Raw genomic sequence first — 46,900 nt, forward strand, 5'->3', positions numbered from 1 at the left:
TGTGAAAATAATAGATCTCATAACTTTGTATTTGCTCTCAACCTTTACGCGACGTTATTCCCTTAGACAAGATAAGTCTTAAGGACACTTTAATCAATGACATTTGCTTGTAACTAAGATAAACAACTTCCTATGTAGTTAAACAAGCAGTCTTTTCAATCTTAAAAGCTGATAGAGTTACTTTTATTAAGTTTAGTCGATAAGCAACTCTTGTAACTAAAAAGATAACATGAGTAATGCGCCTGCTATCATAAAAATGTTTTCTGATAGTGAAACAAAACCTAACGGCACGTTACTGTCCCCACCGACACAAGCACATTTGAGCTCCCGTTTATCCACATATACTGCTTTAAAGACAGAAATTGCCCCAACGGTTCCTATAAATAGTGAAAATGGCGCAACAGCTATGGCAGGCAGTTGAGCTACCATTCCTATCCCCGCGTAGGCTTCAAGAAATGGGTAGATGTAACCATATCGAAGCCACCTCATTGCCAACAAATCGTAGGTTATGAACGAATTTGTAAAACTATACAAATCCTTCAATTTTTGAACTGCAAGTAGTGTCATTGAGAAAGCAATAAAGAGAACCAGTGTTCTTATAGAGATGAAGTCTTCAGAAACAAAGAACTGGAATGCTAACGATAGCAGAGCTGCCACAGAAAAAATCGCAATAACAGGTGCATAAGTAGTTCCGTTCTGCCCCGCTTCTCCTTTCCCGAAGTATTTACGAAGCTCATCATATCCACCAATTCGCTTTTCTTCGATGAAGGTTTGAGGCGTCGTTTCTACACCATGCTTTTGCTTGAAATCATCGGTGTCATTACGTGAAGTAAGATGATTGTCTTCTACTAAATAGCCTTCTCGCTCTAGTAAGTCTTTTGACCTTAAACCGTAAGGGCAAATGTGCTCTTTAGTAACCATTCTATATAGGATAGCTTTCTTACTCATTTTCCTTTCCTTTATTCAATTTACCTTCAAATTGAGGAATTGGACGCTGTTCGGCCTGTTCCTGAGTTGTTACCTTGCCATTCTTATTTATATCCTCTATCAACCACTCCATCTCCTTTATTTCCTTTCGCTGAGCTTTAACAATGCCGTTTGCTAATTCTCGTACGCGAACGTCTTCAAGGTTAGAACGCTCACTAGTCAAAATAGCTATAGAGTGATGAGGAATCATTGCTTTCGTGTAAGCGGTATCTGAAATGGTACTTTGTGAACGAACAAGATAGATACACAAGGCGAAAGTAAGTGCCGCTATTATAAAAATGGCTGTATTGAGTTTCTTGTTGCTATACATACCTAACATGAAAGCTAACATTATAATCGCCATGCCTGCCCCCATATAGAGTGCCATATAAGTCCTTGTCTCACTGAACCAGACATGCGAGATAGCGTAGGTATTTAAGTACATCATTAAAAACATCGCTACAGTTGAAGTTATTATCATTGCAGCGAACTTAGAGTATTTCATATGTAATCCTTACTTAAGAAATAGTTAATATTTGTAGATCTTTCTAACAAAAGAAAGCTTGAGAGAGGTTACAAACCAATCAATCTTAACTAGTCAAGTTTTGTACCAACAAGGAAATATTATGTTTTTGTCTATATTAATAGTTTTAGCTGCGCTGTTGAGCTGCGTAGGGCTGCATCTTTTTAATATTTCAGTAGTCGCGGACAATATCAGCGAGAGATTGAAGGGAGCTTGGATAAAAACACTGTCGGTAGTCGTTATTGCCATTTCGAGCCAACTTTTACTAGCAGTCATTTTTACTCTGGCGTATGAAATTGGACTTTATTTCGAGCTCGGCGATTTTAAGCAACCTGCCACTTCCATGGATATTTTTTACTTTTCACTAACTACGATTACTACATTGGGTCTTGGAAGTATCGAGCCGGACGGACATCTACGAATGATAGCAGGAGTTGAATCGGCTACAGGGTTTCTACTAATAAGCTGTTCAGCATCGAAAGTGTTCAAGCATATGTAATGTAAAAACTGTAACCTGAGAAGATGTAAACCTCACCCGTCAGGACTAGTTTTTAATGAAACAATGTTTCGCAAATTATTGTCTTTTTAGATACTAAAAAGCGAACAATAGAGCACTCTTTGCTTCTCTCTTAAAGAAGTTTGAGGGTATAGCTTAGCAAACGTTTCAGAACCAAAAGCACGGTTGAAAGCTGACTTTATTATCTCAAAACTGATTTAAATCTGGGCTATGATCTTGGCGCTTTTATTCGAGTCGCTTATGCAGATATATTTGGGATTACTATAGGAGCATACGCACAACTTCGGTAATTCCTTCATCCCTGATAACTCTAGTTTCCAAAAGCAGTTACAGCTTGAGTTCAAACAGATGAACATACGAGCTGCGCTGTGCTATTTACTTCTCTTACGGACATTTTTGCGGGTTTTGAGGTTCTTCCTGCAGACTTTCGAAGATTATGAATCAATACTAGTAATTGAATTTTTTACTGAGTTATGATTTTCGTTTGGTTTTAGAGCGCATTGATTAAATTTACATATCTTCAATAACTATTCTTTATTTTTAAAAGCAACCGAAGAAGCCACCGTTAAACGACAAAAAAGTAACCTTATCTCCTATATGGTGGACTAAATACACCCACGCCTTTTATACTCTTCTACCCATTCCTTGAAGCGTTTTTCATCGCGCTCTGCGGTCTTTGCGCGTCTATGTAAGGTTTTCTTAGACAATGCTTTTGGTTCTTCTTTATCAAAAGTAACTCCAGATAATGCATCTGCAAACATCTCGGGTTTTACATGACTGTAATGCTGCTCGATCATTTCTGTACTGGTTCCACATTGACGCGTAATTACGTCTATGCTGGTTCCGTTGAGAAGCTGCCACGTAATGTAAGTGTGTCGGAGAGAGTACAGCGTTCGAGGTCCTCTGGGTGACTCTTTTAATCCGGAACTTTGAAGAGCTTTCTCAAATGCCTTACCTAATTGCCTTGTGGGCTCGCCACTTGCTAGCAAAAATAGCTTTTGATTGGGTGTGCGCAATGGAAAGCGTTCTCGTAGGTTCGTTAGGGCTCCTATCACATCACGTTTGCAAACTACTTTACGCGGTCCCGTATATTTTGTTGTTTTACCCTTAGAGACATTGATGAAAAATTGAGCTTTTGAACCTTGAGTTTTAATCTCGATATCTTTCCAAGTTAGGTGTTCCATCTCCGTGCCGGGCCTAATTCCGGTATTAACTGCTATTTCACAGTAATCGTATAGTAACTCACGAATTTGACGGGTCTTTTCACTATGAGCGTTTTGCTCACCTTCATATATTTCGTTGAGGATAACATCATACTCTTCTTCAGAAAAAGCCGCACGACGTGTGCCTGTTCCACCTTTCGAAGAAAGAACAGGTACTTGAGCGGCGATCATCCATTTTTGCTCAATAGCTTCTTTAAAAACGAGCTGAAGAGCAGCATTGTGAGTTAATAATGTAGAGGAGGCTGGAGACTTCTTCATTCGTCCCTTACGCCACTCATCAAACTTAGATATTTCTTCTTGGTCAATTGAGGTGATAAACGTACGCGAAAAGTAGGGGATGTGGTAGTTTTCTAACGCTCGAATATAGTCTTTATAGGTGCGTTTACCGCCCCCGTGTTCTAGTTGCTCTTCAAGCTTTTCGATGACGCGGTCAGCTACGTCTTTGAATCGCTTACTTTGGACTAGTGTGTTATTTTCGTGTCTAATTTGGTGGTCTAAGAAGATTCGATGTGCCATGGCGATAGCTTCGTCTTTATCTTTCTTCTTAGTTGATTTACAGAGCCATTTTTTGTGATTGGTTAGTATAAATCGCGCATACCAGCGCTCACTGTTATCTTGTTTAAAGATATACAGCTCGTCGTTTATGTCGTGTCTTTCAGTCTGTTTTGCCATAGCGCCAGTAAAACAGAAAAGAGCTCTCTTTGCAAAGAATTTGCAAAGAAATTAAAAGTTGCATATTTTCAATGCTTTAGAGTGGTGATTTGCATTGAAAATCCGCGTGTCCCTGGTTCGATCCCGGGTCGAGGCACCATTCTTAGAAGCCCTTGCAGAAATGCGAGGGCTTTTTTGATCCCGGCGGTTGAAAAACACAGGCACACGCTAACGTGCCCCTGCGGCTGCGCCGCGCGTTGCAATCCCGGGTCGAGGCACCATTCTTAGAAGCCCTTGCAGAAATGCGAGGGCTTTTTTTATCGTGGTGATTGAAAAACACAAGCACACGCTGCCTCTGTGCAGCGCGTTGTAACCCCGAGGAAAACTACTCGGCAAAACGTCAATTTACTCCTCTTATTGCTAACAGAACATCGTACTTCGTTAAACAACACTATTCATAACGGGTAAATGCAGGTTTTTACTTTGTTGCTGCTTTATCCAAACTTCCCGTTTTCTAGTGCCGTTCTTGCACTTTGGGTGCAAATCACCACCAGAAACGCTTTTTTAATAAAAAACTTATGCATGTTCTTGCCTACTCTTCCAAATGGGTACTACGCTTACTTCATGTATGAGAAGACAGTTAGATATAACGCTGTTACCTACTTTGACTAACAGGGTTATGTTGCATTTACGCATAACTGTTCTGTCTTTCAGTATTCGCTTGTGCGAGCGCAAGGCTTTTTATTTCGTTAACAAGCAACGTCTTTAAATTGGGAAAAGCGCCAGTCGGGTAGAGTAATCACGCTTTTCCAAGGAGAGTTTTTTTGTCACTTAACAACATACCTTCAACGCAACAAGGGGCTTTAAAAAGCATAGTGATAATCTCGGTAGTGGGTATTGCTGTTTCATGGCTTTTATTCCTCTTTGTATCTGCACTCACTGCACTAGCACTATTAACGGGCGTAGTTATATTCAGCGTTTTCATTTTTGCAAAAAGTGTGAGTGAAGACGAAGAGATTTACCCAGATAACGAATTACAAGTGAAAGATAAGCAGGGTGATGGAACAGATATCACAAAAGTGAGCGAAGAACTTTCTCGTTCTTTAGGTACATGCAATACCAACTTGTCTTCGATTAAGTCGACCCAAGACGACGCGGTAGAAACCTTGTCCCACGCCTTCAGCAGCTTAAAAGCGTTAGTTTCTCAACAAATTGAGTGTATTGAAGATTTACTAAGTGTTGATGAAGCGCATACGCAATCTTACTCCGATCGTATGCGTAAGTTTGCACGTGAAACCGATGGAACCTTGACTGAGTTCATTGGTTCCACAGAGCAGATGTCGTCTTCTACGAGGCGTTTAATGGAGCAGGTGCAGACCATTCAGCAGGCTATGCCAACGGTCATCGAGGCTCTAAGCGGTATTGATGATATCGCTGCGCAAACAAATTTACTTGCTCTAAATGCGGCAATAGAAGCAGCCCGAGCAGGTGAGGCAGGTCGAGGCTTTGCTGTAGTAGCAGATGAGGTTAGAGCGCTATCAACTCGTTCTACACAGTTTAGCGATGTTATCAAAACCCAGGTCGAGAATATAAGAAGCTTAGTCGACAAGCTGACAGATACCGCTGAATTTGTGGCATCGCAGGATATTTCTCAGGTGGTTAATGCTAAATCACACATTAGTGAGCAACTCTCAGAAATCATTAAGAAAGCTGAGGCCGACCTCGTAACCACAAAGCAAATAGAGGACATTGGTTCACAACTTGACGATTCGATTAGTACGGCCATTCGGGGTATGCAGTTTGGCGATATAAACGGCCAACACATTCAATATACCCAAGACATTATTAAGTTTATTTTAGAGCAGTTGGCAACGTTAAATACCAACAATATTGAAAGTTTTGTCAGAGCATTAAACGCGTATCAAAAAGAACTTGCAGCGAAAGGAAAAAATGACCACAACCCAGTGTCTGCAACGTCTATGGATGCTGGGGAAGTTGAATTGTTCTAAGCTAAGAAAGGAACAGGAAGCAAAGTCAGTAATGACATACTTTGGAGAAGTGAGCATATGAGCAAACACATTCTAGTTGTTGACGATTCGGTATCTATTCGCCAGATGGTAGAGATGACTCTTAAGGGAGCGGGCTATAACGTTACTACTGCCCAAGACGGGCAAGACGCACTAGATAAATGTAAAAGTCAGCAGTTTAATTTTGTTTTAACCGATCAAAATATGCCTCGAATGGATGGCCTCACGCTTATCAAAAACTTGCGTGGTCTGGGGGCTTATAGCAAAACGCCAGTCGTTATGCTTACCACGGAAGCGGGCGACGATATGAAAGCAAAAGGTAAAGCTGCGGGTGCCACAGGCTGGATGGTTAAGCCTTTCGATCCAAACAAGCTTCTTGATGTGACGAAGCGCGTATTGGGCTAAATCGCCCACCCACTCCTAAAATCTGGAAGGACTCGGAATGAGCATCGATATAGAACAGTTCCATGGTGTGTTTTTCGACGAGAGTGATGAACATCTCGACGATATGGAACAGCTATTGATGAGTCTAGATGTTGAGTATCCTGATCCTGAAGAACTAAATAGCATTTTTCGCGCTGCACACTCCATTAAAGGTGGAAGTGGTATTTTCGGTTTTGATGCGTTGATGAACTTAACGCACGTGATGGAAAACTTGTTAGACAAAGCCCGTAACAATGAGCTCTGTGTTACCGCTGATGTTGTGAATATCCTTTTAGAAACTCTCGATTTATTAAAAGACACTTTAAACGCTTATCGCGATGAAACTGAAATTCCACAAGAAGGCATCGATGAGCGCATAAAGATACTCAACGGTGTTATTAACGGGCAACCCACAGGTGCTAACTCAGGTGGTAACAATAGGCCACCTGAAGTAAGCGCGAGCGCACAAATCGAAAGTGAGCCGGACGAGAGCTTTGGATTCTTTGACGACGAAGTTACTCAGGCTGATGAAACCTCTGGCGATGGCTTTGGTTTTTTTGATGATGAGCCTGTTTCCAGTCAACCAATTGAGAATAAACAAGACAACGACGATAGTTTTGGGTTCTTCGATGAGGAAGAAACATTCAACGATGTCACTGCCCCTCACGCACTAAAATCCGAGGCAACAAACGCAAAAAGTAATAAAAAAGAGGAAAGCCAGGGTTTTGGTTTTTTTGAAGACGTACCCTCAGTGAGCAATATTAATACTGCATTAGATAATCCCAGCCATAGCAATGCGCAAAGTGTAAGCGAACGGCCAAGTTCAGCAACTACAACTAACGATGGCAAGGCCACAAAGGGTGGCGACGTGCCTGCGTCTGCCAGAACAGCAGCGAAGCCTACTGCAAAGAAAAACACAGCCCGTGAATCGGCCTCAATACGTGTAGATACCACGAAAATCGATGCCATGGTTAACTTGGTGGGCGAACTGGTAATCACCCAGTCAATGCTATCTATGATAGGGCAAGACGTTGAAGGGCAAGTTGGCGAGCGGCTGCAGCTTGCCATTGATGAATTACAGCGAAACACCCGGGAAATTCAAGAATCAGTGATGTCTATGCGTATGCTTCCGCTAACCGCAACCTTTAATCGCTTCCCTCGTTTAGTCAGAGACTTAGCAGGAAAATTAGGCAAGCAGGTAGAACTGGTACTTCAGGGAGGCAGCACGGAGATTGACAAGAGCTTAATTGAGAAAATTGTCGACCCGCTAACTCATTTAGTACGCAACAGCATCGATCACGGCATAGAAATACCTGAAAAACGTGTCGCCGCTGGCAAGACTGAGAAAGGCACAGTTATTCTAAGTGCCGAGCAGAAAGGCGGCAGCATTATTATCAGTATTATTGATGATGGCGCTGGTCTTCACCGCGATAAAATTCTTGATAAGGCGCGAACTAACGGGCTTACCGTATCTGATGATATGCCTGACTCAGAAGTATGGCAGCTGATATTTCAACCCGGCTTCTCAACCGCTGAAGCCATTACTGATGTGTCGGGAAGAGGGGTTGGTATGGACGTGGTGCGCCGCAATATCGAGTCAATTGGTGGTCGTATCGATATCGAATCTAGTGCGGGTGAAGGCTCTGCCTTCTTTATACACCTGCCGCTGACGCTAGCCATAGTTGATGGCATGTGTGTGTCGGTAGGCAAGCAAATCTTCGTTATTCCGCTATTAAATATTATTGAATCTTTTCAGCCTACTAAGCAGCAGCTGAAAACCTTGGGTAACGACACCGTTCTCTATATACGAGACCAATACTGGCCTTTGGTGCCCCTTTACGACTTCATGGAAGTAGAGGATGCCGCGCTTTCTCCTACAGAAGGCATTGTGGTGCTACTTGAAAGCAGTAAAAAACGCTTTGGTATTTTGGTTGATGCGCTCGTCGGTCAGCAGCAGGTGGTCATTAAAAGTTTAGAGGAGCATTACCGCAAAGTGGCTGGAATAGCGGGGGCAACTATTATGGGCGACGGAAAAGTCGCACTGATTATTGATGCAGACTCCATAGCTACTACGTATACCTCCGGTCAAATAGAGGAGTTACTTTCATGAGTGAAACTGCCTTGCATCAAACGGTTACTGGCGGACAAGATAAAGAATACTTGAGTTTTGTGCTTGGCGATGAGCATTACGCCTTGGACATAACCACAGTAAAGGAAATTAGAGGGTACGAACAAGTCACTAAGATTGCGAATGCGCCAGCCTTCATAAAAGGCGTGATTAATTTGCGTGGTGACATCGTTCCTATTGTGGACTTGCGCATAAAATTTGACGTAGGCGAGGCCACGTACAACGACTTCACAATAGTGATAATGCTGAACGTTCAAGAACGCATTGTTGGCATCGTGGTAGATGGTGTATCCGATGTTATTCGTTTATCTGAAGAACAAGTACTTCCGCCACCAGAGTTTGGCGTGGCGTTTGACAGCAGGTATCTACACGGCTTAGCCGATGTTGATGAAAACATGGTCATATTGGTGAACATAGAGAGTTTAATAACCAGCGAAGAGCTAGGTTTAGTCGCACCTGAGAGCGTAAAAGACGACGCGTAGTTACAAGGTCCTTCACTAAACGGAAACACCTGACATTGGGAAATATTAGTTATGGGCGTATTTAATTTTCTGAACGGCGAAGAGTTAAAAATAGCGAAAAACGAGGCGCTATTGAAGTCGAGTATTTTAAAGGCCAGTGCCTCTAGCTTGTTGGTTATCGACAAGTCGGGGGTTATTCACTTCCACACTCCCGCATTCCTGCGAATGACAAAGGCCTACCCTAAGGACTTTACTGTCAACGATGGCGAGTCTTCACTATCAGGAAAGCACATAGACGACATTGCAAATGGGGCAAGCTCTTCAGAAAACCTGTCCTATTTACTTACCCATACTTCCGGCGATAAGCACCTCGTTTCTCTTGCTGAGCACGGCTTTTGTGTAAGTGCATCTACAATAACGATAGACGAGAATGGCACTCAGCTTTATGTCACCGAGTGGCAGGACAACACTGAAAATAAACGCAATAAAGGTATGGTCGACGCCATTATGCGAAGCCAGGCGGTGATATCGTTTACGACAGATGGTGAAGTCTTGTCGGCCAACGATAACTTTTTATCCGCAATGGGCTATAGCGAAAGTGAGGTGGTGGGAAAGCACCATCGCATTTTTGTCGACAGTGATTACGCTCAAAGCGAAGAGTATCAGCAATTTTGGAAAAAGCTACTAAGCGGCGACGTACACAGCGGTGAGTTTTGCAGAATAAATAAGCAAGGCGAAGAGGTGTGGATCCAAGCGACCTACAATCCAGTATTTGATGACAACGGTGACGTAGATTACATCATCAAGTTTGCCTCTGATATTACAGCGCAAAAACAAAAAAATGCGGACTACGAAGGGCAGATTACGGCCATTAATAAATCACAGGCCGTTATTGAGTTTGATCTAGAAGGGAATATTCTTAACGCCAACGAAAACTTCCTCGCTGCAATGGGCTATAGCCTGTCTGAAATTAAAGGGCAGCATCACGGTATGTTTGTTGACCCAAGCTATAAATTAAGTGCTGAATACGCGGCCTTTTGGCAAAGCTTAAAAGCCGGAGAACACCGCAAGGGTGAATATAAGCGCATTGCGAAAGGCGGAAAGGAAATATGGATTCGCGCGTCGTACAATCCCATATTCAACAGCACAGGTAAGCCATTTAAAGTCGTTAAATTTGCCACCGATGTAACGCAAGACAAGTTAAGAAATGCTTATTTCGAAGGACAAATTAACGCGATTGGTAAATCACAGGCGGTGATCGAGTTTGATGTAGATGGCACTATCATTACCGCTAATAACAACTTCCTGAACACTATGGGTTACCGACTAGATGAAATAAAAGGTAAACACCACCAACTATTTGTGGATGAAGAAACCAGACAGTCAGAATCGTACCAGCGGTTTTGGTCTGAGCTGAAAGCAGGGAAATTTTTCTCTGGAGAATTTAAGCGTATAAGCAAAGCAGGGAAAGCCGTTTGGATCCAAGCTTCTTACAATCCTATAGAAGACATGAATGGCAAACCGTTCAGGGTAGTCAAATACGCTACCAATATCACCGAAGACAAATTGAAAAACGCCTATTTTGAAGGCCAGTTGAACGCTATTAGTAAGTCTCAGGCTGTCATCGAATTTGACCTTGAAGGCGTCGTCTTAAACGCGAACAGTAATTTCCTAGCGGCGATGGGGTACACCCTAGATGAAGTGAAAGGTAAGCATCACAGTATTTTTGTAGACCCTGCTTTCAAAAACAGCCCAGAATACGCAGCATTCTGGGAACAGCTGCGCCAAGGCGTTTATGCGAGTGGAGAATATAAACGTTTCAATAAATCAGGAAAACCCGTTTATATCCAAGCGTCGTACAATCCTATTTTAGATCAAAACGGCACGCCGTTTAGGGTAGTAAAATACGCTACTGACGTGACAGGAAGAACGTTAGCAGTAGAAAGTATCAAGTCTATAATGGCCAGCCTAACAGACGGCGATTTACTGACATCCATAGATGAGCCACTAGAAGGCGACTTCAAGGTACTTGGCGAATCTATTAATCATTTTATCGGTGAACTGCGCGACACCATAGTAAAAATTCACACCGCTGTGGAAACCATTGATACTGCTTCAAACGAAATTGCCACAGGCAACGCTGATCTTTCCAGCCGAACTGAACAGCAAGCGTCTAGCTTAGAAGAAACAGCCTCTGCAATGGAAGAGTTAACGGGGACGGTGAAGTTAAATGCAGAGAATGCTGATCAAGCCAAGGGGTTGGCAAGCCAAGCATCGGAAGTAGCATCGGAAGGCGGAAAGGTTATAGAGCAAGTAGTACACACCATGGGCGAAATTAACGACTCGGCTCAGCGTATTTCTGACATTATCGGCGTTATTGATGGCATTGCTTTCCAAACTAACATTCTCGCGCTAAACGCTGCTGTTGAAGCCGCTAGAGCGGGCGAACAAGGCCGCGGGTTTGCTGTTGTAGCCTCTGAGGTGAGAACGCTAGCGCAGCGCTCTGCAGAGGCGGCGAAAGACATTAAGGCGCTAATTTCTGCATCGGTCGATAAGATTGGCGATGGCAATGAATTGGTGAATAAATCTGGCGAAACTATGGCTAATATTGTCACGGCAATTAAACGCGTTAACGACATTATGTCTGAAATTGCAGCGGCTTCAGCCGAGCAAGCCACCGGTATACAGGAAGTGAGCAATGCGGTAGTTCAAATGGACGAAATGACGCAGCAAAATGCTGCGTTAGTAGAACAGGCGGCAGCGGCCGCTGACAGCATGAGACAGCAATCGGGTGAATTGGCGCAACGCGTGTCGGTGTTTAAAGTAGGAAGTGGTCGTAAGTCTACTCAGACACCTGAACCACCGTCGCAACAAGGTAGCAAAGCACTGCCTAAAGAGCGTGAAGTACCTAAGCAACGAATGAAAGCGCTGAACCCAGCGGCACCGGACGCGTCGGACTGGGAGGCATTTTAGTGTATGACCGCTCTACAAAGCACGGATGCACACAGGGAGTTTTCATACAGCAGAAGTGACTTTGAGCGGGTTAAAAGTCTGCTAGTTAAACATGCCGGAATTAATCTGGCCGATTCTAAAGATGCGATGGTATACAGCCGTCTTGCTAGGCGGCTACGTGTGCTAGAGATACACAGCTTTACAGAGTACTTGGCATATGTGGGCAGTTGTAAAGATGAAATGGAACATTTCATAAATGCGCTTACCACCAACCTCACAGCATTTTTCAGAGAGCCTCATCACTTTGACGCACTTGCCAATTACCTGGTAAAGCGACCTCAAACCAAGCGCATTTGGTGTGCAGCGAGCAGTACTGGCGAAGAGCCTTACAGTATTGCTATGACAGTGGCGTCGGTGTTTGGCTCCTTTACACCCAATGTGCAAATAATCGCCACAGATATCGACAGTAAAGTATTGCAGAAGGGCCGCGAGGGTGTGTACGCCCTAAGCAGTATCAGTCAGCTTTCTAACGATCACAAAACGCAGTTTTTTTACAAGGGGAAAGGTGCGCAAACAGGAAAAGTAAAGGTTGTAGATGAACTGAGAAAAATGGTGCAGTTTGACCTTCTAAATTTAACGTCGCCAAACTGGTGTGTAGATGCACCACTAGATGTTATTTTTTGCCGCAACGTCATGATTTACTTCGACCGACCCACTCAGCGTAAAATTCTAGCGCGCATGGTGAACTTGTTGTGCAGTGACGGTATGTATGTAGCCGGACATTCTGAAAACTTCACAATGTATCCTGAACTGGTCGCCCCCATGGGGAAAACCATATATCGACCAGTCAACTAAAAGGAATTTGCAGTATGATTCTGGGCGCTAATCCCATTCGATATTTCGATAACCGCCTTCAAAAAGAAGCCATAAAACTTCTACCGGGTCAGTATTATGCTACCGCCTCAGACAAAGCCTTAGTGACTATACTTGGTTCGTGCGTAGCAGCGTGCATTTTTGACCAAGAAAAGAAGATTGGCGGTATGAATCACTTTATGTTGCCCGAACTAAACTTAACCACCAACCTCGACGCTTGCTTAGCTACAAAATACGGTATACATGCCATGAACATGTTAATCGATCAGCTTGTTCATCTTGGCGCACGGCGAAACAAGCTAATGGCTAAAGCATTCGGAGGGGGAAAGGTGCTTCCCGGGTTTGTGCAACAAGACATTGGGCGAGTAAATGCTGAATTTGTTTTGGATTATTTGGATAACGCAAATATACCGCTAGTTAGTAGTGACTTAATGTCTACTTATGCACGAAAAATATACTACTTTCCGGCTGACGGCAGTGTTTATATGAAGCGAATCCGCGAGTTTAACAACACCACGCTTTACGAGCGTGAATCTACCCATCGGGTTCTACTTTCTGAACAAGCTAAAGCGGGCGTCATTTCCTTTTCTGAACCGTCACATGTAGAGAGAAGTCCTCGTCGTTGATGACTCTGCCCTGTACCTTGATGACATCGTCATGTCACAAATGTCGCCAATGTAATAAGTTAACAAAAATATTCAAAAGTATAATTGTTGGCGCTGGAAACTCGACCATACTTTGATTGTGTTTTATACATCCGTTAACGCGGGAGTAACAATTGAGGTGAAGTTGTGGTCGCTATTGCAGCAAATTATTTGGATAGCTTTTTCTCTAATAAGAGCAATGTGTTCATTATTGCGTTTCTTATGATGCTGACGAGTTGGAGTCTGGCGTTCACTTCAATAGCGCACCTCGATCTCGCTGTCAGCTCTGCTTGCGTCTTATTGCTACTTTTTGCTCTGCTTAAAGTGACAAATGAAAATCAATTCTCTGCTGTTGATAGCACAAACCCGTCAATACATGATCCTTCATACATAAACACAGGTGCATCACCAAACGAATCAATGAACGTTGCTGTATCTGAAGCAAATAGCATTTTAAGGGTCACTTCATCAAATCTTGCTGATATATTTTCAACACAAAATGACGCAGTTGCCACATTAAGCGACTCTTTTATTTCCCTTCAAACACTTCTCGGCCAGCAAGAGGTAAGCATCAACAACCTGCTCACAGATGACGACAGCAGCCACTGTGCCTATGCCGATAAAATGCGTACATTTGCTTCTGATACTGATATTACGCTAACGCAATTTATCGCTTCGACAACTCAAATGACCGAGTCAACAAGGGCGTTGGAACATCAAGTTCAAACCATTCAACAAGCCATGCCTACTGTTATCGAGGCATTAAGTGGTATTGATGATATTTCTTCACAGACTAATCTTTTGGCGCTAAATGCCGCCATTGAAGCAGCGCGTGCAGGTGAAGCTGGGCGTGGTTTTGCGGTGGTTGCCGATGAGGTTCGAGCGCTATCTACACGTTCCACACAGTTCAGCGATGTCATTAAGACTCAAATAGAAAACATCAAATCGCTAATCGATAAGCTAACCGAAACTGCAGAGGTGGTTGCCTCTCAGGATATTTCCCATGTAGTCAATGCGAAAGATGCGATTAGCGCGCAACTGAAGGGCATTATCAGAAAAGCTGAAGCAGACATACAAGGTGCTAGTGAGCTTGAAGCCATTCGTCAGCAGCTTGCCGACGCAACTGCGGCAGCTATTCGCGGCCTACAGTTTGGCGATATAAACGGGCAAAACCTTACCTATACCCGAGAAATAATAGACTTCATTGGGTTACAGCTTTCGGAACTAAGCCCTAATACCGTGGCGAAGGTGAAAGAAAATCTAGCTAATTATCAAATGTCGCTGACAGAAAAAGGACAAGCAGACCACAACCCTGTTTCATCGACGTCAATGGACGCGGGCGACGTAGAACTTTTTTAACACTAAGAATAAATATTCACATAACAATGTGTGATTAACCCTGACATTTTTATAGGTGATTGAGTTATGAGCAAAAGCATACTGATTGTGGACGACTCTGTGTCCATCCGCCAAATGGTAGAAATGACTCTCAAGTCAGCGAACTATAGTGTGACAACGGCACAAGATGGTCAAGACGCGCTCGATAAATGTCAAAGTGCTCGCTTCGATTTTGTACTTACCGATCAAAACATGCCTCGTATGGACGGACTAACGCTAGTTAAATCGCTCAGAGGACTCGCAAATTTCAGGTCGACGCCAATTGTCATGCTTACCACAGAAGCGGGCGATGACATGAAAGCAAAAGGCAAAGCGGCCGGTGCCACTGGTTGGATGGTGAAACCCTTTGATCCTAACAAGCTATTAGATGTGATGAAGCGAGTTTTAGGCTAATTGAGCGTTGGTTTAAATAGGGCGAATGGGAGCCAATCATGACCATTGATGTAAACCAGTTTCATGGTGTGTTTTTTGACGAGAGTGACGAGCACCTCCAAGACATGGAGCAGTTGCTCATGACGTTGGATGTGGATGCACCCGACCCCGAAGAGTTGAATAGTATTTTTAGAGCGGCGCACTCCATAAAAGGCGGCAGCGGAATTTTTGGGTTTGATGCGCTAATGAATTTAACGCACGTCATGGAAAATCTGCTCGACAAGGCCCGAAACCAGGAAATCCAGGTTACGTCAGATATCGTCGATATATTTCTGCAAACCCTTGATGTACTGAAAGACACTTTATCGGCGTATAAAGAACAAACAGACCTTCCCCAAGAACAAATTGATGCAAGCATAAAAGTCCTTGAAGATACCCTAGCTAGCGCGTCAGGAAAAATGCCACAAAACGCGCAAGAAGCATGTGACCAAACCGCTCAAAGTGAAGCTACTTCAGACAATGAGATTGAAGGTTTTGGGTTCTTTGATGAAGACGAAACTGAAGCTCACGAAACCACGTCAGACATTCCTCAAAACCCTAATAACGCAGATGAAATCGAAGGCTTCGGACTCTTTGATGATGAAGCGATATCAACTGAGGCCCAAGTTGAAGCGAACAACGAACCTAACAAAGATGATATAGGCTTTGGCTTCTTCGAACCAGAAAACCTTCCTGTTAAAACACAAGCTACCCAATCAACTACTCCCAAGCAACCTATTGTTAAACCAGTAAAAACTAAGCCAAAAGTTGCTGCTAAAGAAGCCGCGTCAATTCGCGTAGATACCACCAAAATCGATGCGATGGTTAATCTGGTTGGTGAGCTCGTGATTACGCAGTCCATGCTTTCCAATGTTGGACAAGAAGTTGAAGGGCAGGTGGGAGAGCGCTTACAGCTTGCCATTGATGAGCTACAACGCAATACCCGTGAAATTCAAGAATCGGTAATGTCCATGCGCATGCTGCCGGTGAATATGACGTTTAATCGTTTCCCTCGCGTTGTGCGCGATCTTTCATCGAAACTAGGCAAAAAAGTCGACTTAGTCATTCAAGGTGGCAACACTGAAATTGACAAGAGCCTTATCGAAAAACTAGTCGACCCGCTCACTCACTTAGTTAGAAACAGTATTGACCACGGAATAGAGAGTCCGGAAAAACGCCTTGAGGCAGGCAAAGCCGAAAACGGTACGGTTATTTTAAGCGCAGAGCAGAAAGGTAGCAGCATTATCATCGGCATTATTGATGATGGAGCGGGCTTGAATAAAGCACGTATTTTAGAGAAAGCCAATCAAAACGGATTGACCGTTACGCCCGATATGCCAGACAGTGAAATTTGGCAGCTCATATTTCAAGCGGGCTTTTCAACTGCCGCGGAAGTGACCGATGTGTCAGGAAGAGGCGTAGGCATGGATGTGGTTCGTAGAAACATTGAATCAATTGGCGGGCGTATTGAAATTGAATCGTCGCAGGGCGAGGGCTCAGCGTTTTATATCCACCTGCCACTCACGCTCGCCATCGTAGATGGCATGTGTGTATCGGTTGGCGACCAGATTTTTGTTATCCCGTTACTAAACGTAATCGAATCATTTCAACCCACAAAATCTCAAGTGAAAACCCTTGGCAATGACAAAGTACTGTGGATTAGAGACCAGTACTGGCCGCTGGTGTCACTTACCCAACTTATGCAGGTAGACGAAGGCATTATTGAACCAACCAAAGGCATAGTGGTGCTTCTGGAAAGCAGTAAGAAACGCTACGGCGTACTGGTTGATTCTTTGGTAGGTCAGCAGCAAGTCGTCATTAAGAGCTTAGAGCAACATTACAAAAAAGTAGCAGGGATTGCCGGCGCCACCATCATGGGGGATGGCAAGGTTGCCATGATTTTGGATGCCGACTCGGTAGCGGCAAATTGTACCAATATTCCAAATGAAGAGGTTTCACTATGAGCGAAGCAGCCTTACAGCAAGCCGTGAGTGCGTCGAAAGAAAATGAGTTCCTTAGTTTTGTACTAGGCGAGGAGCATTACGCCCTAGACATCACCACGGTGAAAGAAATTCGCGGCTATGAGCAAGTAACCAAAATTGCCAATGCGCCAAGCTTCATTAAAGGCGTGATAAACCTTCGTGGCGACATTGTGCCTATTGTGGACTTGCGCATTAAGTTCAATGTGGGCGAAGCCACTTATAACGATTTTACTATCGTTATCATGCTTAACGTTCACGAGCGGATCGTTGGCATTGTGGTAGACGGCGTATCTGACGTCATCCGCCTTTCGGAAGAAGACATGCTACCGCCACCAGAGTTTGGTGTGGCGTTCGATAGCAAATACCTTCATGGGCTGGCGGACGTCGATGAGCACATGGTAATTCTAGTGAATATTGAGAGCCTAATTACCAGTAACGAATTGGGTTTAGTAGAAACAAAAACACAAGTTGGTGAGGGCTAAGAAAATGGGAATTATGACGTGGTTGGAAGACTTCACAAAAGCAACGGACGTAAACCAAGCATTAAGAAACAAACAGGCACTTGATGCCACGACGTGTTGCATCATGATGGCCGATGCTGACAGAAATATTATCTATGCTAATCAGTCTGTAAAGTCGCTGCTTAAAGAAAACGAGAAGAAACTTCAGGCTGTACTCCCGAGTTTTTCTGCTGACAACTTGGAAGGTCAAAATATCGACCAGTTTCATCGTAATCCTTCGCATCAGCGCAATATTCTCGCTGAATTGAAATCTACTATGACCTCCACGATTAGCATTGGCGACTTGAACTTCAAACTCACCCTTACGCCGTTTTTCGACCAAGAGAATAAGAATATAGGCACCATGGTTGAATGGGTTGATCAGTCTGAATTGCTGATTAAAAGCACCATGCTAAATGTATTGAACGATGCGCAAGCGGTTATCGAGTTTAATGCCGATGGTGTTATCCAAAACGCGAACGACAACTTTCTAAATGCCCTTGGTTACAGCCTCACTGAAATTGTTGGTAACCATCACAAAATGTTCTGTGACGCACAATACATTCGCTCAGAAGAGTATGCTCAGTTTTGGCGTGACCTTAAAGACGGCAAGCCACAGAATGGCGAGTTTTGTCGATTCGACAAAATGGGGAAAGAGATTTGGATCCAAGCTACCTACAACCCAGTCTTTGACGGCGAAGGTAAGGTAATTCGGGTCGTTAAATTTGCCACTGACATTACCGCCACTAAGTTGCGTAACGCGTATTTTGAAGGGCAAATTGACGCAATTAATAAAGCGCAGGCCGTCATTGAATTTGACCTAGATGGAAAAATTCTCAACGCCAATGAAAATTTCATCAAAACCGTTGGCTATAGTCTGGATGAAATTAAAGGCAAACATCACAGCATGTTTGTTGACGATGAATATAAGCGCAGTGTGGAGTATAGCCAGTTTTGGGAGCAGTTGCGCCAAGGAGTGCAGTTCACTGATGAGTTCAAGCGTGTGGGCAAAGGTGGGAAAGAGGTATGGATTCAGGCATCTTATAACCCTATTTTGGACCAAAACGGTAGACCTCACCGTGTGGTGAAATATGCCATAGATATCACGGGTAGAAAACAAGCCATTAGCGATATTAAAACAGCCATGAGTCAATTGGTGCAAGGTAATTTAGATTGCCGTATTGAGCATGAGTTTGATGGCGAGTTTAAAGAGCTAGGCACGTCAATAAACCGCTTTATTGATGACATGCGCCGCATTATTGGTTCAATCAGTGATGTGATGACTCGCTTATCTGGCGGCGATCTAACCGCAGAGCTTGATGAACAGTTCGAGGGTGAATTTCAAATATTAGGCGATGCTATAAACCAATTCGTTAGTGAAATGTCAGGCACTATTGGGTCAATTTACCAAGCAGTAGAGACCATTAATACGGCCTCGTCTGAAATTGCCACAGGGAACTCAGACCTATCAAGTCGTACTGAACAGCAGGCATCTAGTCTTGAAGAAACGGCGTCTAGCATGGAAGAGCTCACCGGTACGGTCAAGCTCAACGCCGAAAACGCGGAGCAAGCTAACAGTTTAGCATCGCAAAGCTGTGAAATTGCGTCACGGGGCGGTGAGCTAATCCGTCAGGTAGTCGACACCATGTCGTCTATCAACGAGTCTGCGCAGGAAATTTCAGACATCATCGGCGTGATCGACGGTATCGCATTCCAAACTAACATTCTCGCATTAAACGCTGCCGTAGAAGCCGCACGAGCTGGTGAGCAGGGCCGTGGCTTTGCGGTAGTTGCGTCAGAGGTACGAAGCCTGGCTCAGCGTTCTGCCGAAGCAGCAAAAGAAATCAAAGAGCTTATATCTGACTCGGTAAGCAAGATCGATGGCGGTAACAAACTCGTCAATCAGTCAGGCGACACTATGAAAGAAGTGGTGACTTCCATTAAGCGAGTGAACGATATTATGTCGGAAATTGCAGCGGCGAGTTCTGAACAAGCTTCGGGAATTGAAGAGGTAAGTAAAGCCGTTGTGCAAATGGATGAAATGACGCAACAAAATGCAGCGCTGGTGGAAGAGGCTGCGGCTGCCGCAGAAAGTTTGCAGCAGCAAGCGGGAAGTTTATCTGAACGCGTTTCAGCATTTAACATAGGTGACAAAGCGACGGTCAGTGAAGAAAAATTCATAAAGGCTGCGCCAGTTAACAAGAGTAAACACGTTGCACCGGTTACAGCAATTAAAACGCAAAAGAAACTGGCTCCAAAAGTACCAAGCAGTGACGATTGGGAGTCGTTCTAAAAAAGCGAAGGCGAATTCTTGAAAAGGAATTCGCCTTTTTTACTACACGGCATTTAGTTTGACGCTTTTAGAACAGAGCGTCGCAAATCAGGTGGATGGAATAATGGGCGTATTTAATATATTTCATAATGAAGAGTTAGTAGCGGCACAAAGTCTTTCACGCTTTCAAGAGCAAGCGCTAAGCGAAAGTACGGCATGTTTGATGTTGGTCGATGCAGAAGGAACGATCACCTTCGCCAACAAAGCATTTTATGCATTAGCCAATGAGCATCAAACGCAGTTCGAGCGTGCCTTACCTGGCGTTAATTTTCAAGGCCTGACGGGCTCTACTATGGCCGCGTTTTTCGCCAACAACAGCGACCTGAATTTGCGTTATAAAAGCTGTGATAGCAGCGACACCTTTTTGCTGCCAGTGGGCGACTTACTCTTTACCCTTAAGTTATCTACCATTAAAAGTGTTGAAGGCGACAAGCTTGGCACCATGGTGGAATGGCTTAACGATCAGGAGCTGCAATATAAAACAGGCTTATTGGCTGGATTAGACCGTTGCCAAGCCATTATTTCCTTTACGCCGGACGGGATAGTAGAAGACGCCAATGAGAACTTTTTGAAAGTGACAGGCTATTCGAAAGAAGACATTGTTGGTAAGCACCATCGCCTTTTTGTACTGCCAGACTACGGCGTGTCTGAAGAATATAAATCATTCTGGGAATCGCTGCGAAACGGTGAGCACAGCAGCGGTGAATATTGCCGCGTAGCGAAAAACGGCGATAAAGTATGGATCCAAGCCTCTTACAATCCTATCTATGACAAGCTCGGGAATATTGTTCGGGTAGTAAAATTTGCTACCGATGTGACGGAACAAAAACGTAAAAATGCCGACTACGAAGGCCAAATTAACGCTATCGACAAGTCCCTTGCTGTTATTGAGTTCGACCTAGAAGGCGTTATTCAAAATGCCAACGAAAACTTCTGCGCGACAACCGGTTATCAGCTGAACGAAATCAAAGGTCAGCATCATAGTATGTTTGTTGAACCCAACTACAAAATGAGCCCCGAGTATGCGGCATTCTGGCGAGATTTGAAAAAAGGCGAATTCAAGTCAGGTGAATTTAAAAGAGTAAAAAAGGATGGCAGTGAGCTTTGGATCCAGGCGTCTTACAACCCTATTTTTGACGAGTTCGGTCAGCCACTTAAAGTGGTGAAATATGCTTCTGATGTTACTGAGCAAAAACTGCAAAATGCGTTTAACACAGGGCAGATCGACGCAATAAGCAAATCGCAAGCAGTCATTGAGTTTGACCCTAACGGTAACATTGTAACCGCCAACGATAACTTTCTCGCAACAGTGGGCTATTCCATTGAAGAAATTCAAGGCAAACACCACCGCATTTTTGTCACCAAACAAGAGCGAGAATCTGAACAATATCAATTGTTTTGGAAAAAGCTGGCAGAAGGTCAGTTTTACTCAGGAGAGTTTCATCGTATTGCGAAAGACGGCTCAGATATATGGATTCAAGCCACCTACAATCCTATCTTAGACATGAGTGGCAATGTGGTTAAAGTGGTGAAATACGCCAGTAACATCACCGAACAGAAAGTTAAAAACGCTTACTTTGAAGGGCAGTTAGCTGCAATAGGAAAGTCTCAGGCCGTTATTGAGTTCAATATGGATGGCATTATTCAGCATGCCAACGAAAACTTTCTAAAGACGGTGGGCTACACCTTAGATGAAATCAAAGGTAAGCATCATAGCATGTTTGTCGACCCTGCTCATCGAGCTAGCCCTGAATACGCGGCGTTTTGGGATGCGCTACGTAGCGGAACTTACTCTTCTGGCGAGTACCGCAGAATTGGAAAAAATGGTAAAGAAATATCCATTCAGGCCACGTACAACCCCATATTAGATCATAACGGTAAGCCTTTCCGTGTAGTTAAGTTTGCCACCGACATTACGGGGAGAACTCAAGCTGTTGATGAAATTAAACATGTTATGACTAAGCTGACTGAGGGCGACTTAACGGTCAACATTGAACATGCTTTGGATGGCGACTTTGCTTTATTGGGCGAAGCCATTAATCAGTTTATTAACGAAATGCGCGGCACCATCACAAGTATTAACGAAGCAGTAGAAACCATTAACGTGGCATCGGGTGAGATTGCAACGGGCAATGCTGACTTATCAAGCCGCACCGAGCAGCAGGCATCTAGTCTGGAAGAAACTGCATCGAGTATGGAAGAGCTAACGGGAACCGTGAAACTCAACGCGGAGAATGCCGAGCAAGCTAATGGCTTAGCCGCGCAGGCGAGCCAAATAGCTTCAGAAGGGGGGCAGGTTATAGGTGAAGTGGTGAAAACCATGACCCAAATCAACGACTCGGCACAAGAGATCTCTGACATTATTGGTGTTATAGACGGCATCGCTTTTCAAACCAATATTCTTGCCCTAAACGCCGCCGTTGAAGCTGCTCGTGCGGGCGAACAGGGGCGAGGCTTTGCGGTAGTTGCTTCAGAGGTAAGAAACTTGGCTCAGCGCTCAGCCGAAGCAGCGAAAGACATCAAAGAACTGATTTCCGACTCGGTAAATAAAATAGCCAGCGGTAACGAGCTGGTAGTGAAGTCGGGTGACACCATGGCTGAGGTAGTAACTTCCATTAAGCGCGTAAACGACATTATGTCTGAAATTGCCGCTGCGTCTGCTGAACAAGCCGCGGGCATTGAAGAGGTGAGCAAAGCGGTTATTCAAATGGACGAAATGACACAACAAAATGCAGCACTGGTAGAAGAGGCAGCGGCTGCCGCGGACAGCTTGAAGCAACAGTCGTCGCAACTCAATGAGCGAGTATCGGTCTTTGAGGTTGGAAAGGGCTTGTCAATGGAGCAAAAGCACATCGCTGCGCTTTCTCACTCCGACTTCAACCAGCCGCGCGTAGCCTCATTGATTAACAACGCGCCTCAAGCACAAGCTCTGAAACCAGCCATGCCAGACGAAGCCGAGTGGGAGTCGTTCTAATGACAACAGTTCTTTCGTCGCGCGATAGCACACGGGAGTTCGCTTTTGAAAAGGCGGACTTCCACAAAGTGCAAAACATGCTATTTAAAAAAGCGGGCATAAAGTTGTCAGACGCTAAAGAAGCGATGGTATACAGCAGATTGGCTCGGCGTATCAGAGCCCTTCAGCTCACAAGCTTTAACGATTATCTAGGCGTAGTTGATAAGTCTGCACCTGAGCTAGAGCAGTTTATCAATGCATTGACGACCAATCTTACGTCGTTTTTTCGCGAGCCACACCACTTCACTGCACTGGCAGAGCATTTAAAACAACATCCAGAAGTGACGACTATCTGGTGTGCAGCAAGCTCTACCGGAGAAGAGCCTTATTCTATTGCCATGGTGGTGGCTGAGGCGTTTGGCAGCTTCAAAACACCTGTGAAAATCATTGCATCAGACATAGATAGCAAAGTGTTGCAGAAAGCCAAAGCGGGTATTTACCCGTTAGCGTCTATTGCGAAAATACCTGCTGACCGACAAAAGCACTTCTTCCACAAGGGGAAAGGGGTCAACGAGGGAAAAGTGAAGGTGGTGGATGAATTAAGGCACATGGTTCAGTTTAAAAAACTCAATCTTACTGATGCCAACTGGGACGTAAAAGGACCACTTGATATCATTTTTTGCCGAAACGTGATGATTTACTTCGACAAGCCTACGCAGTTAAAAGTGCTACAAAAAATGGTGGGTATGTTAAAACCGGCAGGACTTTATATGGCTGGGCATTCTGAAAACTTCAATATGTGTACTAATCTTGTGAGACCGGTAGGTAAAACTATATATCGCCCGGTTCATTAGGAGTACGTGTGGAGTCTTGTAATTTCGAAATACCTATTAGCTATTACGATAAACGCTTTTCGATTGACGCCGTAAAGCTGCTACCAGGGCAATATTTCGTAACAACGCAAGATAAAATGCTGGTCACGGTGCTGGGATCTTGTGTTGCAGCATGCCTTTACGACCCCGACACGGGAATAGGCGGTATGAACCACTTTATGCTGCCAACTATTAACAAAACAGTGGTCGAATTTGAACATGTCCAAGGTATGGCTGCCAAGTATGGGGTACATGCGATGGAAATACTTATCAACGACTTGGTGAAAGCCGGTGCAAACAAAAACCGGCTTAAAGCAAAAGTGTTCGGTGGTGGAAAAGTGGTGCCCTCCTTTGTGCAGCACGACGTTGGGAAATTCAACGCAGAATTCGTAACTGCCTTTTTGAAAACGGAGGGCATTCCGATATTGGCCAGTGACTTATGTGACGTATATGCACGAAAAATTTACTTCTTCCCTGGCAACGGCAATGTCTTTATGAAGCGAATTCATGAACTTAACAACGCCACTATTATTGAAAGAGAAAGTCAGCATAGATGGGAACTTTCAAGACGATCACCTACTGGTAGCGTAGATATTTTTGAGGACTAACAATGACGATAAAAGTTTTGGTGGTAGATGACTCGGCACTCATCAGGCAAATTTTAAGTGAAATTATAAAGAGTGAACCGGACATGGCCTTAGTGGGGGCTGCACCCGATGCGTTCGTGGCAAAAAAGTTGGTTTTAGAGAAGTCACCAGATGTCATTACCCTTGATATTGAAATGCCTAAAGTGGACGGATTACGCTTTTTAGAAGTGTTGATGAATGCAAAGCCGACGCCGGTTGTCATGATATCCACCTTAACGGAAAAAGGCGCTGATGCTACCTTGAGGTCTCTAGAGTTAGGAGCCATCGATTTTGTTGCAAAGCCTAAGATAGGTGTGGCACAAGGCATGGCAGACTATCACCAGTTGATTGTTGAAAAGATACGCACGGCTGCACGCTCTAAAGTGAAGAAATCGGTGCCTTCAAAAGTGTCGGCTGTGAGTAAAGTTAATTACTCTGGTACTGAAAAAATCATCGCAATTGGTGCTTCTACTGGAGGAACTGAGGCCATTAAGGAGGTATTGCGTACCTTTCCAGCGAATGCACCTGCCACCGTGATCACACAGCATATGCCTGCAGGGTTTACCTCTACCTACGCTAAACGGCTAGATGCCGTGTGCCAAATGCAGGTGAAAGAAGCAAAAGGTGGAGAGCGCTTGCTTCCTGGACAAGCCTATTTGGCACCTGGTGACAAGCATATGGAAATTGAAAGAAGCGGAGCTGATTACCGGATTAGATTGACAGACGGCGCTCGCGTATCGGGTCACAAGCCCTCGGTGGATGTGTTATTTAATTCTATATGTAAAAGTGCTGGTAATAATGCATTGGGTGTTTTACTGACTGGTATGGGGAGTGATGGCGCAAGTGGCCTTCACGAAATGTTTAACGCCGGCTGCGAAACATTCTGTCAGGACGAAGCTAGCTGCATAGTTTTTGGTATGCCCAAAGTAGCCATAGAAAAAGGTGCGGCTAAGCGCGTGATAAGCTTAGACGATATGGGCAGAAGCGTAATGCAAACAGTAGAAAAGCTCTCGGCAGGTAGTCGCTTATAAGCATAGTAAGTAAATACTTACAAAATGCAATTTCCGTCCTAAATTCTGTAAAAGGATTGTTATAACTTTTCTTGTTCCAGAAACGCTAAGGTGTTTTAATAGCGTCGCTTAATAATGAGTAATGCTGCTACAGAATGCTGTTGCTGTAGCCGATACTAAGGATAGGCTCACTACTAGGTGCGTAAGAATATAAAAATCGATACGTAAGTAAAATGGCAAGGTAAATCATTGTCGACATAATAATATAAAAGACAAAGGTTTATGTGCGTTAGCAAAAGCAAGGTACACAGAGTTTTATTACTGCGTATGTTTTGTGGTACCTAACTAGAATAAAAGCCCTGCTATATTTCTTACAGATTTGAGAGCAAATATATGCTCAATCTTACGGTATGACACTAACCCGGGATTATAACGAGTAGTTGGGGACTCTTATGAAACAGCACACGCTTATAGCAGTATCAGCTTTGATGTTTTCTTCTTCTGTTTTAGCTAATGGTGGCTTTGAACCGAATAAGAAAGCATGCGTGAACGTCGGAAAAGAAATCACGCGCGTAAGCACTGAAATGGACACAGCTAAGTCAGGTATTCAGAAGTCATGGCTTAAGCGTCAATTAAGCGCACTAGAAACGAAACGCAATTCTTGTAGTACTCAAGGTTTTAAACCAAACCAGCCAGAGCTTGCAAAAGTATAATTGTTTTGTTTTTCGATTTGAAAAAGTCTTACTTCGGTAAGACTTTTTTGTTTGTGTGCGATTATTTTTACAACGATGTATGTTAACAGCGCTAGTCAACACCGAATTAAACAATACCACTCTAAGCATTTATCACGTCAATTAGCTCGGAAAGTGAGCCGATGCTGTGATCAGGAGCAAGGCCTAACGGGTACATCATTTTTCCCGAGCGCTCGACAAAGGTAGTCTGCATGCCTGTTGCTTTAGCACCACTTACATCCCAACCATGAGCGGCCACCATCATGGCGTCTTCGTTCTTTACGTTAGCTTGTTGGCACGCCCAGTGATAAACCGCGGCATGGGGTTTATAGGTACGCACATTTTCTACACTTAATACATGGGAAAAGTACGGCCGAATATTAGCGTACTCAAGCTGTGCATCTAATCCTGTTTTCGAAGAGTTTGAAAGTGCAACCAAGGTTAACCCTGCATCTTGAAGCGCCTTTAATGTAGGAATAACATCGTCGTGAGGGGGGAGCTGGGTAATATATTGTTTAATGGTGTGTTTTGCGGTGGCGTCATCAAGTGCTATTTTTTTGCTGTGAGCCACCATAGTAAGCGCTGCGGCCCCAATATCAATGAAGTCGTGAAACTGTCCCGAGGTTACATCCACCAAGCTATGATGTAAAAGGTTGGCAAACCATAAGTCTACCAGGGTGTCATCGCCATTTAGCACCGATGCTAAGCCTTTTTTAATGGCCTGCATGTCGAGTAGTGTTTCATTAATATCGAAGAAAATAACCTTAGGCATCACGATTCACCATCCTATCTCTGCTGGTAGTAAACGGTACGTTTCGTTTTGGTTCGTGCGTTGCTTATACTACGGTACAACAGAATTGGTTTTGCTAAAGCGCATTGCGACTAATGTTGATGAATTAACGTTAGGGGGATAAAAGGCGCGGTTAAGGCTATAAAGTGTGTGCACACACGGTTGTGCAGCCCTTTTACGGTTTGCCGTTAAAGGGCTGCGCGTTCTATATTATGGAAATGCTATTCGCTGTCGGTACGGTTACCCATATCAATCGACATGGCAATATCATCAAGTATGTCGTTTAGACCGGTAATCTTCTCGCTAGCAATGAATACACTCATCTTTGATTCAACCACGATATGGTTGTAAGTAGCATCGCTTTCAAAGGTGTTGTCTAAGGCGTTCTGCACGCGGTCAAAAAACTGCCGCGCACTGCGTTCTTCAATGTTGTGCAGGCATAAAATAAATTGCTCGGTACCAAATCGCCCTAGAATATCATTACCTCGTGTAACGGTTTGGAGAGTTTGTGCAATTTGCCGTAACACCAAATCACCTTTTGTTGATCCCATCTTCCGAGTTATTTCACGCAGGTTGCTAATGTCGAATATAGCAATGGCAATGGCTCTGCCTATTTTGGGCGTATCAAGCCTATTAATGCGGGCAATGGCCGAATTTGCATTAAGCAGCAGGGTAACGGGATCTATGGCTTTGCGCGCAAGATGTCTTCTGTGAAGCACGTAGCCAGTAATACCACTCAGCAGAAAGAAAATGAGAATAGCGGTATACAATGTGTTTTTTCGCTGGTTTTCTGCTTGTTCTATAGCAGATTCCAAATCATAAATGCGGGCATATAGGTTGGCTGCCCCTATGATTAAGGCCGAGTCTTGAGTGACTTCACGTCGCCTAGTCACTTCTTTCGAATAAATCTTGTGTGCCTCTTTCGCCTTGGTAAGATCCTGTAACGCCAAATACATGGATACGTTAAAACTAAGGTAATCTAAATTTGAATGAAAGACTTGTGGTATTGTCTCGTTGTTTAACGCTTCAATACCTGAAATATATTGCTCAATACACGTTAGATCGTTTTCATGTAAACAAATCTCAGCTTTGTGCCAATTAACAAGGAGTTCACCTAATGAACTCGAAATGTTAGAAGACGCTTTTTCAAAATCGGGAAGGGTGTAGGCTAATCGGTTGTAGTTTTGAGTTTTTCTATAGTAAATAGACAGCGCATATTGATACAAAAAGTTGGTTAGCGGTGTGTCTATTTCGCTATTAAGTGAGCCTAGCTCTAGAATGTTTTGATAAGCTCTGTCTGTTTGGCCGCTACTTAGCAGCGACACAATGGCACTAATAAGAATACTCACCTTGTTACTGCCTTCGTAAACAAGTAAGCCCATTTCATGCGCTTTTAGATATTGCTCTGCTGCTAAAGCATGTTGTTCTAATTCGCCATATAACAAGCCAATAGCGTTGTGAATATGAGCTAACTCGCCAGGGCTACCATTGTCAGAATAACGCTTAAGTACACCAAACATCTTACCCAATCTAACTTCAGGTGATGTGGCTTCTGAACAGTAGTTAATAATACCTAAAGATGAGCTGGTAAAAATATCGCTGTGGTGCTCTGGCGAAGAGAGCGCTTGTGCCTGATGATAATACTCACAGCGTGCTGGATTTTCCCTGGCGTCATAAGAAAAGCCAATTTGATAAATAGCTGACGCAAACGCATACGTGCTTTTATCAATATCACTTTGTGCAATGGCTTTAAGCAGCATAGTTTCAGCTTCTTCGTACTTACCTCGGCAAATTAAAAATTGCCCTTTGGCTACGGTTAAGGCAAAACGTTGTTGTGAAGTTAGCGATTCTTGCGCGAGTGTGCTTTCAAGTTCAGGCAGCAGGGCCTGAGAAGGACAATCATACGAAGGGGTGCGTACTTTTTCGATAACAGCATCGATGTTGTCGTTTGCCAACGCTGCAAAAGAAGTAAGCGCAACGCTTAGAAAAATAAATACTGTTAAAGATAACCTTTGAAACATGAGAAATAATGTTTTTGTTTTTTCTTTATAATATCGATTTGAGTTAATAACTACTACATGAAGCCTGTAAAACTTATGGCTTTTTTGTATCCTGGTGCTTATTTTGTGTCTGAACCGTAACACTTATAAAAGTAGCGTTGGCCTATCTTCAATGCGCAGACGACCCAAAACTAACCAATATAGCCACTCCAACTAAGGCAACGGCAGACCATGCAATAGTTGCCTTGGTGGCACGTTCTCCAAGTACCCACGCAACCCCTAGCGACATTAAAGCGCTTGTAGCAATAAGGGTTTGAACCACAGCCGCTTTAGCATAGGCGAACGCAAACATTTGTAAGTAAATAGCGGCAGTTGTGCCAAGCAGCGTAGCTAATATAAAAGCAGACCATACCCGTTTTCCGCTATCGCTTTGGTAGTTAATAACGGGCATATAGCGGGTTTTGGTTAGGGCTATAAATGGCACCACAAAGACCATACCGCCTACAAGGCGCAAAAACGCCGCGCTGGCTGCGTCAATGTCACCGGTACTTAAAATGTCGCGGCTAACAACCGCACCAATTGCCTGACATAAGGCAGCGCCCACGCCATACAAATAGCCGCTGGTAGCGAATACATGAGTAGTGCTGCGTTTGCGTGCTTTTATTACCATATCTACCGAAAACAGCACTACTGCAACGCCAACCCACTGCTGCCAGGTAATCCATTCGCCAATAAAAGCCATAGCAAAAAGGGCTGTGAATAAAGGCGCAAGGGTTTCGGCGACCAGCACCGCTTGACTGTCGCCAATGCTTTGTAGGGCTTTAAAAAAGCAGGTGTCGCCAATGCCTATACCAATGAGCCCGCTAAGCAATAACCACAAAATAGCATGAATACTAAGCCCCGTTGGCTGTACCACTGCTAAAACCACTGCCAAAATGGCAATAGAAATAAGCCCCTTCCAAAAGTTCATGGTAAGCGGCGAAAACGCGTTACCTGTTCCACGGAATAAACGCGCAGCAATTGCCCAACAAAGCGCTGTACCTAGCGCAGCAAGAACACCCATAAATTACCTGTTAAAAGTTCGCCCAATAACGCTAGGGCTAATAAGTAGCCTGCCAAAAAGAGCGGCTATGCTAATGCAAGGTGTGGGCGGGGTAAACTTAAATCACATCAGTAGTTTTTAACCAAATACATTCAAGCCTTAAGCAAACGTAACAGAAGGCTAAAGGCATTCGTGGCATTATGTTGGCGGTAAGATTAGTGAGCAATATCAGCGCTGTACTTAATTAAGTGGGCGTTAACCGAACTTTAAGACTAACAGTGAAGTAAAAGGACGAGAAAAGCGTGAGTGTAGAGCATATGAACTTAACCGGCATTAAGGGTGTAATATTCGATTTAGACGGCACCTTGGTAGAGTCTAGCCTTAACTTCACGCAAATGCGCGCCGACGTAGGCTGCCCACAAAACGAAGACATTCTTACCTTTGTTGATGCCCTTAGCTGCGCCGAAACTAAAGCCAACGCCCACCGCGTTATTTTGCAGCACGAGTTAGACGATGCGCAAAATGCCAAGTGGTTACCCATTGGCAAAGCCATGATAGAAAAGGTGCAGGCACACAAATTACCCATGGCAATAGTTACCCGCAACTGCCGCCAAGCCACCGCAATTAAGCTAGCCAATAACGGCATTCCCATCGACTACGTGCTTACTCGCGAAGATGCCCCAGCCAAGCCCGACCCAACCGCGTTATTGATGGTGGCGAATACATGGCAGCTTCAACCGGAAGACTGCCTGTATGTAGGCGACTTTATTTATGACCAGCAAGCCGCCGAGAATGCTGGGATGAAGTGGTTTTTGGTTTAGATCTCTACCTTATGTCCTGAAGGTGGAATTGGAACTTCCGGTAAAAACATCGTTAAATCTTTTTCTATAAAGCAAGAGTGTCCATCGCCTCCATATACTTTAGTATAATCTTCTGCTCTTAACTCTTGCATGTTTGTATTTTGTTCGATACTCATAGTTATTTCCTTTTAAATTAGTTTTAAGTTGCTGATAAAGAAATGAAAGATTAACAAGGCTACTGACAGATGGATTTGCGGTTGAAGACAAAGAAGAGATCTATTGAACAATTTATCCAGATTGGCGCAATATTGATGTTTTTCTGTCTCATTATTTCAAGTGATGCCAGAGCTTTCGGGGTTACATTGAATGGAAAAACTCAGTTTGCGGGTATACCGGCGGGTATCATCAGAGACATCGAAGTTGTTGGTGATGCTGTTTATATTGCATCTGAAAATGGTGTTTTTAAATATATTGGCGGGCAATCTGAAAAGATAAATTATGGATCACCGCCTACTAGACGTGGAATGGTCTCTGACCTTTATTTTGATGGGAAAAAGACACTATGGATAGTTGAGTTTGGAGTTGGGGTTTACAAGCTCAATGTAGGTACTGGTCTAGTAGAAAGTTTCCATAACGAAAGCAAGTGGCCCAAATACGCTTGGAAGATAGGAGTCTTGGAACACTATCTTGTAGTCTCGTTGATTAGTGGGATTATCGTCGTGGACATTGAGACGGGTGAGCTACAAAGTTGGGCATCAAATGTTGGTGTCGGGAAAGTAGAAGGAGTCTTGTCGCTTTCGGTATCAAAAAACGGTTTAGTCTTCCTAGCTTTTAACAAAGGGTTAGTAATAGTTGATGCTGACAGAAAAGTCAGTGAGTTGATAACTATTGATAATTCATTCACTTCACTTTCTTCAATTGACGCTGTTTCAGTGTATGACTCTAAAGTTTATATCGGCGGAAAAGAAGGAGTCTACGACTGGGACACGTCAACTAACGAAAAAACATTTTATCCGTTTAGAAGTCTAAGTTCTTCCAGCTCTGTTTCAGATATTTATGTTTCAGAACAAGGTCGATTTTTTGTTGCAGCAGGAGGGCTGTTCGAAATCAAAGGAGGGCAAATAGTAAAACCTGACTTCATGGCGCCTTTGATAACTTCTGAGGGAATAAAAAGTATCGTAAAAATTGCAGAATTGCCATCGGGCGAATTATTGATAGCATCTTCCCAGCTAGGGTTGGTTTCTATTTCTCGTTCCCACGAAGCCATAAACCTTGTCCATCAAAATGGTCAAGTTCTAAGAAAGAATATTAAGTCATTCGGTAGCAGTAATGAATTTGGGTTTGCTGTAAGTACAAAAGACGACGACTTTCTCATAGATTTAGATACAGGAGAGATAGAGCCATTTAATTTTTGGGAACATAATAGCTGCATAGACGGTAAATTGAACGAAGTTACTTCGGAATATTCAAACACTGGTAGAGGCTTTGATTATTGCAGTTCTGAGTATACTCATATTTTTAAAGACCCTGCGTCACGCGCCTATTTGTATCACGACACTGGAGAGAACGCATCTTATAGCATTATAGATAGAGGTCTGATAGTAGATAATATACCAGCGCCTAAAGAAATGCTCGCTTCCGTTTTAACAAGTTCTGGTGAAATCGCAGGGTTTGATACCAACAGTTTCTTTCATATCCAAATGTCTAAGTTTAATTGGAAGTCAATTTCTCCTGATGAGGGAAACTGGGTGGGACTAACTTGCTTAATCGAGCTGGAAAATACTTTCTTACTCTGTACCTCAGGGCAGGGAGTTAAATCTATCGATAAGCGTACTGGTGAGATAGCCTCATCTAGTCTACTTGAAGGTACGGGGGCTAGGTTTATCAGGGGAGGGCTGTTAAGTGCGAATGATAATTTTTGGTTCTTGTCGAACATGGGGCTCTTTGTTGTAACGCCAGAAGGCGGCCTAATCTCTTTCAATGAAAATGATGGGATATTTGATACTGACTTCGAATACCGTGGAATAAAAGAACTAGGAGATCGCCTAATAATCCTCGGCGACAAATACTCATATGTAATCTCTGAGACTAAAGCCATTTTGGCTATGAGGGCAAAAGAAAATATTAGGAGTAGAGTTGTTTTTACTCGCATCGAATGGTCTGCGAAAGATTTGGGATCTCATAAGATGCTTCAAAAAGCTGGAGGTAGCTCTAATCCTGTAATGTTAGACAGCGATTTTGATACATTCTCCGTGGACTTTAGAACTAACAGCTTTTCAGAGAATGAAACGCAAAAACTAGAGTTCAGAATACTAGGAGTTGACGATGAATGGACTGTGCATCCCCAATCTCAAGCCTTTCTTACATTGTCGGAACTAAAGTCGGGTAGCTATGAGTTCCAAGCGAGGGTGTTGGGAACCGGAAACCCTATATCCACAATAGCGTTTGAGGTAAAGCCACCGATATATCTCCAAATATTTGCTCTTTGGAGTTATCTCATTATTGCTTTGAGCCTCGTTATCGCACACAAGCTTAATTATCTGAGTAAGTTATGGGTTTATTTCAAAGCCACTAAATTCTACAACTATCTTACCCGCTACGAAATAACTGACGGCCACTCCAGATTCGAAAAAATGCTTCGTAGCAAAGAGCGCTTCATCAACGAAATTACTCACGAGCTTCGCACTCCCATCCAACTTATCAATGGTTCGTTAGAAAACATTTCCCAAACAGATAAAGTAGCTAGTAAAGAGCTTATATGTGTTCAAAACAACATGAAAAGGGTTGAGCAGTTAGTAAATCAGATGGGGCATGATGTCCCGAGGGCCTTGGCTGCTGCCGACTACTATAAGTCTTACTCGCTGGACAATATAAAGTTCATCGTCTTATCAATGCAACCATTAGCTAAGCAAAAAAGACAGAATATTGAAGTTCGTATTAAAGGGAAGGAAGAAATATCTCTTATTAGCGACAGCTTAGAGAAAATTTTGGCAAACTTAATCCAAAATGCAATTAAGTTCACACCAGAGCTTGGCACAATAAAAGTAGCTGCCATACAAGATAGTAAAGTGCTTAAAATAACCGTCAGTGACAATGGAGAAGGAATCGAAGCGCAGTTACACAAAAAAGTGTTCGAGCGATTCACCAAAGGGAGCACTGAGCACGAAGGGAATGGCGTTGGTTTAGCCGTGGTGAAAACTCTAGTTGAATTAAATCAGGGAGAAATTACTTTAGAAAGTCAAAAAGGTATCGGAACAAAAGTGACAGTGACGTTACCTATTGATGACGTTGAATTTGTAAATTCACATGCTGAAAAGCTGTCACCCGCCAGTGGCAAGTCGAATAAAAAATCATTATTAATAGTAGATGACAGCCGAGAGTTTCGCTCTTATCTTTTCGATTTGTTCTCTAGTAAATATCGCTGTCTAGTCGCTCGTAACGGTGTTCAGGCGCTGGATGTCATGCAGCATTATCTGGTCGATTTAGTGATTACTGATCAAATGATGCACGAAATGGATGGGCTGGGTTTAACAAGAGAAATTCGCAGTAATAGCAGCTATGCCAATGTCCCGATATTGATGCTAACCGCTGAAACCGGAGCAGCATTTGAAAAATCAGCGTTAGAAGAGAAAGTGGATTATTTCTTGGCAAAGCCTGCATCTAATGAGGAAATTACTCTTAGGGTTGAGCATTTGTTGTCGGTCAGAGAAGCAAAAGAACGAGAAGAAGAGGAAAGTGAAGAGCCTGCATTTAAATTCGGGTGCCTGAAAATTCCCGAGTTTGATAACGAAAAGGATATGGCATTTTATTTGAATTTTATCGCTGTATTGGAAAAGAACTATCACAATGAATCATTCAATAGAGATCAAGCTGCCTCGCAGTTATTGATAAGTCCTAGAAGTTTGAACCGGAGAATGTCAGAGCTTTTTGACTATAACTTCAGCGAGTTTCTCTCTCGCTTTAGAATTGAAAAGTCTATTCCATTACTTTTAAGGGGAAATAGTATTTTAGATACTTGTCTGGATGTAGGCTTTGGCACAGCAGCCTACTTCTCGACATCATTTAAAAAGGTTATGCACTTACCACCCAAAAAGTTTGTGGAGCAATACAATCAGACAGTAGCGTAATAATAAAATTAGTAACGCTAAATATACCTACGCCTTTCCGCCAAAAAGCCAATCAATAAAAACGATGCCACATAGCCTGCGCCTTGGTACTGCCAAGGTAAGTAGGCTAGGGTGTGTTTTAAAAAAGGTGCGCCGAAAAGGGTTAATGCACCATAGCCAAAGGCACACAGTACTACAAACAAGCTAACGCGAATAAAAAAATGGCACGGCGCAAGAACGCGTTTTACATGGCCGTTTATCAGGTCACCATACACAACTAGAATAGTGGCCATAAGCATAATGCTAAGCTCGGTGTAATAAGGGCTTAATGCGCGAGATAGGGCACTTAAAAGTTCATTCATATAAATTACTGCTATGACGATTTTTTATTATGTGCCCATTATAACCACGACAAAGTAAAAAGCGTTAGCTAACGCTTTTATTTAGTGCACTTACCGCTTTAAAACCTTGTTCGATAGTGGCAATGCGGTCGGTGGTTTGATCGCGCTCTACAAATTTATGTTCAATACCGGCCAACTTGCCGTGCGCAAAAATCTCTTTAAAGTTAATGGTACCTTTGCCCACGTCAGCAAAGCTGCCGTCTTCAGCTAAATCTTTTACGTGCCAAAGTTTAAAGCGGCCTGGGTACTGCTTAAAGTAATCAATGGGGTTTTTACCCGCTTTTACCGTCCAGTACAAATCTAGCTCCATGGCAACAAGGTCTGGGTCGGTCTGAGTTATAAGCACGTCTAATGGTGTTTTGCCGTCGCGTACTTCAAACTCGAAATCGTGGTTGTGGTAGGCAAGGGTAATACCTTCTTTTTTACAGGCTTCACCAATAGTGTTTAGCTTATCGGCAAGGGCTTGGTAAGGTGCAATGCCTTTACCACGCTGCGCTTCGCTAAGCCAAGGAACTACCAAGTACTTGTGACCAACGGTTTGTGCGTCATCTAAAATTTGTGACAGGTTAGTATCGAAAGCGTCTAACTGAATATGAGCCGAAGGCGCGGTGAGGCCATTGTCATCAAGCAGTCGCTTAATTTCTTTTGCACTTTGGTCAAAGTAGCCCGCAAATTCCATTTCGGAATAACCAACATCGGCGACTAGTTTAAGCGTAGCTGGCACACTTACCTTCATTATATCTCTAAGCGTATAAAGCTGCAGACCAACAGCACTGTTATGCATGCCCTTCATCATCGCTCCTTTATCACTACTGTGCCCGTGCGCCAATACAGCAGGAGCGCTCATAGCCGCCAATAAACCAGACGAGTATTTAATGAACTGACGTCTTGAAACGCCGCACCTAATATCGCTGGCCGCGTCTAACGTTGCTGTCTTACTTAAGTTTTCTTTACTTAAATTCACTGCGTGCTCCTTTTCTGTAGTGGTACATAGGTGATGGTGCATTGCTATCTTCAATTAACCCAAAGCCTTGCCCGTGCTTTCACGCACAATAAGTTCAAAGGGCATAATAACTTTCGGGGCCTTGCGAATTTTTCCGTTAAGTAAGTCCACTAGTAGCGTAACCGCCGTTCTACCAAACTCTTCCGCGGGTTGGGCAATAGTGGTTAACGGCGGGTCGACAAATGCTGAAAATGCAATGTCATCGAAACCTGCCACTGAAATGTCGTTGGGCACATGCAGGTTAGCTTGCTTAAAGGCTTGCATGGCACCAATAGCGGTTTCATCATTTTCACAAAACACCGCCGTAGGTCTATTTTCAAGGCGGCTAATCGCTTCACCTGCGTTGTATCCGGCTTGCAATGTAAAGTCACCGGGTAGCAGCAAGCTTTCATCAAACTCTATATTGGCTTGCGCTAGCGCGTCTTTGTATCCCACCAAGCGCTCTTGGGTCAGCGGGCTTGAGTTAGGCCCTTTAATCATGGCAATACGGGTATGGCCTAACGAAATTAAGTGCTCTGTCATGGCTTTGGCCGCAGCGCGGTTGTCTAACGACACAACAGGATATTGGCCATCGTCAATCACCTCACAGGCATTCACCATGGGAAGTAGGCCATTGTCGTTAATCATCGTGGCATCAAATGGGTTGTGTGCACGTAATTGTATAAGTCCATCAGCCTGAGAAGTACTAACCATCTTGGCGTAATGGCTTTCTATTTCACTATTACCAAGCGTATTGGCAAGTAAAATGGAATAGCCCAGTTCGGCCGCCGCTTCCTGCATACCGCTAATAACACGGGCGAAAAATACGTTCGCTACTGTAGGCACCAGTACCACCAAATTATGCGTTTTGCCCGAGCGAAACTTAACCGCCATTAAGTTAGGTTTATATCCAACGGCCTGAACAGCGGCCATCACCTTATTGCGCGTTTTAGGTGAAACACGCTCTGGTTGTTGTAATGTTCTTGATACGGTAGCGACCGACACGCCGGCACTATCTGCTACATCTCTAATATTTGCCATGTACGTTGTTGTTGTTTGTTAGCTTACTCGCGCATTGTAAACCTAACCCACTAAATGTGTGGGTTATAAGGTGGAAGCAAACTCAAAATTTACGTGAAATAAATATGTAACCGTTTTCATTTTAGGAAAAAGAATACCCACTTTCATTGAAAGGTCAAAGGTTATTTGTAGAAGGTATGTAAATTTTTGTCATGTTTATGTTCATATTTGGTGCAGAAATAAGCGTCTAAGTAGGCAGTAAGCTCGTATTGCCTCGTTATTTGTAAACTTTAGTTTAATGAAATGCTGTTTTTTGTGTTGACCGTAAAAATGTAACGGGTTACATTTTGGTGTAGTGATAACACCAACAGTGCGCTCGCACATAGAGGATTTTCAATGCAACCAATTCGAATGGGAATGATCGGAGGCGGGGAAGGCGCATTTATTGGTGCCGTGCATCGTCATGCTGCTGGGTTAGATGGGAACTATCAGTTGGTGTGTGGCGCATTTAGCCGCAACGAAGAAAATAATACGCGTACTGCTTCTGCATTGAACGTATCAACATCGCGCACATACGGTAGCTGGCAGACAATGTTAGAAGAAGAAGCCAAGTTACCTGACCAGCAGCGCATGCAGGTTGTTGTAATCGTAACGCCTAATCATCTTCACGTACCTATTTCACTTGCCGCAATCAAAGCAGGCTTTCATGTCTTCTGTGAAAAACCAGCGGGCGTTAGCTTTGCAGAAGTAAAAGAGCTTCAGGATGTTATTCACGCCAGTGAATCGCTATACGGCTTGGCTCATACCTACCTTGGTTATCCTATGGTATGGCAAGCACGTCATCTCGTTGAAAGCGGTAAGCTAGGCGAAATTCGAAAAGTATATGTTGAGTATCCGCAAGGCTGGTTGTCAGGAGAAGAAGAAACGCACAACAAACAAGCGCAGTGGCGCACCGACCCGGCAATTTCTGGGGCAACGGGGGCAATGGGCGATATCGGCACTCATGCTTTTGGACTGGTTGAGTTTGTATTAAACGACAGTGTTACCTCGCTATGTGGCGAGTTGAACACGCATGTTGAAGGACGCCGATTAGATGATGACGGCGCCGCGCTTATTAAAACTAAAAAGGGCGCGTCGGGTGTGCTGATTGCTTCACAGGTTTGTGCCGGTGAAGAAAACGCACTGAAAATTCGCGTCTACGGTGACAAAGGCGGGTTGGAGTGGCGTCAAATGGAGCCAAACTCCGTTATCTATCGCCCCGTTGATGCCCCTTATCAAGTGTTTAGAGCGGGTCAAGGTCAAGTTGGGTTATGTGACCAGGCATCTGCACGTTGTCGCGTTCCAGCTGGTCACCCAGAAGGCTACTTAGAAGCAATGGCAAACTTGTATACCGATTTTGCTAAAGCAGTACGTGCGAATCTAAAAGGCACGGCTGACGGCGTTCCAGGAATAAATTCAGGCATACGCGGAATGGTATTTGTAGATGCCATGCTTGCCAGTACTGACAGCGACACCAAATGGGAGTCGGTTAGTCAGGAAGGAACGCAGTAATGCAATTACAACATACAATAAAAAAGGTGAGCGCTTATGGCTACTAATCAACAACCTATCAAAGGGCCTGCTATCTTCCTTGCTCAGTTCATGGGAAAAGACGCGCCGTTCGATACGCTCGAAAATATGGCGAAGTGGGCAGCGTCGCTAGGCTACAAGGGAATACAGGTACCTACCGATCCTAGTCTGTTTGATTTAGAAAAAGCGGCTGAAAGCCAAGAATACTGCGACAACATCGCTAAAATTTGTAAAGACGCAGGCGTAGAAATTACTGAGCTTTCTACGCATTTACAAGGTCAGCTAGTAGCGGTTCATCCCGCTTACGACGAGTTATTCGATAACTTTGCGCCAGCGCACTTACACGGCAAGCCACAAACGCGGACTGAATGGGCAATTAATCAGCTCAAATGTGCGGCAATTGCCAGTAAGCGTTTGGGATTGAAAGCTCACGCTACCTTTTCTGGTGCATTAATGTGGCACTTGGTTTACCCGTGGCCTCAGCGTCCTGCTGGCTTGGTCGAGCAAGGCTTTGCTGAATTAGCTAAGCGTTGGAAACCCATTCTCGACGCATTCGACGATGCAGGTGTTGACGTATGCTACGAAATTCACCCTGGAGAAGACTTGCACGATGGCGCTTCGTTTGAGCAGTTTTTAAAAGCAGTAGATAACCACCCACGGGCAAATATTCTTTTCGATCCAAGTCACTTTGTTTTACAGCAGCTTGACTACCTTGACTTCATTGACCGCTACCACAGCCGGATCAAAATGTTTCACGTTAAAGACGCCGAGTTTAATCCTAACGGTAGAAACGGTGTGTACGGCGGCTATCAAGACTGGCAAGACCGGGCAGGGCGTTTTCGTTCGCTTGGCGACGGTCAGGTCGATTTCAAAGGTATTTTCAGCAAACTTACCCAGTACGGTTTCTCAGGTTGGGCAGTGCTAGAGTGGGAATGCTGCTTAAAAGACAGTGCGCAAGGTGCAGCGGAAGGCGCACCGTTTATCGCTTCACACATTATCGAGCCAAGCAAATATGCGTTTGACGATTTTGCTGGTGGAGACGTTAGCGAAGCGAAGAATAATCGTATTTTAGGCCTTGAGCGCTAAGCGCCATCACTAGGATAACAATAACTATGATAACCCTACGCCTTAGTTTGATGATGTTCCTTCAGTTCTTCATTTGGGGAGGCTGGTTTGTAACATTAGGCACGTATCTATCGAATACCCTGTCTGCCAATGGTGGGCAAATCGGTATGGCTTTCTCAACCCAGAGTTGGGGCGCCATCATTGCCCCCTTTATTGTGGGCCTTATTGCTGACCGGTTCTTTAATGCAGAAAAGATCCTCGGATTACTACACATTGTTGGCGCCGTGCTTATGTACTGTATGTACCAAGCGAATGATTTCGCCAGCTTTTACCCCTATGTGTTGGCATACATGATTGCATACATGCCTACGCTTGCTTTGGTTAACTCAGTGTCATTCGGACAAATGGTCGACCCGTCAAAAGAGTTCGGAAAAGTTCGTGTGTGGGGCACTATCGGCTGGATTGTGGCAGGCCTTATGATTAGCTATGTCTTCTCATGGGATTCTGCACAGTCTATTGCCGATGGTATGCTCAAAAACACGTTCTTATTGTGCAGCGTTGCCTCGCTAATGTTGGGCGTATTCAGTTTTACACTGCCAAACACGCCACCTCAATCTAGCGGTAAAGCGGTAACCATACGCGACATTCTTGGTTTGGACGCGTTGGCACTGCTCAAAGATAAGAACTTCTTTGTGTTCTTTCTCTCTTCGGTACTCATTTGTATTCCACTGGCGTTTTACTACCAAAATGCGAATCCTTTCCTCACCGAAATAGGCGTTGCAAATGCAACGGGCAAGATGACATTGGGTCAAGTCTCCGAAGTGTTGTTTATGTTGGCCCTGCCGGTATTTTTGAACCGTTTCGGTATTAAAGCCACATTGGTGATTGGTATGGCGGCGTGGGTTGTTCGTTATGCACTGTTCGCATTCGGGAACGCTGACGAAGGCTTGTTCATGCTTATTATTGGTATTGCCCTGCACGGTATTTGTTACGACTTCTTCTTTGTATCAGGGCAAATCTATACCAATGCAAAGGCGGGCGAGAGCGTAAAAAGTGCAGCACAAGGGTTGATTACCTTGGCGACATATGGCGTAGGTATGCTGGTGGGTTTTGCCGTTGCTGGCGCAATTACCGATACCTACACGTTAGAAACAGGTGCGCATAGTTGGCAGCAGATTTGGATATTCCCTGCAGGGTTTGCCGCGGTTGTGTTAGTGCTATTCGCCATTCTGTTTAAAAAGGAAAAGGTGAACACAGATGCATAACATTACCCGCAGAAAATTACTTCAGAGTATGGCTATGACAGGGGCAGGCATTGCCGGAACAGGGTTAGCAGCAGCTGGTTTAGCCACTGCTATGCCTGCTATAGCGAGTACAAAAGATAGCAACACTGTGAATACGCCGCTTAAAGGTAATGTAAACCATTCGGTAAGCCGGTGGACTTACGGCGACTTAAGCATTGAAGAGTTGTGCCAGACCGTTAAGCAATTAGGGTTTGGAGCCATTGACTTAGTAGGCCCTGAAGATTGGCCTGTGCTAAAGCAATATGGCATCGACTCTTCTATGTGTAACGGCGCCGAGATAAGCCTTGAAGACGGCTTCATTCACAGTGAGCTTCACGATGAACTAGAAGCGCGTTATATAAAGCACATCGATTTGGTCGCTGATGCGGGATACAAAAATCTTATCTGCTTTAGCGGAAATGCAAGGGGCATGTCACCAAAAGTTGGGTTAGAAAATGCGGTTAAGGGATTGAGTCGTATTCTTCCTTATGCAGAGAAGCGTGGCGTAGTTATTTTTATGGAGCTATTCAATAGTAAGGTTAATCATCCAGATTATATGGCTGACAACTCTGCGTGGGGTATAGACCTTTGTAAGCGTCTCGGCTCTCAGCATTTCTCACTGCTTTACGATATTTACCATATGCAAATTAGTGAGGGTGACATTATTCGTACCATACGAGATAACCACCAATACTTTGGTCACTACCATACGGCCGGCGTACCTGGGCGTCACGAAATAGATGCTTCTCAAGAACTCAATTACCAGGCAATTGCTAAAGCCATTGTCGAGACCGGATTTAAAGGCTACTTAGCGCAAGAGTTTATACCCACACCGAAAACCAAAGCCAACAGAATAGCGTCGCTACAGCAAGCGATTGAAATCTGTGATGTGTAACGTGCGAACAGGCACAGCGACGAATGAAGTTTTAAGGACGTGTTATGGCGAGTAACGAATACGATGCAATAGTTATTGGATCTGGTATCAGTGGTGGTTGGGCTGCTAAGGAGCTAACTGAAAAGGGCCTAAAAGTGCTCATGTTAGAACGTGGCCAAAATATCGAGCATATTAAAGATTATAAAAATGCGCACAAAGAGGATTGGGATTTTCCTCACCGAGATTTGCCTACTCAGGCTATGAAAGTTGACTATCCTGTGCTTAAGCGCGATTACCCGCTAAATGAAAAAACGTACGGCATGTGGGCAAATGAAAAAGAAAACCCTTATACCGAAGACAAGCGCTTCGACTGGTACAGAGGCTACCACGTCGGCGGACGTTCATTGTTGTGGGGCCGTCAAAGTTACCGCTTGAACAAAGAAGATTTCGAAGCCAATGCTAAAGAGGGCATTGCGGTCGACTGGCCTATTCGCTACGACGATTTGGCACCGTGGTACGACTACGTAGAAAAATTTGCGGGTATCAGTGGTAATCGCGATGGCTTAGATGTATTGCCTGACGGTGTATACCAGCCACCAATGCCAATGAATATTGTAGAAGAAAGTGTCGCGGCGCGGGTGAAAAAGGCTTATGAAGGCGCCCGTTATATGGTGCATGGCCGCACTTCAAACATGACACAAAGTAAACCTGAAGAAGGGCGTGTTCATTGCCAATACCGCAATAAGTGCTGGTTGGGTTGTCCTTTCGGTGGTTACTTCAGTACCCAAGCGTCTACACTTCCGGCTGCGGTTAAAACAGGCAACCTAACCCTTCGACCTTTCTCGATAGTGAAAGAGATCTTGTTCGACAAAGACAAGAAACGCGCGACTGGCGTTGAAATTATCGATGCTGAAACCAACGAGACCTATGTATTTAAAAGCAAAATTATTTTTGTAAATGCGTCAGCATTGAACTCGGCATGGGTACTGATGAATTCCGCTACGGATGTATGGGACGGAGGCTTAGGAAGCAGCAGTGGCGAATTGGGCCATAATGTGATGGACCACCACTTTAGAGTAGGTGCTTCGGCTAAGGTTGAAGGGTTTGACGACAAATACACGTACGGTCGCAGACCAAGTGGCTTCTATGTGCCAAGGTTTAGAAACTGGGGAAGTGATAAGCGAAACTACCTGCGTGGGTTTGGTTATCAAGGCGGCGCAAGCCGTTCAGGTTGGCGCAAAGACATTGCAGAGCTAGGTATAGGTGCTGGGCTTAAAGATGCGATAACCGAGCCGGGTCCTTGGACAATCGGTATGACAGCATTCGGTGAAATGCTTCCGTATCACGAGAACAAAGTTTACTTGAACAAAAAAGTCACCGACAAATGGGGCTTACCAGTACTTGCGATGGACGTTGAGATTAAAGAAAACGAGCTTAAGATGCGCAAGGATATGCAGCAAGACGCGATAGAGATGTTTGAAGCGGCGGGCCTTAAAAATGTTCAAGGCTGGGATGCAGACTACGCACCAGGTATGGGCATTCATGAAATGGGGACGGCGCGTATGGGAAGAGACCCAAAAAGCTCTGTGCTTAACGCACACAACCAAGTGTGGGATGCACCGAACGTATTTGTGACCGATGGTGCGGCAATGACATCGGCCAGCTGTGTTAACCCTTCACTGACCTACATGGCATTAACGGCAAGAGCTGCAGACTTTGCCGTAGAAGAGTTAAAGCGAGGAAATCTATAATGGAACGCCGAGAACTACTTAAACTCATCGCAACTGCTACAGGCACAGCATTGTTTGCAGGTAATGTACTTGCCTATACGGATGTGCCCGCCGTACCACTTAGCGCCACATTGTTTAATGAAAAAGATGTGGCCTTGCTGAATGAAATGGCAGAGGTGATTATTCCGCAAACCGACACGCCCGGAGCAAAAGCGGCTAACGTTGGTGCAACAATGGCTGTGTTGGTAACCGATTGCTACACACCTTTGCTTCAAAAGACTTTTCTAGATGGCGTTAAGAAAATATCTTCGTTAAGTCAAAGTCGTTTCAACAAGCAATTTGTTCAGCTTACCAAACAAGAACGAGAAGAATTATTTAACGAATTAGATGTAGAAGCGAAAGCGGCAAACCTTGCTAACGGTGTTTATCAAGGCGTTGAAACAGGAAAGCCAAGCCAGTGGGAGCCAGGCACCGATCAGCCAACCCCTCACTACTTTACGTTATTAAAACAGCTAACACTTTATTGCTTTTTCACATCTCAAGTTGGCGCGACTAAAGTACTTCGATATGTGGCTATTCCTGGACGTTACGACGGTGCATTCCCTTATAAGAAGGGCGACAAAGCGTGGGCAACCTAAGCCTGCGCTATCGAGCTGCCAAACACAACACAGCTATACAACGGATAAAACAAGGTACTGACACTATGAATAAAACACTCGTCGCTTCAACAGTGGCCTTGCTCATGCCACTTTATGCATGCGCAACGACAGATGCAGATACTGAGAAAAGCGAATCGCGTTTGACCCGCGAACAGCAGGCCGCTAAAACGGAAGTTTGGGAACCTGTTCCTGGAGTGGTTTCTTTTGATAAGGCAGGCGTGCCCTCTGATGCCATCTCTTTAATTGGTGATGATTTATCGAACTGGACTTCAGTAAAAGAAGGTGAGGCTAAGTGGACGCTGGAAAACGGTGTACTAACTGTGAAGCCGGGAACGGGCGATATCAAAACGAAAGCGGAGTTTTGTGATGTTCAGTTGCACGTAGAGTGGAAAGTGCCGCAGCCAGAAGCGGGAATGGAAGGACAACAGCGTAATAATAGTGGTATCTTCCTGCAGCAGCGATATGAAATTCAAGTTTTGGACTCATATCAGAATAAGACCTATCCCAATGGTCAAGCTGCAAGTGTTTATAAACAAACCATTCCTTTAGTTAACGCTATGAAGGCGCCTGGCGAATGGCAAACTTACGACATCATGTATAAAGCTCCAACCTTTAACGGTGAAGCGCTAGCAACGAAAGGCTATGTTACGGTAATACATAACGGCGTAGTGGTTCAGAACCATACTGAAATCCAAGGGACAACAGAATGGATCGGTGCGCCTAAGTACAAAGCACACGGATGCGCGCCGCTTCAATTACAAGATCACGGCAACTTAGTAAGCTTTAAGAATATCTGGGTAAGGCCACTTTAAAAAGCAAGCCGATAAATATCTTCAATCTCCTCAATACTCAATTGCTTAGGGTTATTGCGAAGAAGGCGAGTTACTTTACTCGCCTCTTCTGCTAATTCACCTACGCAAGAAGGCGGAATATTAAAGTGGGTAAGTGAAGCGGGAATGCCTACATCGCGACACAGTTTTTCAATAGCATCTAATAATAATTTAATTACTTCCTCTTTCGAGTGGTGGCGCTCACATACCTTTAAAAGCTTTGCTACACAATAAAGTTTGTCTTGGCAGAACGGTGCATTAACTTTCAATACATGAGGCAGCATTACCGCGTTACTCATGCCATGTGACAGATGAAACCGTCCCCCCAGTGGATAAGCCAATGCATGCACTGCCCCTACGCCTGCGTTTCCAAACGCAAGACCGGCCATTAAACTGCCGGTGGCCATATCTTCACGTGCAGATAAGTTCTCACCATTGTTATAAGCGTGAAGTAATGAATTGAAGATAAGCTTGAGTGCTTTCTCTGCCAGAGCGTCGGTTATCGCACTAGCATTTACACTTATATAAGCTTCAAGCGCGTGAACGAATGCGTCTATACCGCTCGCTGCTGTAATGGACTGAGGGCATGTTTTTGTCATTTCAGGTGCAACGATGGCAACATCGGGTAGCAAGCAGTGGCTAACAATTCCTTTTTTCATCTGTGTTATCGGATCTGACAAGATAGCAATATTGGTAACTTCTGAACCTGTACCGGCAGTAGTAGGGATAACAATAAGAGGCAAACGCCGTTTTGAAAGCGTATTTTCACCGAAGAGTTCACTGAGGGAGCCAGTATGATCGTATGTCGCGGCAAGTACTTTCGCACTATCAATAGCGCTACCTCCACCAAGAGCAATAATTCCGTCTACTTGCTTCTCACGAAGTAGCGCTAACTTATCTTCTATGATATTCACTTCAGGCTCTGGTGGAATGTCATCAATAATAAGTAAAGGTGAACAGGGTAATAGTGCGAGTAGTTGATCAAGAAGGCCAGATGAAGAAACGCCCTTGTCAGTAACGATGGCACTGTCCTTTATAGATAATCTCGACATTTCATCGGGGAGAGCTTTTATAGCGCCAAGACCCGTTATGAGTTTTCCTGCGGTTTTAAATTCTGAAACCTTCATGCAAACCCCTCAATAATCCACGTACACGTTCAAATACTGTTCTGTTAATTTATAGTACACAGCGTGAGTTACCAATTAACTAGCCTTATAGATCGTGAAAAGCGCGGTGAATTAGCGGTTTTTATGAACATATTGCGCGTTGTTTATGCAAACGATCGAAAAATAAGGATTTTTTTAAAATACTTGTTGACGTGAGCGCTCATTTCCCTAAAATGCGCATCCGCTTCGGGGGGAAAGCAAAACAGCAAGCCTCCTGGAGTAAGTCTCTACTACCTTTATAGGCCAGTAAAGACGGGAGTTTATAAGAAACGCTTCAGAAAATAAATTTTCAAAAAGTGTTGACAACGAAAACTTCCAGCGTATAATGCGCACCTCACTCGAACAGGGTGAGTCACTAAGAAGCAACGGCTTATAGTGAG

The 46,900-nt window shown here is 44.1% G+C and carries 38 protein-coding genes; 27 read left to right on the forward strand and 11 right to left on the reverse strand.

Going from position 1 to position 46,900, the window contains the following annotated elements; all coding sequences use genetic code 11:
• Positions 1-216: 216 nt before the first annotated feature.
• On the reverse strand, positions 217-948 hold the full coding sequence (locus tag V7R42_RS14950; RefSeq protein WP_014978043.1) for a MauE/DoxX family redox-associated membrane protein: 732 nt from the start codon (positions 946-948) through the stop codon (positions 217-219).
• Complete coding sequence (locus V7R42_RS14955; protein ID WP_014978044.1) at positions 941-1,471, reverse strand: DUF305 domain-containing protein; 531 nt, start codon at positions 1,469-1,471, stop codon at positions 941-943. Before V7R42_RS14955 ends, V7R42_RS14950 begins: the two co-directional genes overlap by 8 nt.
• 121 nt (positions 1,472-1,592) lie before the next feature.
• Here V7R42_RS14955 and V7R42_RS14960 point away from each other — a divergent pair, with 121 nt between their 5' ends.
• Positions 1,593-1,988: an ion channel gene (locus tag V7R42_RS14960; RefSeq protein WP_014978045.1), complete on the forward strand. Its 396-nt coding sequence runs from the start codon at positions 1,593-1,595 to the stop codon at positions 1,986-1,988.
• Positions 1,989-2,611: 623 nt separating this feature from the next.
• Here the strand turns inward: V7R42_RS14960 and V7R42_RS14965 are convergent.
• Complete coding sequence (locus V7R42_RS14965) at positions 2,612-3,901, reverse strand: tyrosine-type recombinase/integrase (protein WP_014978046.1); 1,290 nt, start codon at positions 3,899-3,901, stop codon at positions 2,612-2,614.
• Between the two features lie 1,316 nt (positions 3,902-5,217).
• On the opposite strand from V7R42_RS14965, the gene V7R42_RS19965 reads away from it, so the two are divergent.
• The 17 genes from V7R42_RS19965 (at position 5,218) to V7R42_RS15050 (ending at position 26,185) form a co-directional block, all read left to right on the forward strand.
• Complete coding sequence (locus tag V7R42_RS19965; RefSeq protein ID WP_438823660.1) at positions 5,218-5,889, forward strand: methyl-accepting chemotaxis protein; 672 nt, start codon at positions 5,218-5,220, stop codon at positions 5,887-5,889.
• 57 nt (positions 5,890-5,946) lie between these two features.
• A complete protein-coding gene (locus tag V7R42_RS14975; protein ID WP_334021042.1) occupies positions 5,947-6,312 on the forward strand; it encodes a response regulator in 366 nt (121 codons plus the stop codon).
• Positions 6,313-6,349: 37 nt separating this feature from the next.
• Complete coding sequence (locus V7R42_RS14980) at positions 6,350-8,440, forward strand: chemotaxis protein CheA (protein WP_334021043.1); 2,091 nt, start codon at positions 6,350-6,352, stop codon at positions 8,438-8,440.
• The gene (locus V7R42_RS14985) at positions 8,437-8,940 is read left to right on the forward strand and encodes a chemotaxis protein CheW (RefSeq protein WP_334021044.1); all 504 of its coding nucleotides are present in this window, start codon (positions 8,437-8,439) and stop codon (positions 8,938-8,940) included. Before V7R42_RS14980 ends, V7R42_RS14985 begins: the two co-directional genes overlap by 4 nt.
• 51 nt (positions 8,941-8,991) lie before the next feature.
• Entirely contained in the window at positions 8,992-11,892 is a 2,901-nt protein-coding gene (locus V7R42_RS14990) for a PAS domain S-box protein (RefSeq protein WP_334021045.1), read from the forward strand.
• 3 nt (positions 11,893-11,895) lie between these two features.
• Entirely contained in the window at positions 11,896-12,726 is an 831-nt protein-coding gene (locus V7R42_RS14995; RefSeq protein WP_334021046.1) for a CheR family methyltransferase, read from the forward strand.
• Between the two features lie 14 nt (positions 12,727-12,740).
• Positions 12,741-13,370: a chemoreceptor glutamine deamidase CheD gene (gene cheD, locus V7R42_RS15000; RefSeq protein ID WP_334021047.1), complete on the forward strand. Its 630-nt coding sequence runs from the start codon at positions 12,741-12,743 to the stop codon at positions 13,368-13,370.
• Between the two features lie 165 nt (positions 13,371-13,535).
• Positions 13,536-14,747 (forward strand): methyl-accepting chemotaxis protein, encoded by a 1,212-nt coding sequence (locus V7R42_RS15005; protein WP_334021048.1) that lies wholly within the window; start codon positions 13,536-13,538, stop codon positions 14,745-14,747.
• Between the two features lie 66 nt (positions 14,748-14,813).
• Positions 14,814-15,179 (forward strand): response regulator, encoded by a 366-nt coding sequence (locus V7R42_RS15010; RefSeq protein ID WP_334021049.1) that lies wholly within the window; start codon positions 14,814-14,816, stop codon positions 15,177-15,179.
• Positions 15,180-15,217: 38 nt separating this feature from the next.
• Complete coding sequence (locus tag V7R42_RS15015) at positions 15,218-17,161, forward strand: chemotaxis protein CheA (RefSeq protein ID WP_334021050.1); 1,944 nt, start codon at positions 15,218-15,220, stop codon at positions 17,159-17,161.
• Positions 17,158-17,661 carry a chemotaxis protein CheW gene (locus V7R42_RS15020; protein WP_334021051.1) on the forward strand — a complete coding sequence of 168 codons (504 nt, stop codon included), beginning with the start codon at positions 17,158-17,160 and terminating at the stop codon, positions 17,659-17,661. Before V7R42_RS15015 ends, V7R42_RS15020 begins: the two co-directional genes overlap by 4 nt.
• Positions 17,662-17,665: 4 nt before the next feature.
• Positions 17,666-19,972, forward strand: a complete 2,307-nt coding sequence (locus tag V7R42_RS15025) for a methyl-accepting chemotaxis protein (RefSeq protein ID WP_334021052.1) — start codon at positions 17,666-17,668, stop codon at positions 19,970-19,972.
• A 103-nt stretch (positions 19,973-20,075) separates the two neighbouring features.
• Positions 20,076-22,985, forward strand: a complete 2,910-nt coding sequence (locus V7R42_RS15030; protein ID WP_334021077.1) for a methyl-accepting chemotaxis protein — start codon at positions 20,076-20,078, stop codon at positions 22,983-22,985.
• Positions 22,985-23,818 (forward strand): CheR family methyltransferase, encoded by an 834-nt coding sequence (locus V7R42_RS15035; RefSeq protein ID WP_334021053.1) that lies wholly within the window; start codon positions 22,985-22,987, stop codon positions 23,816-23,818. Before V7R42_RS15030 ends, V7R42_RS15035 begins: the two co-directional genes overlap by 1 nt.
• Before the next feature lie 8 nt (positions 23,819-23,826).
• The gene (cheD, locus tag V7R42_RS15040) at positions 23,827-24,444 is read left to right on the forward strand and encodes a chemoreceptor glutamine deamidase CheD (RefSeq protein ID WP_334021054.1); all 618 of its coding nucleotides are present in this window, start codon (positions 23,827-23,829) and stop codon (positions 24,442-24,444) included.
• Between the two features lie 2 nt (positions 24,445-24,446).
• Positions 24,447-25,493 (forward strand): protein-glutamate methylesterase/protein-glutamine glutaminase, encoded by a 1,047-nt coding sequence (locus tag V7R42_RS15045; protein ID WP_334021055.1) that lies wholly within the window; start codon positions 24,447-24,449, stop codon positions 25,491-25,493.
• 431 nt (positions 25,494-25,924) lie between these two features.
• Positions 25,925-26,185 (forward strand): hypothetical protein, encoded by a 261-nt coding sequence (locus V7R42_RS15050; RefSeq protein WP_334021056.1) that lies wholly within the window; start codon positions 25,925-25,927, stop codon positions 26,183-26,185.
• Positions 26,186-26,306: 121 nt separating this feature from the next.
• Here V7R42_RS15050 and V7R42_RS15055 read toward each other — a convergent pair whose 3' ends face one another.
• The 3 genes from V7R42_RS15055 to V7R42_RS15065 all read right to left on the reverse strand — a co-directional run bounded on the left by V7R42_RS15055 (position 26,307) and on the right by V7R42_RS15065 (position 30,056).
• Positions 26,307-26,978, reverse strand: coding sequence for a haloacid dehalogenase type II (locus V7R42_RS15055; protein ID WP_334021057.1), 672 nt, complete (start codon positions 26,976-26,978; stop codon positions 26,307-26,309).
• 236 nt (positions 26,979-27,214) lie between these two features.
• Positions 27,215-29,014 carry a GGDEF domain-containing protein gene (locus V7R42_RS15060; protein WP_334021058.1) on the reverse strand — a complete coding sequence of 600 codons (1,800 nt, stop codon included), beginning with the start codon at positions 29,012-29,014 and terminating at the stop codon, positions 27,215-27,217.
• A gap of 148 nt (positions 29,015-29,162) precedes the next feature.
• A complete protein-coding gene (locus V7R42_RS15065; protein ID WP_334021059.1) occupies positions 29,163-30,056 on the reverse strand; it encodes a DMT family transporter in 894 nt (297 codons plus the stop codon).
• Between the two features lie 281 nt (positions 30,057-30,337).
• Between V7R42_RS15065 and V7R42_RS15070 the strand changes: the two genes are divergently transcribed.
• Positions 30,338-30,856 (forward strand): HAD family hydrolase, encoded by a 519-nt coding sequence (locus V7R42_RS15070; protein ID WP_334021060.1) that lies wholly within the window; start codon positions 30,338-30,340, stop codon positions 30,854-30,856.
• Here the strand turns inward: V7R42_RS15070 and V7R42_RS15075 are convergent.
• Positions 30,853-31,011 (reverse strand): hypothetical protein, encoded by a 159-nt coding sequence (locus tag V7R42_RS15075; protein WP_334021061.1) that lies wholly within the window; start codon positions 31,009-31,011, stop codon positions 30,853-30,855. The genes V7R42_RS15070 and V7R42_RS15075 overlap by 4 nt on opposite strands.
• Before the next feature lie 69 nt (positions 31,012-31,080).
• On the opposite strand from V7R42_RS15075, the gene V7R42_RS15080 reads away from it, so the two are divergent.
• The gene (locus tag V7R42_RS15080; RefSeq protein ID WP_334021062.1) at positions 31,081-34,962 is read left to right on the forward strand and encodes a hybrid sensor histidine kinase/response regulator transcription factor; all 3,882 of its coding nucleotides are present in this window, start codon (positions 31,081-31,083) and stop codon (positions 34,960-34,962) included.
• A 17-nt stretch (positions 34,963-34,979) separates the two neighbouring features.
• Here the strand turns inward: V7R42_RS15080 and V7R42_RS15085 are convergent, their stop codons facing one another.
• The 3 genes from V7R42_RS15085 to V7R42_RS15095 all read right to left on the reverse strand — a co-directional run bounded on the left by V7R42_RS15085 (position 34,980) and on the right by V7R42_RS15095 (position 37,365).
• A complete protein-coding gene (locus tag V7R42_RS15085; protein WP_334021063.1) occupies positions 34,980-35,303 on the reverse strand; it encodes a DUF3392 family protein in 324 nt (107 codons plus the stop codon).
• Between the two features lie 64 nt (positions 35,304-35,367).
• The gene (locus V7R42_RS15090) at positions 35,368-36,306 is read right to left on the reverse strand and encodes a sugar phosphate isomerase/epimerase family protein (protein WP_334021064.1); all 939 of its coding nucleotides are present in this window, start codon (positions 36,304-36,306) and stop codon (positions 35,368-35,370) included.
• A gap of 54 nt (positions 36,307-36,360) precedes the next feature.
• Positions 36,361-37,365 carry a LacI family DNA-binding transcriptional regulator gene (locus V7R42_RS15095; RefSeq protein WP_334021065.1) on the reverse strand — a complete coding sequence of 335 codons (1,005 nt, stop codon included), beginning with the start codon at positions 37,363-37,365 and terminating at the stop codon, positions 36,361-36,363.
• Positions 37,366-37,740: 375 nt separating this feature from the next.
• Here V7R42_RS15095 and V7R42_RS15100 point away from each other — a divergent pair, with 375 nt between their 5' ends.
• The 7 genes from V7R42_RS15100 to V7R42_RS15130 all read left to right on the forward strand — a co-directional run bounded on the left by V7R42_RS15100 (position 37,741) and on the right by V7R42_RS15130 (position 45,336).
• Positions 37,741-38,895: a Gfo/Idh/MocA family protein gene (locus tag V7R42_RS15100; RefSeq protein WP_334021066.1), complete on the forward strand. Its 1,155-nt coding sequence runs from the start codon at positions 37,741-37,743 to the stop codon at positions 38,893-38,895.
• Positions 38,896-38,931: 36 nt separating this feature from the next.
• Positions 38,932-39,999 carry a sugar phosphate isomerase/epimerase family protein gene (locus tag V7R42_RS15105; RefSeq protein ID WP_334021067.1) on the forward strand — a complete coding sequence of 356 codons (1,068 nt, stop codon included), beginning with the start codon at positions 38,932-38,934 and terminating at the stop codon, positions 39,997-39,999.
• Between the two features lie 26 nt (positions 40,000-40,025).
• A complete protein-coding gene (locus tag V7R42_RS15110; protein WP_334021068.1) occupies positions 40,026-41,243 on the forward strand; it encodes a nucleoside permease in 1,218 nt (405 codons plus the stop codon).
• The gene (locus V7R42_RS15115; RefSeq protein ID WP_334021069.1) at positions 41,236-42,156 is read left to right on the forward strand and encodes a hydroxypyruvate isomerase family protein; all 921 of its coding nucleotides are present in this window, start codon (positions 41,236-41,238) and stop codon (positions 42,154-42,156) included. Before V7R42_RS15110 ends, V7R42_RS15115 begins: the two co-directional genes overlap by 8 nt.
• Positions 42,157-42,200: 44 nt before the next feature.
• On the forward strand, positions 42,201-43,886 hold the full coding sequence (locus V7R42_RS15120) for a GMC family oxidoreductase (RefSeq protein WP_334021070.1): 1,686 nt from the start codon (positions 42,201-42,203) through the stop codon (positions 43,884-43,886).
• Complete coding sequence (locus tag V7R42_RS15125; RefSeq protein WP_334021071.1) at positions 43,886-44,503, forward strand: gluconate 2-dehydrogenase subunit 3 family protein; 618 nt, start codon at positions 43,886-43,888, stop codon at positions 44,501-44,503. Before V7R42_RS15120 ends, V7R42_RS15125 begins: the two co-directional genes overlap by 1 nt.
• Before the next feature lie 65 nt (positions 44,504-44,568).
• The gene (locus V7R42_RS15130) at positions 44,569-45,336 is read left to right on the forward strand and encodes a 3-keto-disaccharide hydrolase (RefSeq protein WP_334021072.1); all 768 of its coding nucleotides are present in this window, start codon (positions 44,569-44,571) and stop codon (positions 45,334-45,336) included.
• Here V7R42_RS15130 and V7R42_RS15135 read toward each other — a convergent pair.
• Positions 45,333-46,481 carry an iron-containing alcohol dehydrogenase gene (locus V7R42_RS15135; RefSeq protein WP_334021073.1) on the reverse strand — a complete coding sequence of 383 codons (1,149 nt, stop codon included), beginning with the start codon at positions 46,479-46,481 and terminating at the stop codon, positions 45,333-45,335. The genes V7R42_RS15130 and V7R42_RS15135 overlap by 4 nt on opposite strands.
• Positions 46,482-46,900: the final 419 nt, after the last annotated feature.

This window comes from Alteromonas sp. S015, assembly GCF_036864485.1.
Taxonomy (GTDB): Bacteria; Pseudomonadota; Gammaproteobacteria; order Enterobacterales; family Alteromonadaceae; genus Alteromonas.

What these genes read in the sequence shown, in the direction of transcription:
- V7R42_RS15060 (WP_334021058.1), bottom strand. Translation starts at nt 29,014, where the DNA reads ATGTTTCAAAGGTTATCTTTAACAGTATTTATTTTTCTAAGCGTTGCG.
- V7R42_RS15135 (WP_334021073.1), bottom strand. Translation starts at nt 46,481, where the DNA reads ATGAAGGTTTCAGAATTTAAAACCGCAGGAAAACTCATAACGGGTCTT.
- V7R42_RS14975 (WP_334021042.1), top strand. Translation starts at nt 5,947, where the DNA reads ATGAGCAAACACATTCTAGTTGTTGACGATTCGGTATCTATTCGCCAG.
- V7R42_RS15110 (WP_334021068.1), top strand. Translation starts at nt 40,026, where the DNA reads ATGATAACCCTACGCCTTAGTTTGATGATGTTCCTTCAGTTCTTCATT.
- V7R42_RS14980 (WP_334021043.1), top strand. Translation starts at nt 6,350, where the DNA reads ATGAGCATCGATATAGAACAGTTCCATGGTGTGTTTTTCGACGAGAGT.
- V7R42_RS15065 (WP_334021059.1), bottom strand. Translation starts at nt 30,056, where the DNA reads ATGGGTGTTCTTGCTGCGCTAGGTACAGCGCTTTGTTGGGCAATTGCT.
- V7R42_RS14965 (WP_014978046.1), bottom strand. Translation starts at nt 3,901, where the DNA reads ATGGCAAAACAGACTGAAAGACACGACATAAACGACGAGCTGTATATC.
- V7R42_RS15030 (WP_334021077.1), top strand. Translation starts at nt 20,076, where the DNA reads ATGGGCGTATTTAATATATTTCATAATGAAGAGTTAGTAGCGGCACAA.
- V7R42_RS14990 (WP_334021045.1), top strand. Translation starts at nt 8,992, where the DNA reads ATGGGCGTATTTAATTTTCTGAACGGCGAAGAGTTAAAAATAGCGAAA.
- V7R42_RS15100 (WP_334021066.1), top strand. Translation starts at nt 37,741, where the DNA reads ATGCAACCAATTCGAATGGGAATGATCGGAGGCGGGGAAGGCGCATTT.
- V7R42_RS15025 (WP_334021052.1), top strand. Translation starts at nt 17,666, where the DNA reads ATGGGAATTATGACGTGGTTGGAAGACTTCACAAAAGCAACGGACGTA.
- V7R42_RS15050 (WP_334021056.1), top strand. Translation starts at nt 25,925, where the DNA reads ATGAAACAGCACACGCTTATAGCAGTATCAGCTTTGATGTTTTCTTCT.
- V7R42_RS15120 (WP_334021070.1), top strand. Translation starts at nt 42,201, where the DNA reads ATGGCGAGTAACGAATACGATGCAATAGTTATTGGATCTGGTATCAGT.
- V7R42_RS15080 (WP_334021062.1), top strand. Translation starts at nt 31,081, where the DNA reads ATGGATTTGCGGTTGAAGACAAAGAAGAGATCTATTGAACAATTTATC.
- V7R42_RS19965 (WP_438823660.1), top strand. Translation starts at nt 5,218, where the DNA reads ATGTCGTCTTCTACGAGGCGTTTAATGGAGCAGGTGCAGACCATTCAG.
- V7R42_RS15045 (WP_334021055.1), top strand. Translation starts at nt 24,447, where the DNA reads ATGACGATAAAAGTTTTGGTGGTAGATGACTCGGCACTCATCAGGCAA.
- V7R42_RS15075 (WP_334021061.1), bottom strand. Translation starts at nt 31,011, where the DNA reads ATGAGTATCGAACAAAATACAAACATGCAAGAGTTAAGAGCAGAAGAT.
- V7R42_RS15010 (WP_334021049.1), top strand. Translation starts at nt 14,814, where the DNA reads ATGAGCAAAAGCATACTGATTGTGGACGACTCTGTGTCCATCCGCCAA.
- V7R42_RS15020 (WP_334021051.1), top strand. Translation starts at nt 17,158, where the DNA reads ATGAGCGAAGCAGCCTTACAGCAAGCCGTGAGTGCGTCGAAAGAAAAT.
- V7R42_RS15105 (WP_334021067.1), top strand. Translation starts at nt 38,932, where the DNA reads ATGGCTACTAATCAACAACCTATCAAAGGGCCTGCTATCTTCCTTGCT.
- cheD (WP_334021047.1), top strand. Translation starts at nt 12,741, where the DNA reads ATGATTCTGGGCGCTAATCCCATTCGATATTTCGATAACCGCCTTCAA.
- V7R42_RS15095 (WP_334021065.1), bottom strand. Translation starts at nt 37,365, where the DNA reads ATGGCAAATATTAGAGATGTAGCAGATAGTGCCGGCGTGTCGGTCGCT.
- V7R42_RS14960 (WP_014978045.1), top strand. Translation starts at nt 1,593, where the DNA reads ATGTTTTTGTCTATATTAATAGTTTTAGCTGCGCTGTTGAGCTGCGTA.
- V7R42_RS14955 (WP_014978044.1), bottom strand. Translation starts at nt 1,471, where the DNA reads ATGAAATACTCTAAGTTCGCTGCAATGATAATAACTTCAACTGTAGCG.
- V7R42_RS14950 (WP_014978043.1), bottom strand. Translation starts at nt 948, where the DNA reads ATGAGTAAGAAAGCTATCCTATATAGAATGGTTACTAAAGAGCACATT.
- V7R42_RS15015 (WP_334021050.1), top strand. Translation starts at nt 15,218, where the DNA reads ATGACCATTGATGTAAACCAGTTTCATGGTGTGTTTTTTGACGAGAGT.
- V7R42_RS15115 (WP_334021069.1), top strand. Translation starts at nt 41,236, where the DNA reads ATGCATAACATTACCCGCAGAAAATTACTTCAGAGTATGGCTATGACA.
- V7R42_RS15130 (WP_334021072.1), top strand. Translation starts at nt 44,569, where the DNA reads ATGAATAAAACACTCGTCGCTTCAACAGTGGCCTTGCTCATGCCACTT.
- V7R42_RS15085 (WP_334021063.1), bottom strand. Translation starts at nt 35,303, where the DNA reads ATGAATGAACTTTTAAGTGCCCTATCTCGCGCATTAAGCCCTTATTAC.
- V7R42_RS14995 (WP_334021046.1), top strand. Translation starts at nt 11,896, where the DNA reads ATGACCGCTCTACAAAGCACGGATGCACACAGGGAGTTTTCATACAGC.
- V7R42_RS15125 (WP_334021071.1), top strand. Translation starts at nt 43,886, where the DNA reads ATGGAACGCCGAGAACTACTTAAACTCATCGCAACTGCTACAGGCACA.
- V7R42_RS14985 (WP_334021044.1), top strand. Translation starts at nt 8,437, where the DNA reads ATGAGTGAAACTGCCTTGCATCAAACGGTTACTGGCGGACAAGATAAA.
- V7R42_RS15035 (WP_334021053.1), top strand. Translation starts at nt 22,985, where the DNA reads ATGACAACAGTTCTTTCGTCGCGCGATAGCACACGGGAGTTCGCTTTT.